Source organism: Thauera sp., assembly GCF_034003485.1.
Classification (GTDB): Bacteria; Pseudomonadota; Gammaproteobacteria; order Burkholderiales; family Rhodocyclaceae; genus Thauera.
In genome coordinates, this window is sequence record NZ_JAVEYL010000008.1 from 1 (window position 1) to 57,671 (window position 57,671).

A 57,671-nucleotide genomic window follows, 5' to 3' on the forward strand; every position below is an offset into this window, starting at 1 on the left:
CACTGGGTGGGCCACGAGATCGGACCGATCGCCAAGCCCAAGGACATCCGCTTCGGCGAGAACCTGCCGAAGACCCGATCGGGCAAGATCATGCGCCGCCTGCTGCGCCAGCTTGCCAAGGGCGAGGACGTCACCCAGGACACCTCGACGCTCGAGAACCCGCAGATCCTGGAACAGCTCAAGGGCTGATTTCCAGCCGGCCGGGCCGCAGCGGCCCGGCCGCGACCGAACGACAGGAGGAGGTCCGGCCAATGAGCCGGATACGGGGGAGACCGGACACGCGCAATGCGTGATCCTGTTCGTACGATGCGCCGAACCTGCCTCAAAGAGCAGGGCGGCGCCTCGTCATTTTTGTTTTGCCGTGGCGGACATCATGGGAGTGGCATGATGCGCAAGGGACTGGCCGGACAGCGTCTGGTGGCAGTGTTTCTCGCCGGCATGCTGTTGCTGAACTATCCGATTCTGTCCTTGTTCGACCGGCCTGAGAGCCTGTTCGGACTGCCGTTGCTGCACGTCTATCTGTTTTCCGTCTGGCTCGGGCTGATCGTGGCAGTGGCCTGGATCGTCGAGCGGGGAGCGCGTTGATGCGGGGGCGCCGATGCTGCCGGGCTGGCTGATCATCGGGGCGTCCTTCGCCTATCTGTTGCTGCTGTTCGCGGTGGCCTACTTTGGCGATCGTCGCGCCGACCAGGGGCGTTCGGTCATCGCCAACCCGTGGGTGTTCAGCCTGTCGCTCGCGGTGTATTGCACTGCCTGGACCTACTTCGGCAGTGTCGGCCGTGCGGCTTCGGGCGGGACGTGGTTCCTGCCCACCTACCTCGGGCCGACCCTCGGCCTGGCGCTGGCCTGGCTGGTCGTGCTGAAGATGATTCGCATCGCCCGCAGCTACCGCATCACCTCGATCGCCGACTTCGTCGCCTCGCGCTATGGCAAGAGCCATCTGCTCGGCGGGCTCGTCACCATCATCGCGGTCGTTGGCATCGTTCCCTACATCGCGCTGCAGCTCAAGGCGATCTCGAGCGGTTATGCGCTGCTGATCGGTGAGCACGACAGCCTGTTCCGCATCGAAAGCCAGGCCGGATGGTGGCAGGACGGCACCCTCTATATCGCGCTGACGCTGGCCGCGTTCACGGTGCTGTTCGGCACCCGGCATCTCGACACCACCGAACGCCACGAGGGCATGGTGGCGGCGATCGCCTTCGAGTCGGTGGTCAAGCTGCTCGCCTTTCTCGCAGTCGGCATCTATGTCACGTACTGGCTGTACGACGGATTCGGCGACCTCTACACGCGTGCGCGGGCGGTGCCGGAGCTGGCCAACGTGCTCGCCTTCGATGGCGCTGGTCGCCTGGGCTACGGCGGCTGGTTCGCCCACGTGCTGCTGGCTATGCTGTCGGTCATCTTCCTGCCGCGCCAGTTCCAGATCGCGGTGGTCGAGAACGTCAACGAGCAGCACCTGCGCCGCGCCACCTGGGTGTTTCCGGCCTACCTGCTGTTGATCAACATCTTCGTGATCCCGATCGCGATCGGCGGGCTGCTGCATTTCGGTCAGGGCACGGTCGATCCGGACACCTTCGTGCTCACGCTGCCGATGGCGCACGACAACGCCGCGCTCGCGCTGTTCGTGTTCATCGGTGGGTTGTCGGCGGCGACCGGCATGGTCATCGTCGAGGCGATCGCGCTCTCGACCATGGTGTGTAACGACCTCGTCATGCCGATGCTGCTGCGTAGCCGGCAGCTCAACCTTGCGCGCGAACGCGACCTCACCGGTCTGCTGCTCGCCATCCGGCGCAGTGCGATCGTTGGCCTGCTGCTGCTGGGGTATCTGTACTTCCGCCTCGCGGGCGAGGCCTACGCGCTCGTCAGCATCGGGCTGATCAGCTTTGCCGCGGTGGCCCAGTTTGCGCCGGTTGTGCTCGGCGGCATGTACTGGCGTGGTGGAACACGCGAGGGCGCGCTGGCCGGCCTGTTGTCGGGTTTCACGGTGTGGGGCTACACGCTGATGCTGCCCTCGTTCGCCAAGTCAGGCTGGCTCGATCCCGGCTTTCTCGAGCAGGGGCTGTTCGGGCTCGCCTGGCTCAAGCCCGAGCAGCTCTTTGGCCTTGCCGGCTGGGACAACATCAGCCACGCGCTGTTCTGGAGCCTGCTGGCCAACATCGGCGCTTACGTGCTGGTGTCGCTCGCGCGCATACCGACGGGGGCGGAGGCCACTCAGGGTGCGCTGTTCGTCGATGTGTTCCGGCGCGGCGAGTCGCCGCCGGCCAGCTTCTGGCGCACTGGGGCGGAGGTCCGCGATCTGGTCCCGCTGGTGGCGCGTTTTCTCGGTCAGCGCCGCACCGAAGAGGCATTCGGCGCCTACGCGCGCTCGCACGGATTGCAGGACGTGGCGCAACTCAAGGCCGACCCCGAGCTTGTGCATTTCGCCGAGTCGCTGCTTGCTGGTGCGATCGGCAGCGCGTCGGCGCGGGTCATGGTGTCGACCGTGGTGCAGGAGGAGCCGCTCGGTCTGGGCGAGGTGATGGACATCCTCGACGAGGCCTCGCAGGTGCGGGCGTATTCACACAAGCTCGAGGAGAAGTCGCGCGCGCTCGAGGCCGCGACCGCCGAGCTTCGGGCCGCCAACGAGCAGTTGAAGGAGCTCGACCGCCTCAAGGACGATTTCATGTCGTCGGTGACGCACGAACTGCGTACCCCGCTGACCTCGATCCGCGCCTTCTCCGAGATGATGGTCGAGGATGCGGACATCGACGTCGAAGACCGCCAGCGTTTCCTCGGCATCATCGTCTCGGAAACCGTGCGGCTGACGCGCCTGGTCAATCAGGTGCTGGATATGGCGAAGATCGAGTCGGGCCATGCCGAGTGGCACAACACCGACATCGACATGCGCGAACTCGTCCAGCACTCGGTGGATGCGACCACCCAACTGTTTCGGGATTGCGGGGCCGAGGTGTTCGTCCATCTGCCCGAGTCGGTGCCGATGCTGCGTGCGGACCACGACCGTCTGCTGCAGGTGATGCTCAACCTGCTGTCGAACGCGGCCAAGTTCGTGCCGTCGGGATCGGGTCGGGTGGATGTCACCTTGAGCTGCGACGGTGCGCGCCTGCGCGTCGACGTGAAGGACAACGGGCCGGGCATTCCGCTCGAGCAGCAGCGCGTCGTGTTCCAGAGGTTCCGCCAGGGGGGCGACGAGCGCTCGCGTCCTCAGGGCACAGGATTGGGGCTGCCGATCAGCGGGCAGATCGTCGAACACTTTGGCGGCCGGCTGTGGCTGGAGTCGGTGCCGGGCCAAGGCGCGACGTTCTCGTTCGAGTTGCCGCTGGCGTCGGCGGCCGCCACGCAATGACTTAGAATACGCGCCGGGGAGGAGTCACCGATGAACAAGAAAATACTGATTGCGGACGATGAACAGAACATCGTCATTTCGCTGGAATTCCTCATGAAGCGGGAGGGCTTCGAGGTATTGGTCGCCAATGACGGCGAGGAAGCGATCAAGCGTATCCGCGCCGACCAGCCCGATCTGGTGCTGCTCGATGTGATGATGCCCAAGAAGAGCGGCTTCGAGGTCTGCCAGGAGGTCAAGGCCGACCCGACGCTCGGTGCGGTGCGAATCCTGATGCTGACCGCCAAAGGGCGCGACACCGAGCTGGCCAAGGGCCTGGCGCTGGGCGCCGATGCCTACATGACCAAACCTTTCTCCACCCGCGAGCTGGTGGACAAGGTTCGCAGCTTGCTGGAGCAATGACCCATGTCGGCACGTGCGCGCTTCATTCTCGCGGTTATCGTGCTGTTCCTGCTGATGACCGGTCCTTTCCTGCTCACGGCGCTGATCGTCTGGGCGGAAACCGAGGGCGAGAACAGGGAAATCCTCGTCAGCGTGCTGGCACCGCATCTGGGCTTGGGCACGATGCTCACCGCGCTCGGATTTGCCGCCGGCATCGGCGTGGTGCGAGCGCTGTTCAGGCAGTACGTGCAGGGTCTGCTGCGCATGTCCGAGAACCTGCGCCTGATGCTCGGCGCCAACCGCGGGTTCCGCGTTCAAGCTGAGGGTCCGCCCGAGGTCCAGTCCCTGGCGCTGGCCATGAACCAGCTTGCCAGCCAGCGCGACGAGCTGATGTGCGACGTCGCGGCCCAGATCGGGCGCGCGAAGGAATCGGTCGAGCTCGAGAAAAATCGCCTTGCGGCGCTGATGTCCGAGCTGACCCAGAGCGTGGTGGTGTGCAATCTCGATGGTCGCGTGCTGCTCTACAACAACCGCGCGCGCATGCAGTTCCGCGCGCTGTCGGATGCGCCCGGCGTAGCGGGCGGCGGCGAACTCATCGGCCTCGGGCGTTCGATCTATGGTGTGTTCGAGCGCAACCTCATCGCCCATGCGCTGGACACGGTCCAGTTGCGGCTGCGCCGCGGGGTGCCGCAACCGCAGGCCAATTTCGTGACCACGACGCGCGCGGGGCAACTGCTGCGCGTGCAGATGGCACCGGTTCTGTCGGTGGCCCCGGCGCACGAGAAAGCCGCCGTTGGCGAGGGTGACGGCGCCGCTCCCGAAGCCGCATCAGCGCCGGCACCGGAGCGCACGGTGACCGGCTTCATCCTGATGCTCGACAACATCACGCGTAACTTTGAAACCGAGTCGCGCCGCGACCAGTTGCTGCACAACCTCACCGAAGGCAATCGCGCCTCGCTCGCCAACGTGCGCGCGGCTGCCGACATGCTCGAGTTCGAGGACCTGACCGACGACATGCGCAAGCGCTTTCGCAAGGTGGTGCGCGACGAGGTGCAGTCGATGAGCCAGCGCCTGGACCATACCGCGAACGAGTTTGCCGATTCGCTCAAGGCGCGCTGGCAGCTCGACGAAATGCTCGGTGCCGACCTCATCGCCGCGGTGCAGCGCCGGATCGAGTCGCGCATCGGCCTGCCGACCAAGCTCGAGGAGGTGGACGAGTCGCTGTGGGTGAAGGTCGACAGCTTCTCGCTGATGCAGGCGATCACTTACCTGGCCAGCCGTCTGTCCGACGAATTCGAGGTGCGCGAGGTGCGCTTCCGGCTCACCGCGGCGGGGCGGCTGGTGCACCTCGACCTGATCTGGTCCGGCCAGGCGATGAGCACCGAGACGGTGATGAGCTGGGAACTCGAGGCGATGAAGATCGAGGACGAGAGCAGCCCGCTCACCGTGCGCGACGTCATCGACCGTCACGACGGCGAGATGTGGCTGGAGCGCGAGAAGGTCCGCCACCGTGCCTTCTTCCGCATCCTGTTGCCCGCTGCCACGCCACAGGAGCAGACCGAGCCCGACACCTATCTGCGTGGGGAAAGTCGCCCGGAATACTACGACTTCGACCTCTTCGCGTGGTCGGACAAGTCGCACGGACTCGAGGAGCGCCTGCTGTCCGAGCTCACGTTCACCGTGTTCGATACCGAGACCACCGGGCTGAACCCCTCGCAGGGCGACGAGATCATCCAGATCGGCGCGACCCGCATCGTCAACGGCAAGCTGCTGCGCAGCGAGTCCTTCGAGCAACTCGTCGACCCGCAGCGCCCGCTGGCGCCCGAGTCGGCGAAGATCCACGGGATCTCTTCCGACATGCTGCGCGGCCAGCCCACTATCGACAAGGTGCTGCCGGCCTTCCACGCCTTCGCCGCCGACACCGTGCTGATTGCGCACAACGCCGCCTTCGACATGCGCTTCCTGCAGCTCAAGGAGGAAGAGACCGGGCTGCGCTTCGACCAGCCGGTGATCGACACCCTGCTGCTGTCGGCGGTCATCCATCCCAACCAGGAATCGCACCGACTCGAAGCGATTGCAGACCGGCTCGGACTCACGATCGTCGGCCGCCATACTGCGCTGGGCGACGCCATCGTGACCGCCGAGGTGTTCCTGAAGCTGGTGCCGCTGCTCGCCGAGAAGGGCATCCGTACCCTGCGCGACGCGCGCGAGGCAGCCGAGAAGTCTTACTACGCGCGGATCAAGTACTGATGCTGCGGTGGCGCGGCGACGACGGGCGGGGCCGATCTTGAAGCGAAACGTCGGCTTCGCGCGTCAACTGCGGCGCTATTACGGCGTCTATACGCTGTCGTTTGCGCTGTTCGTGGTGCTGCTTGCCATCGGTGAGTCGATGGGCTTGTCGCAGCAGGTCATCGGCCATGTCTTCCTGTTCGTGACGATTGCGGTCTACGCCACGATCGGGGTGATGAGCCGAACCTCCGACGTGTCGGAGTACTACGTCGCGGGCCGGCGCGTGCCGGCGATGTTCAACGGCATGGCGACGGCGGCCGACTGGATGAGCGCCGCGTCCTTCATCGGCCTGGCCGGCACGCTGTACTTCAGCGGCTTCGAGGGGCTGGCCTTCGTCACCGGCTGGACCGGCGGTTTCGTGCTGGTGGCGCTGCTGCTGGCGCCCTATCTGCGCAAGTTCGGGCAATACACGATCCCGGATTTTCTCGGTGCGCGTTACCAGGGCAACGTCGCGCGCCTGGTCGGGCTCGCTGCGACGGTGCTTGCGAGCTTCGTCTATCTGGTGGCGCAGATCTACGGCGTCGGGCTGGTGACCAGCCGCTTCGTCAGCGTGGAATTCGAAATCGGCCTGTTCATCGGTCTCGCCGGCATCCTGGTGTGTTCCTTCCTCGGCGGCATGCGCGCCGTGACCTGGACCCAGGTGGCGCAGTATGTGATCCTGATCATCGCGTACCTCGTGCCGGTCGTGATCCTGTCGTACAAACTCACCGGGATCCCGATCCCACAGGCGGTGTACGGCAAGGTGCTGCAGGAGATCACCGCGCGCGAGGACGTGTTGCTCGAGGCGCCGACCGAGGTCGGGGTGCGCCTCCTCTATGCCGCGCGGGCGCAGGATTTTGCCGACAAGATGGCAGCGCTGCCCGATTCGCTGGAGATCGAGCGCCGGCGCATGATCGACGCACTCAACGAGATGCGGCTCGGCAATGCGCCCGCGCGCGACATCGCGCTCACCGAGCGTGCGCTGCGCGACATGCCGCGTACGCCTGCAGAGGCGCAACAGATCTGGGAACGCGCCCGGCTCGATGCGCTCGAGCGCTCCAAGCCGCCGCCCCGCCACGCCGAGGCTCACCCCGGTGCGACCGAGCGCGAGTCGGCGGTTGCGCGGAACAATTTTCTCGCCCTGATGTTCGTGCTGATGGTGGGCACCGCGGCGCTGCCGCACATCCTGATGCGTTACTACACCACGCCGGGCGTGATGGAGGCTCGGCGCTCGGTGATGTGGTCGCTGTTCTTCATCTTCCTGCTCTACGTCACCGCGCCGGCCTACGCCGTGTTCGCCAAGTGGGAGGTCTATCACAACGTGGTCGGGTCGAGCCTGGACATCCTGCCCGACTGGGTGGCGTCGTGGGGACGGGTGGGGATGGTCCGCATCGAGGATCTCAACGGTGACGGTATTCTCCAGCTTGCCGAACTGAGCCTGAACACCGACGTGATCGTGCTGGCGACCCCGGAGATTGCCGGCTTGCCCTACGTGGTGTCGGGTCTGGTCGCCGCGGGGGGGCTGGCCGCGGCGCTGTCGACTGCGGATGGCTTGCTGCTGACGATCGCGAATGCGTTGTCGCACGACCTCTATTACAAGGTCATCAATCCGAAGGCGACCACGCATCGGCGGCTGGTGATCTCCAAGTCGCAACTGCTGGTGGTGGCGGTGGTCGCCGCCTGGGTGGCCTCGATGCGGCCGGACAACATCCTGTTCATGGTCGGACTGGCGTTTTCGATCGGTGCCTCGGCCTTCTTTCCGGCGCTGGTGCTGGGCATCTTCTGGAAGCGTGCGAACCGCCCGGGCGCCGTCACCGGCATGCTCGTCGGGCTGGCGGTCACGATTTTCTATGCGGTGCGCACCCACCCGTTCTTCGGTGGTTCGATGGCCAACGCCTGGTTCGACATCAACCCGATTTCGGCGGGTGTGTTCGGTGTGCCGCTCGGTTTCGTGACCATCGTCGTGGTCAGCCTGCTGACCAGGCCGCCACCGCGGGAGATCCAGGACCTGGTCGACTACGTGCGTTATCCGGATGTGCCGGGGCAGGAGCGTCCGCATCTCTGAGTGCCGCACTTGAAGCGCGGCCGATCTGCCCCACATAGGTTGCAGTTCAACGAATCCCGAGGATTCTCACCATGCGCTTCGACAAGCTCACCACCAAATTCCAGCAAGCCCTCGCCGATGCGCAAAGCATCGCGGTGGGCAACGACCAGCAATTCATCGAGCCCCTGCACGTCGTGCAGGCGCTGCTCGAGCAGGACGACGGCGGCAGCGTGTCGCTGCTGCAGCGCGCCGGCGTCAATGTGCCGCCGCTCAAGACGGCGGTGGCGCGGGCCATCGGCCGCCTGCCCAAGGTCGAGGGGCACGGCGGCGAGGTCAGCATCGGCCGCGATCTCAACAACCTGCTCAACGTCACCGACCGCGAGGCCCAGAAGCGCGGCGATCAGTTCATCGCGAGCGAGATGTTCCTGCTCGCGCTCGCCGACGACAAGGGCGAGGCCGGCCGCCTGCTCAAGGAGAACGGCTTGAACCGCAAGGCGCTCGAAGCCGCGGTCGAGGCGGTGCGCGGCGGCGCCAACGTGGGCAGCCAGGACGCCGAAGGCCAGCGCGAGTCGCTGAACAAATACTGCATGGACCTCACCGAGCGTGCCCGCAGTGGCAAGCTCGACCCGGTGATCGGCCGCGACGACGAGATCCGCCGCGCCATCCAGATCCTGCAGCGCCGCACCAAGAACAACCCGGTGCTGATCGGCGAGCCCGGCGTGGGCAAGACCGCGATCGTCGAAGGCCTGGCGCAGCGCATCATCAATGACGAGGTGCCCGAGACCTTGAAGGGCAAGCGCGTGCTGTCGCTCGACATGGCGGCGCTGCTCGCCGGTGCCAAGTACCGCGGCGAGTTCGAGGAGCGCTTGAAGGCGGTGTTGAAGGAGATCGCCCAGGACGAGGGCCGCATCATCCTCTTCATCGACGAGCTCCACACCATGGTCGGCGCCGGCAAGGCCGAGGGCGCGATGGATGCGGGCAACATGTTGAAACCCGCGCTCGCCCGTGGCGAACTGCACTGCATCGGCGCCACCACGCTCGACGAGTATCGCAAGTACATCGAGAAGGACGCCGCGCTCGAGCGCCGCTTCCAGAAGGTGCTGGTCGAAGAGCCCAGCGTCGAGGCGACCATCGCCATCCTGCGCGGCCTGCAGGAAAAGTACGAGATCCACCACGGCGTCGACATCACCGACCCGGCGATCGTCGCCGCGGCCGAGCTGTCGAACCGCTACATCACCGACCGCTTCCTGCCCGACAAGGCGATCGACCTGATCGATGAGGCCGCGGCGCGCATCAAGATGGAGATCGACTCCAAGCCCGAGGTCATGGACAAGCTCGACCGCCGCATGATCCAGCTCAAGATCGAGCGCGAGGCGGTGAAGAAGGAGAAGGACGAGGCTTCGCAGAAGCGCCTGCAACTGATCGAGGAAGAGCTCGCGAAGCTCGAGCGCGAGTACAACGACCTGGAAGAGATCTGGAAGGCGGAAAAGGCCAAGGCTGCCGGCTCGGCGCACATCAAGGAAGAGATCGATGCGCTGCGCGCGCAGATGGCCGAGTTTCAGAGGAAGGGCCAGCTCGACAAGGTCGCCGAGCTGCAATACGGCAAGCTGCCGCAGCTCGAAGGCCAGTTGAAGATGGCCGAGCAGGCGGGCGAGAACGCCACGCCCAACAAGCTGCTCCGCACCCAGGTCGGCGCCGAGGAAATCGCCGAGGTGGTGTCGCGCGCCACCGGCATCCCGGTGAGCAAGATGATGCAAGGCGAGCGCGAAAAGCTCTTGAAGATGGAAGACAAGCTGCACGAGCGCGTGATCGGTCAGGACGAGGCTGTGCGCCTGGTGGCCGATGCCATCCGCCGCTCGCGTGCCGGTCTGTCGGACGAGAACCGCCCCTATGGTTCCTTCCTCTTCCTCGGCCCCACCGGCGTGGGCAAGACCGAACTCTGCAAGACGCTGGCGAACTTCCTGTTCGACTCCGAGGATCACATGATCCGCATCGACATGAGCGAGTTCATGGAGAAGCACTCGGTCGCGCGCCTGATCGGCGCACCCCCGGGCTACGTCGGCTACGAGGAGGGGGGTTACCTGACCGAGCAGGTGCGGCGCAAGCCCTACAGCGTGATCCTGTTCGACGAGGTCGAGAAGGCGCACCCGGACGTGTTCAACGTGCTGCTGCAGGTGCTCGATGACGGCCGCATGACCGACGGCCAGGGGCGCACGGTGGACTTCAAGAACACCGTGATCGTGATGACCTCCAACCTGGGCAGCCAGATGATTCAGGCGATGGCCGGGGACGACTACGGGGTGATCAAGCTGGCGGTGATGGCGGAGGTGAAGTCATATTTCCGCCCGGAGTTCGTCAACCGGATCGACGAGGTGGTGGTGTTCCACGCCCTCGACGAGAAGCACATCGCCGGCATCGCGAAGATCCAGTTGCAGTACCTGGAGAAGCGCCTGGCACGGCTCGAGATGGGGATGGAAGTCAGCGACGCGGCCCTGGCCGAGCTGGCGGCCGCAGGGTTCGACCCGATATTCGGCGCGCGGCCGTTGAAGCGCGCGATCCAGGAGCGCATCGAGAACCCGCTCGCGAGGGCGATCCTCGAAGGCAAGTTCGCGCCGAAGGACCGCATCCGGGTGGATACCGAAGGCGGGCAGCTGGTGTTCCGACGCGTGGACTGACGGTCGCCGCCGCAGCGGCGCGCTTGCCCGCGAATGTGCTGCAGTTGCACATTTTCGCGGGCAAGCGCGCTTTTGGCTTTTACGGCGAGAGCGGGCGCTTATCCACTGCGCTCTAAACGCGCTGGTTGGCCCGAATCCAGTGGGCGAACGCGTCGACCGTGAGCGGGCGCGAGAACAGGTAGCCCTGCATCGTGTGGCAACCGCGCTCGGCAAGATACTGGCGCTGGGCCGGGGTCTCGACACCTTCGGCCACCACCTGCATGCCGAGGTCGCGCGCGAGCGAGAGCGCTGCCGAAGTGACGGCGGCGTCTTCGGCGTTGCCGGGAAGGTCGTCGACAAACGAGCGGTCGATCTTCAACCGTGCAATCGGCAGGCGCTTGAGACACGACAGGCTGGAGTAGCCGGTGCCGAAATCGTCCAGCGCGAGGGTGAGGCCGAGGTCGACCAGATCCTGCAGGCGACCCGAGAGCTCGGCGGAGGGTTCCATCAGCGCGCTTTCGGTGATCTCGAGCTCGATGCAGGCGGGGTCGGCGCCGGTTTCGGTGAGCATGCGCGCCACCATCGTGACGAAATCGTGTTTGCGGAACTGCAGCGCCGAGATGTTCACTGCGACGACCAGATCGGGCAGGCCCGCCGCGCGCCATTCCACCTGCTGTCGACAGGCCTCGCGCAGCACCCATTCGCCCAAGGGCGCGATCAGGCCGGTTTCTTCGGCGAGCGCGATGAACTGGTCGGGCAGAACCAGGCCGCGCTGCGGGTGTATCCAGCGCACGAGTGCCTCGCAGCCATAGGGTCTGCCGGTGGCCGCCTCGATCTGGGGCTGGTAGTGCAGGATCAGCTCGTTGCGGTCGACCGCACGCCGCAGGTCGGTCTCCATCAGCAGCCGTTCGGTGGCGCGGGTATTCATCTCGGGGATGAAGAAGCGGTAAGTGTTGCGCCCGGACTCCTTGGCGCCGTACATCGCGGTGTCGGCGTGCTTGAGCAGGGTGTCGACCTCGGCGCCGTCGCTCGGATAGAGCGCGATGCCGATGCTGGCTGACAGCTGCAGTTCGTGACCGTCGATGTGCATCGGTTCAATGAGCGCGGCGAGCATGCGGTCGGCCACGAGCGCAGCTTCTTCCATGTTCGCCAGGCGCGACAGCAGCGCAACGAACTCGTCGCCGCCGAGGCGGGCGAGCAGATCCTCGTCGCGCACGCACTTCGACAGCCGGCTGGCCGCCAAGGCGAGCATGCGGTCGCCGGCCGGGTGGCCGAGCGAGTCGTTCACGGTCTTGAAGTTGTCGAGATCGAGAAACAGGATGGCGAACTTGTCCTCATGCCTGGCCGCCGAACAAAGCGCGATGCGGGCCTGGTCCTGCCAGGCGCTGCGGTTATGCAGGCCGGTCAGGGTGTCGTAGCGGGCGAGATACTGGATCTTCGCCTCGGCTTCGCGCGCGCTGCTGACGTCCTGCGCGGTGCCGCGGATGCGGGTAACCGTTCCGGATTTCCATTCGCTCTCGATGCGGAACTGGAGCGTCCGCGAGGGCAGGGTCCCGGTCTTGCAGTCGAGCATGATCCGCCCCGGGTTCTGTGCCGCGGCGTCGAAGGCCTTGGAAAGCGCGGGGCGGCTTGTGACCGAGACCGCTTCGACGAGGTCTGCCAGGCTGTGGAGCTGGCTCCCATCGACGCCGAGCAGGAGATGCAGTTCGGCGGAGGTATGCAGGCCCGTCACGCCAGACACCGTTTCCCAGCTGCCCATGCGCGCGATGCGTTGCGCATCGATCAGTGCTGCCTGCTTCTCGCTGAGGCTGGCGCTTGCGGCTTCGAGCTCGGCCGTGCGCTGCTCCACCAGCGCGTTGATGCGACGGTTGCTACCGGTGGTGATCAGCAGCAGGGCGCCGAGCATCGCGGTCGCAAGCAGACCCGCCGCGACGGTTGCCCATGCCGCCCAGCTCTGCAGTTGGCGCATGTACTCCGGGCTTGCGCGCAAGCGCAGCTCCCACTGACGGCCGGCGAAGGAGATCGGTGCGGCGTGCTCGAGCGCGCCTCTTTCCCAGCCCGGATGAGCGCTGTGCTGTTCGCCAGCGAGGCAGGTGGCGGGGGCCTCGAGGTCGACCAGGCAGCGCTCGATGGCCGCGGACGGAGCGCTCTGGAGCGCCGCTGTGAGCACGTCCTCGAGACGGAAGGTGGCGGTCACGACGCCCTGCAGGCGGTCTGACGGCGCAGCGCTACCGGGTGCGAAGACCGCGAGATAGACGGCCAGACCGTCCTGATCGCCGGTCTCCTGGACCAGGCGCAGACGGGCAGTGGCCGCCGGCTGCCCCGTGGAGCGCGTGCGCGTGATTGCCTCGGCGGCAACGGCGAATGACAGCGGGTCCATGCCGCGCGCACTCTCGTTGATCCCCGCCGGCGCAATGTGAAGCACCGGCAGATACTCGGCGCGTCGGCCGGCCGGGGAGGTGTGGCCGTTCGCGTCCCGGTTCAGGATGGTGAAGCCCTCCCGGCCGCTCGCGCGCATCGCCGCCTCGAAGGCGTCCCGCTCGCCATCGCGGACCAGAGGGTTCCAGCTGAAGCTCTGGGCGCCCGAGTGGCGCTCCATCCAGGGGGTGACGAAGGCGGCGAAATCGGCCGCGGTGACCTCATCGCTCACCGAAAACAGCCGCTCGGTCGAGCGCATCATCTCGATATGCCGGTCGAGCCGCTTCTGCAGCAGGCCTGCGAGATGAGAGGCGTCGCGATCGAACTGTGCCTGAATTCGCATCTCCTCCCAGTGCACGACCTGGCGGTAGGTCAGGGTGAGCAACACGAGGGCGATCGCCAGCGGCACCGCGATGGCGAGGCGACGAGGCCGCCATTGGCTCGCCGGCCGTCCGAAGAAGGCAAACATCAGCGGCGTGGCAACCAGTGCACCGAGGGTATCGCCGGCCCACCATGACCACCCGTTGAACAGCGCCCCAGCCCGGGGAATCACGCCCGCCCAGACCAGCGCCGACACCGCGATCGTACAACTCACCAGGGAGCTCACCGGAACGGCGATTGCCAGCAGACGTATTACCGAGCCGGGCGTATCCAGGGCATTTGGGAAGCCGATCAACCTGCGGGTCAGAAGGGCGCCGGCCACGGCCTGCAGCGTGGCCCCGATCGGTACGATCATCGGCCCGAGTAGAGTCCATCCCGGGGTGCCGATCAGCGGCCAGGCGGCGGCCAGTTGCACGAGCGCAGAGCCTGCGAGGACGGCCGGCCAGTAGCGCAGGCCGAAGATGATCAGAGCGGCGAGCGCGATGCCGGCGGAGGGAAAGAACGGCGCGGTGTAGCCTGGCGGAATGGCCAGACCGAGTGCAATGTGACCAGCGAGCCAGTAGGCCAGGGTAATGCTTATCCATGGAGAGGTGAACACGCGCATGGACCGAGTATAAGTTGCGCTTCCAGCCACATCTTGTGACGTATCGCATGGAGGAGGGCAGAAGTGCAGCGCAATGCGCTAAACTTGCGGGCCTCGGCGCGCCTGTATCGCATGCTTGCCGACGCTCCCTTGTGGCTTAAACGGAATTCACGATGTTCGAGGCTGTCCGCAACAACAAGCGCATTGCGCAGGTCATTCTGGCAATTCTGATCATTCCTTTTGCCTTCTTCGGCATGGATGCGTATTTCAGCGAATCGGCCACCGGGAATGAGGTCGCACAGGTCGGCGGGACCAGGATCAGTGCATATGACTTTGACCAGGCGCTGCGCGAGCAGCAGGACCGACTGCGCGCCACTGCCGGTGGGCAGGTCGACCGCGCTCTGCTCGAATCCGCCGAATTGCGCCGTGTGGTGCTCGACAATCTGATCAACCAGCGCGTGCTCGCGCTCTATGCCGCCGAGAACCGCCTGGTGGTCACGCCCGAGCAGCTCCAGGCGACGATTGCGGGCGTTCCGGCCTTTCAGGAAGACGGGCGGTTCTCGCTGCAGCGCTACGAGAATCTGGTGCGCGCTCAAGGCATGAGCCCGGCGACCTTCGAGGCCCGCCTGGCGCAGGATGTGCGCGTGCAGCAGATCGTCGCCGCCGTGGGCGATGCTGGCTTCGTGCCGGAGGCGTCGGCCAGGCGTTTTCTCGATGCGCAGCTCGAGGAGCGCCAGGTCCGCGAAGCGCGTTTTGCGGCCGACCGGCTGGGTGCGGACGCGACCGTGAGCGAAGAACAGGTCGCCGCCTACTACGAAGCCAATCCGGTGCGCTTCGAACGGCCGGCCCGGCTGCAGGCCGAATATCTCGTGTTCGACCGCGCCTCGATCGAACAGAAGGTGGCGGTCTCCGACGATGCGGTCCGCGCCTTCTATGAGGGCAATCAGCCGCGCTTTGGCGTGGCGGAAGAACGCCAGGCGCGTCACATCCTGCTCACGCTCCCCGACAATGCCGAGCAGGGCGAGGTGGACAAGGTCATGGCCGAGGCCAAGGCCATCGTCGATACCCTGCGCCAGGAGCCGGGCAAGTTTGCCGATATCGCGCGCGAAAAGTCGCAGGATCCGGGCTCTGCGAGCCGGGGCGGCGATCTGGGCTTCTTCGGCCGCGGCATGATGGTGGGCGCGTTCGAGGATGCGGTGTTCGCTCTCGATAAGGGCCGGATCAGCGATCCGGTGCGCAGCGAGTTCGGTGTGCACATCATCGAGCTCACCGACATCAAGCCGTCGTCGATCAAGGCGCTGGATGAGGTGCGCGACGAGATCGTCGCCGAGCTGCGCGCCCAGGAGGCGGGGCGCCGGTTTGCCGAACTGGCCGAGCAGTTTGCGAACACGGTTTATGAACAGCCCGACAGTCTTGCGCCCGCCGCCGAGGCGATCGGCCTCGAGATGCGCACCAGCGACTGGATCAGCCGCGAATCGGCGCCCGAACCGTTCAACAATGAGCGCCTGCTCAACGCACTGTTCGGCGACGAGGCCGTGCAGAAGGCACGCAACACCGAGGCGATCGAGATCGGCAACGGCACGCTGGTGTCGGCACGGGTGAAGACCTTCGAAGCCGCCAAGCGCCTGCCGCTGGACGAGGTGCGCAGTCGCATCGTCGACGAGCTGCGGCGCGAGCAGGGTCGCAAGGAGGCGCTGGCGCAGGGCGAGGCGACGCTGGCCGCGCTCGGCAAGGGCGAGTCGGCTGCGGTGACCTGGGGTGAAGAACGCACGCTGCAGCGCGGTGCGCCCGGCCTGCCCGCGGCGGCCATGCAGGCGGTGTTCTCGGCCCCGGCCGAGCCCTTGCCCGCACACGTGGGTGTGCACACGCCTGAAGGCGATTACGTCATCTACCGCATCGAGGCGGTGCAACGTCCGCAGATCGGCGCCGAGGACCCGCGCATTGCCGCGGTGGCCTCGCAGTATGCGCAGTTGCTTGCCGGGCGCGACTTTGGTGCGTTCATCACCGACCTGCGCCAGCGCTACGACGTGAACATCAACGCCTCGGCGCTGCAGGCACAGCAGTAAGTTCGGCCAGGCCGCAACAGCCAGGCGACAACAAAAAAACGGAACGCCCGACGATCAATCGGGCGTTCCGTTTTTTTGTCGGGGGACGAGCCCCCGGTGCGGCGATCTGCTTACTGCGGCAGCGGCAGCGCGTTGCCAAGGGCAGTGGTGTTGAAGCCGCCATCCACGTACATGATCTCGCCGGTGATGCCGCTGGCGAGGTCCGAGCACATGAAGGCCGCGGCGTTGCCGACTTCCTCGATCGTCACGTTGCGGCGCAGCGGCGCGTTGTGCTCGTTGAAAGCGAGCAGCTTGCCGAAGCTGCCGATGCCCGATGCGGCGAGGGTCTTGATCGGGCCGGCGGAGATCGCGTTGGCGCGGATGCCCTCGGGGCCGAGGGTGACGGCGAGGTAGCGCACCGACGCCTCGAGGCTGGCCTTGGCCAGCCCCATGATGTTGTAGTTCGGCATGGTGCGCACCGCGCCCAGATACGACAGCGTGAGCACTGAGCCGTTGCGACCCTGCATCATCGGGCGTGCGGCCTTGACCAGCGCCGGGAAACTGTAGGTGCTGACTTCCTGCGAGATGCGGAAGGCTTCGCGGGTGAGGCCGTCGAGGAAGTCGCCTTCGAGCGCCTCGCCGGGGGCGAAGGCGATGGAATGCACCAGGCTGTCGAGGCCGTCCCAGTGCTGGCCGAGTTGTTCGAACAGCGCGGTGATCTCGGCGTCGTCCTGGACGTCGAGCGGGAACAGCAGCGTGCTGTCGAAATCGGACGCCAGCTTGGCGACGCGATCCTTGAAGCGCTCGTTCTGATAGGTAAAGGCGAGCTCCGCGCCTTCACGGTGCATGGCCTTGGCAATGCCGTATGCAATCGAACGGTTGCTCAGCAGACCCGTGATCAGGATTCGTTTGCCGGCGAGAAAGCCCATGGGTTGAAACTCCGAATGACAAGACGCGGATTATAGCCAAAACCCTGGCGCCAACATGCTCTTCCGATCGCATCAATGGGCAAAACCTGCCAGAATCCGGGCTCCTGACGTTTCTCTCGCTCGCACGTGCGCTGGTCCCAACGCCTCTTTCGCGCCCTCCGCTGTGCTTTCCACTGTCCGCCCGCGCGTGTTTCCGCCCGCTTTGGCCGCGGACAAAGCTGCGTGGCGAGCGTACTGGTGCCGGTGCTGGCAGCGGGCCTTCTGGCGGGGTGCGGAGCAGCCCTGAACGACCCGTATCCGGCGCAGGACCGCGGCGCCAACATCCTGTACACCGCCTTCACCGAGCGCCCTAAGCATCTCGATCCGGTGCAGTCGTACAGCGAGGACGAGGCCACCTTCCTGTACCAGATCGTCGAGCCGCCGCTGCAGTACCACTACCTCAAGCGCCCCTACGTGCTCGAGCCCGCGACCGCCGACGGCATGCCCAGGCTGCGCCGGCTCGATGCGGGCGGGCGCGAGCTGCCCGCCACGGCCGATCCGGCGAAGGTGGTGAGCACCGTGGTCGAGGTGCGCATCCGTCCCGGCATCCTGTATCAGCCGCACCCGGCGTTTGCGACCACCGACACGGGTGAGCCGCGCTACCTGGGGCTGTCGGCGCAGGATTTGCGCGACGTGCGCGGGCTGGGCGATTTCGCCGAGACCGGGACGCGCGAGCTGACGGCGGCGGACTACGTGTACCAGATCAAGCGCCTCGCGCACCCGCGCCTGCACTCGCCGATCTTCGAGCTGATGGCCGAGTATCTGCCGGGCCTGAAGGAATTGCAGGCTGCGCTGTCGACTGCAGCGTCCGCGGAGGGAGAGGCCACGGCGGGCGATCCCCCGGGCTGGCTGGATCTGGACCGCTTCGTGCTGCCGGGCGTAGAGGTGGTCGATGATCAAACCTACCGCATCACCCTGCAGGGCGCCTATCCGCAGTTTTTGTACTGGCTGTCGATGCCTTTCTTCAGCCCGGTGCCGCGCGAGGCGGATCGCTTCTTCGCCCAGCCCGGCATGGCCGAGCGCAACCTGACCCTCGACTGGTGGCCGGTGGGCACCGGGCCCTACATGCTGGTCGAGAACAACCCGAACGCGCGCATGGTGCTGGCGCGCAACCCCAATTACCGCGGCGAGGCCTACCCCTGCGAGGGTGAAGGGGGTGCGGAAGGGGGTGCCGAGGGGGCCGACGCCGAGGCCGGCTTGCTCGCCGACTGTGGCAAGCCCATGCCCTTCATCGACAAGGTGGTGTTCTCGCGCGAGCGCGAAGGCATCCCGTACTGGAACAAATTCCTGCAGGGCTATTACGACGCCTCGGGGGTGTCGTCGGACAACTTCGACCAGGCGGTGACCCTGACCAGCCAGGGCGAGGTGTCGCTGTCGCAGGACATGGAGGCCAAGGGCATCCGCCTGCTGACCTCGGTGTCGCCATCGATCTTCTATCTCGGCTTCAACATGCTCGACCCGCTGGTGGGCGGCGGAGCGGACAAGGCCGACAAGGAGCGCGCGCGCAAGCTGCGCCAGGCGATCTCGATCGCGCTCGACATGGAAGAGTTCGTGTCGATCTTCCTCAATGGTCGCGGCCTGCCGGGCATGAGCCCGCTGCCGCCGGGCATCTTCGGCGTGCGCGCGGGCAGGGCGGGTATCAACCCGGTGGTCTACGAGTGGCAGGGCAGCGATGACGACGGCCGCCCCGTGCGCCGCAGCGTCGACGAGGCGCGTCGCCTGCTCGCCGAAGCCGGCTGGCCCAACGGGCGCAACGCGCAGACCGGCGATCCGCTGGTGATCAACCTGGATACGACGCCCGGCGGCTTGGGCGACAAGGCGCGCTCGGACTGGCTGGCGAAGAAGTTTCGTGACCTGGGCGTGCAGTTCGTGGTGCGCCCGACCGATTTCAATCGCTTTCAGGACAAGATCCGCCAGGGCAACGCGCAACTTTTCTTCTTCGGGTGGAACGCAGACTATCCGGACCCCGAGAACCTGCTCTTCCTGCTCCACGGCGCGCAGGGCAAGGTCAAGTTCAACGGCCAGAACGCGGCCAACTACCAGAACCCGGAATACGACGCGCTCTTCGAGCGCATGAAGGCGATGCCCGACGGCGCCGCGCGCCAGCAGATCATCGACCGCATGGTGGCGATCCTGCAGCACGACGCGCCATGGATCTTCGCCTTCCACCCGATGTCGTATTCGCTTCAGCACGGCTGGGTGCTCAACCGCAAGACCGGGGCGATGGTGCGCAACACGATGAAATACCAGCGCATCGATCTCGAGCGCCGCGACGCCGCGCGCGCGCAGTGGAACAAGCCCGTGCTGTGGCCGCTGGCGCTGGTGGCGCTGCTGCTGGCCGCGCTGGTGGCGCCAGCGGTGATTCACTGGCGCCGGCGCGAGACGGCGACGGCGAAGGTGAGCGCGGCGGGCGCGAGTGGAGGTAGGCGCTGATGCTGGCCTACCTGGTGCGCCGCGTGTTGTACGCGATCCCGATCCTGATCGGGGTGAATCTGCTCACCTTCATGCTGTTCTTCGTGGTGAACTCGCCCGACGACATGGCGCGCATGCAGATCGGCGTCAAGCGCGCCACGCCCGAGGCGATCGAGCGCTGGAAGGTCGAGCGCGGCTACGACAAGCCGATGTTCGTCAACGCCGACGCCGAAGGCAGCGCGCGCTTCACCGACACCATCTTCTTCGACAAGTCGCTGCGCATGTTTGCGCTCGAGTTCGGCCGCGCCGACGACGGTCGTGACATCGGCCAGGAGATCCGCGACCGCATGGGGCCGTCGCTGGCGATCGCGCTGCCGACCTTCATCCTCAGCCTGTTCGTGTCGATCAGCTTCGCGCTGCTGCTGGTGTTCTTCCGCGCCTCCTACCTGGATTTCTGGGGTGTGGTGCTGTGCGTGGCGATGATGTCGATCTCGAGCCTGTTCTACATCATCGGCGGGCAGTGGCTGGTGTCCAAGCTGTGGGCGCTGGTGCCGATCTCGGGCTACGCGCCGGGGCTGGATGCGGCGCGCTTTCTGGTGCTGCCGGTGCTGATCAGCGTGCTCGCCGGCATCGGCTCGAGTGCGCGCTGGTACCGCACCATCTTCCTCGAGGAGATCTCGAAGGATTACGTGCGCACCGCGCGCGCCAAGGGTCTGTCCGAGCTCGCGGTGCTGTTCCGCCACGTGCTGCGCAACGCGCTGATTCCGATCCTGACCGGGGTGGTGGTGGTCATTCCGCTGCTGTTCATGGGTAGCCTGCTGGTCGAGTCCTTCTTCGCGATTCCGGGACTGGGCAGCTACACGATCGACGCCATCAACGCACAGGACTTCGCGGTGGTGCGGGCGATGGTGTTCATTGGTTCGGTGCTCTACATCGTCGGCCTCATCCTCACCGACGTCTCGTACACGCTGGTCGATCCGCGGGTAAGACTGGAATGAGCACGCCACTGATGGCCTTCCAGCCCGTGCTGCTGTGGACCGATGCGCTGCTCTTCCTGCTCATCGGCCTCGGCCTGCTGGCGGTGATTCATGTGCGGGGCCAACCGCCGCTGCGTGAGGCCTGGCGTCAGGTCGGCAAGCGGCCCACCGGCATGGCCGCCGCGACCGTGCTGCTCGCCTTCCTGGCGGTCGGCGTGCTCGACAGCCTGCACTACCGTCCGCTGCTGCCGCCGGTGGCGACATCCTCGTCCGTGGGCGAGGGTGCGCCCCCGGCGGCGGACGCGCCGACATCTGCTGCGGGCGCGAACACTGCGCCAGCGGCCGTGTATTCCACCGAGGTGCTCTCGGCGCTCGATGCGCTGCTGGCGCCGCTGCGCGCGCGGACCGAGAAGACGTACTCCGCCCCCTTCGCCTGGACGCTTTACCAGCGCGAGGCCATGGAGTTGCCCGACGGCCGCCAGGTGCGCGACTACCCGCGCCTTGTGCACGGCGCAGCACACCTCGAGGCGCCGGGCGAGGCGCGTGCGGGCGACCTGGCGGGGCGCCTGTTGCGCGCCGCAGGGCAGGCCGCGCTGTGGTGTGCGGGCGTGTTCCTGGTGCTGGCCACGCTGGTCTGGCGTGGCAGCGGGCTGGGCTGGGGCGAGGTCGCGGGCGCGATGCTGTCCGGTCGCACCGTGCTGGCCTGGCGTGCGGCCTTGATCGCCGTCGGCGTGCTGCTGCTGATCGTGGCGGTTTGCCTGCAGTTGGCGCCGTTCTACCATGTCCTCGGCACCGACAAGGTGGGCCAGGACGTGCTTTACCTCGCGTTGAAGAGCGTGCGCACCGCGCTCGTGATCGGCACGCTGACGACACTGGTGATGATGCCCTTCGCGGTCGCGCTCGGCATCGCCGCGGGCTACCTCGGCGGCTGGGTGGATGATGCCGTGCAGTACGTTTACACGGTGCTCAACGCCATCCCTGGCGTCCTGCTGATCGCCGCGGCGGTGCTGATGATGCAGGTCGTCATCGACACCAACCCGCAGTGGTTCGACACCGCGGCCGAGCGCTCCGACGCACGCCTGCTGGCGCTGTGCTTCATCCTCGGCATCACAAGCTGGACGGGGCTCGCGCGCCTGCTGCGCGGCGAGACCCTCAAGCTGCGCGAGCTCGAATACGTGCAGGCGGCGCGCGCCTTCGGGGTGAAGACGCCGGCCATCCTGCGCCGCCACATCCTGCCCAACGTGATGCACATCGTGATGATCGCGCTGGTGATGGATTTCTCCGGCCTGGTGCTGGCCGAGGCGGTCCTGTCCTACGTCGGCATCGGCGTCGATCCGACCACGATCAGCTTCGGCACCATGATCAACATGGCACGCGCCGAACTTGCGCGCGAGCCCATGGTCTGGTGGTCACTGGCTGCGGCCTTCGTGTTCATGTTCGTGCTCGTGCTTGCGGCCAACTTGTTCGCCGACGTCGTCCGCGACGCTTTCGATCCGCGCCTGTCAAAGTAGGCGCCGGCGGATCCTACGGCGGTCCGCGTTGCTGTCCTGATAGAAGCGCGGGCGGCCCTCAACGCTTCAGAAGAGCCTCCCGATGAAAGACCTTCGATTCGACAACCGCTTCGTGCGCGAGCTGCCCGGTGATCCAGAGCAAGGGCGGCATGTGCGCCAGGTGCATGGCGCGTGTTACTCGCGGGTCGACCCGACCCCCGTGCGCGCGCCGGCGCTGCTGGCGTGGTCGCCGGAGGTGGCCGGGTTGCTCGGTCTCGCCGAGGCGGATGTGCGCAGCCAGCAATTCGCCGAGGTGTTCGGCGGCAATGCGCTGCTGGCGGGCATGGAACCCTACGCGGCCTGCTACGGCGGTCATCAGTTCGGCAATTGGGCGGGGCAGTTGGGCGACGGGCGGGCGATCACCCTGGGCGAGACCATCAACCCGCAAGGCCAGCGCTGGGAATTGCAGTTGAAGGGCGCCGGCCCCACGCCGTATTCGCGGCGCGCCGACGGACGTGCGGTGCTGCGCTCGTCGATCCGCGAGTTCCTGTGCAGCGAGGCCATGCACCACCTCGGCGTGCCGACCACGCGCGCACTCAGTCTGGTCGGTACCGGCGAGCAGGTCGTGCGCGACATGTTCTACGACGGCCGTGCGCGCCCCGAGCCCGGCGCGGTGGTGTGCCGGGTCGCGCCGTCCTTCATCCGCTTCGGCAACTTCGAGATCTTCGCCTCGCGCGGCGAGGAGCCGCTGCTCGAGCGCCTGATCGATTTCACCATCGAGCGCGACTTTCCCGAACTGGCGGGCGAGCGCGACGTGGTCGCGCGGAGGCTGCGCTGGTTCGAGGAGGTGTGCCGGCGCACCGCGGTGCTGATGGCGCACTGGATGCGGGTGGGTTTCGTGCATGGGGTGATGAACACCGACAACATGTCCATCCTCGGGCTCACCATCGACTACGGCCCCTATGGCTGGATCGACAACTTCGACCCCGAGTGGACGCCCAACACCACCGACGCCGGCGGGCGACGCTACCGCTTCGGTCACCAGCCGCGCATCGCGCACTGGAACCTTTGGCAACTGGCCAACGCGCTGTACCCGGTGATCCAGCAGGTCGAACCGCTGGAGCGCGCGCTCATGAGCTACGCCGACATCCACGAATCCGAGTACCGGCAGATGATGCAGGCCAAGCTCGGGTTCGCTGCCTGGCATGCCGGCAAGGAGGCGGACGATGGCCTGCTCGATACGCTCCACCAGCTGCTCGAGCGCGGCGAGGTGGACATGACGATCTTCTTTCGCAGCCTCGCCGATCTCGACCTCGACACGCCTTCGCTCGCACCCTTCGACGCGGCGTTCTATGACCAGGACCGCCGCGCCGGGATCGAGCCCGAGCTGCTGCGCTGGCTACAGGCCTATGCCGCGCGCCTGCGCGATGAGGGTGTGCCTGCGGCCTTGCGCCGGGCGGGCATGAATCGCGTAAATCCGATCTATGTGCCGCGCAACTATCTGGCGCAGCAGGCTATCGATGCGGCCGAGGCGGGCGACCTGAGCGAACTCGAGACCCTGTTCGACGTGCTCCGCCAGCCCTATGTGGCGCAGCCGGGGCGCGAGCGCTTTGCCGCCCGACGCCCGGACTGGGCGCGCCACAAGGCCGGGTGTTCGATGTTGTCGTGCAGTTCGTGAGCCGGCCGTTCTTGGCCCGCTTCAGCCTCAATACCGTGGCGTCGCCCGCGACCTCTTTCTTTGGGTGTATCTTCTCAGTCGTTCGGCGAGTGCGCATGACCCGTTGCCCGGCCTGAAATCAGATCAGAGGATCCGCGCTGCCGGCGAGATCCCGGTCCGGGGGTAAGTAGCCTGTCCTGCGCCGCCTTGCGCCAGTCTGGGGGGCTGAGTTCCGCGTGCGTACGATCGTCCAATCTGCGTCCATCCGAGCGGCGCTTGCTGGCATGCCCATCCTGCGCGGTTGCGAGGATGCGGTGCTCGAGCTACTCGAAGAGGGTGCGCATTTCGTCCGCTTCGGCTCGGGTGCATCGGTGTTCGAGCGCGGTTCGATGCCCACGGGCCTCTTCTTCGTGCATAGCGGGGCCGTCAGGCTCATGTCGCTGTGCCCGGAAGGGCGCCCCAAGGTCGTGGAGATTTTCGAGCCGGGCGGCATGTTCGGCGAGATCGGGGTGTTCACCGGGCAGCGCTATCGCACCTGGACCCAGGCCATCGGCGCGGTGGTGCTGATCCATGTTGCGCGCGAGCGCATGCTCGAGGCGGTGGCAGTCGATAACGCGCTCTGCAATCGCATGCTCGGTGCGGTGTGCGCGCGCACCCAGCGTCTGGTTGATGCGATCAGCAGCACGGCCTCGGGGACGGCCTCGGTGCGAGTGGCCAGTTATCTGCTCGAGCAGCTCGGGCGCTCGCCACGGCCAGACGCCTGCGTCGTGCTCCCCGCGCCCAAGAAGGCGATTGCCTCCCTGCTCAATCTCACCCCGGAAACCCTTTCCCGCGTGCTGCGCAACATGGTGGAGGAGGGGGTGATCACCGTGGGTGGCCGGCGCATTCATGTGCGCAACAGGCCGCTGCTAGCCGCCATGTTGAGCTCGGGGACGGACGGCACGATCACTTGAGTCCCGATTGCGGGTCCGGGGCTATTTCAACCGCCCGGCCACCTGCGGGAAGACCGCCTCCAGTTCCTTCAGCTCCTGGCGGTGACGCTCGGCGATGCGCGCGACCAGGCGCTCGCCCGCCGCGGTGAGGTGCACTTCGACCGCGCGGCGGTCCTCGCGCCCGGGCTGGCGCTCGACGAGACCCAGCTTTTCACAGCGTGATACCAGGGACACGACGCCGTGCTGGTGCGCCTGCAGACGCTCGGCGAGTTCGCCGATGTTCGCCCATTCGCGCCCGGGAAAGCCCTTGACCTGGAGCAGCAGCAAATACTGCAGGTTGGTGATGCCGTGCCGGCGCGTGAGCAATTCGGAAAAGCGCAGGAAGCGCCGCAACTGGTAGCGGAAGTCGGCAAGGGCCTCGAACTCGCTTTTCTCGAGGGGGGGCTTTTCGGCGATTGTATTCATTGCGTGAAATTCATGATTTCAGGGCTGGCCGTCGGGACCTGCCCGCGCGAAACCGTCGCCGCAGCGCGGATCGCAGGTGGGTGCTGAAAAGGCGACGCGGGGGCACTCAGGCCTTCACCCGCATCAGGCGCTGCTTCTCGCGATCCCAGTCCTTCTTCTTCTCGTCCTCGCGCTTGTCGTGCATCTTCTTGCCCTTGGCCAGCCCGATCTCGAGCTTGATCCGACCCTTGAGGTAGTGCAGGTCGATCGGCACCAGGGTGTAGCCGGCGCGCTCGACCTTGCCGATCAGGCGCGCGATTTCCTTCTTGTGCAGCAGCAGCTTGCGGGTGCGCGTGGGGTCGTGGTGGACGTGGCTCGAGGCGGTGGTGAGCGGCGCGATGTGCATGCCGAACAGGAAAATCTCCTCGCCGCGGATCACCACGTACGATTCCTTGATGTTGGCCCGCCCGGCGCGGATGGCCTTCACTTCCCAGCCCTCGAGGACCATGCCGGCCTCGTGCTTTTCTTCGACGAAGTAGTCGTGGAAGGCCTTGCGGTTCTCGATGATGCTCATGGTCTGGCTGGTCCTGAGGGGGCGCGTCGGGCCGCGAAGGCTTGGTCCGCATGCGGTAGAATTGCGCATTTTAACAGCTCGGCTGCGTGCCCGTTCCGGCCGCTGCGCAGTTTCGACACCCCCCAGCCCATGGCCGAAGTCAAGAAGCTCGTTCTCATCGAATTCACGCCCGCGCAAATGTTCGAGCTCGTCGACCGTTGCGAGGACTATCAGCAGTTCCTGCCCTGGTGTGGTGGCGCGGAAGTGCACAAGCGCACAGACACCATCACCGCGGCGACGCTGCACATCAACTATCACGGCATCAAGGCGCACTTCAGTACGGAAAACGACAAACGCTATCCCTACGAGATGACGCTGCGCCTGACCGACGGCCCGTTCACGCATCTGGACGGTCACTGGCTGTTCACGCCGCTCGGCGATACGGCGTGCAAGGTCGAGTTCCAGTTGCGCTACCAGTTCGCGAGCAAGTTGCTCGAGAAGGTGCTGGGACCGGTGTTCAACCACATTGCCAACACCTTCGTCGACTCGTTCGTGAAGCGTGCCGGACAGATCTACAAAGCGTCGTAGGGACGGGGAGCCTGAAATTGAGCGCAATGATTCGTGTCGAGATCGTGTACGCCTTGCCGCAACGCCAGGAACTGGTCGAGGTCCGGCTTCCCGAGGGGGCGACGGTCCGGCAGGCGATCGAGGCTTCCGGCCTGCTCGAAAAATATCCGGACATCGAGCTCGACCGTCGCAACAAGCTGGGCATCTACGCCAAGCTGGTGAAGGCCGATACCGCGGTGCGTGACCGCGACCGGGTCGAGATCTACCGCCCGCTCATCGCCGACCCGAAGGCCGTGCGCAAGAAGCGCGCCGACGAGGGCAAGGTCATGAAGAAGGGCGGTGGATCGGCAGAGGAAGAAGCCTGAGGCCCTTTTTGACGGCTTGCCGGCGGTGAGCTCACTGGCAGTGCTCGGCAAGCTGTTGTTGCAGGCGGGCGAGCTCGGCGCTGCGTGCCGCATCGTCGAGGAATTCGCGTTCGCCGGCGGCGTTGAAACGGCTCACCCGCTGGCCTGATTCGAGTGCGCCGATCTGGTTGCGCGCCTGCTCGCAAAAGCGCTGGCGCTCCGCTTCGCGAGTCGCTTCTTCTTCGGTCTTGGCCTGCGCTTCGGCTTCGGCGGCGCGGCGCTCGCGGAAGGCCCGTTCGCGTTCGGCCAGGGTGGGCGGACGGGACGGTTGCGGCGCGGTCGAGGTGTCGGTTGCCCCGGGTGTGCCCGCCGACTCGGGGGGAGGCGCCGGCGCCACGGCCGGCGTGGCCATGGGCGTGCCCCGGATCACGCTGACCTCGCCCGTGGGCGGCGGCGTGTCGCCGTAATGAACCCGACCGTCCTTGTCCTTCCAGTTATAGATCTGGGCGAGCGCGGGCAAGGCGGCGAGCAGGGCGACAGCGAACACGGCGCGGCGAATCATGCGGAAATCTCCCTGGTGCGGCGCTTACATGGGGCTTTGGCGCTCTGTATAATACGGATTTGGTCGAAAGGAAAACAGCCATGCGAGTGATTCAGAAGGCGCTGACCTTCGATGACGTCATTCTCGTTCCCGCCCACTCCACGGTTCTCCCGCGCGATGTGAGCCTGCAGAGTCAGGTCACGCGCCGCATCCGCCTCAATATTCCGCTGCTGTCTGCAGCCATGGATACCGTCACTGAAAGTCGCCTGGCGATTGCGCTGGCGCAGGAAGGCGGTATCGGTGTCGTGCACAAGAACCTGTCCCCGGCCGAACAGGCCGCCGAGGTGCACAAGGTCAAGCGTCACGAGTCCGGCATCCTCAAGGATCCGATCACGATCCCGCCGACGATGACCGTCGCCGAAGTGATCGCGCTGCAACGCCAGCACCGTTTTTCGGGCGTGCCGGTGGTGCAGGACGGCAAGGTGGTGGGTATCGTCACCAACCGCGACACCCGTTTCGAGACCAATCTGGACCAGCTCGTCACCAAGATCATGACCCCGCAGGACCGCCTGGTCACCGTGCGCGAAGGCGCGAGCCTGGACGAGGCGCGCGAACTGCTCCGCGAGCATCGCCTCGAGCGCGTTCTGGTCATGAATGACGCTGGCGAGCTGTGCGGCCTCATCACCGTCAAGGACATGATGAAGTCCACCGAGCACCCCTTCGCCGCCAAGGACGAACAGGGGCGCCTGCGCGTGGCCGCGGCGATCGGCGTCGGCGCCGGCACCGAGGAACGCGCCGAGTTGCTGGCCGAAGCCGGCGTGGACATGATTGTCGTCGATACCGCGCATGGCCATTCGCAGGGCGTCCTCGACCGCGTGCGCTGGGTCAAGAAGCGCTTCCCGCAGATCGAGGTGGTGGGCGGTAACATCGCCACCGCCGATGCCGCGCGTGCGCTGGTCGACGCGGGTGCGGATGGTGTGAAGGTCGGCATCGGTCCGGGCTCGATCTGCACCACGCGTATCGTCGCTGGCGTGGGCGTGCCGCAGATCACCGCAATCGACAATGTCGCCTCTGCGCTCGCGGGTTCCGGTGTGCCGATGATTGCCGACGGTGGCATCCGCTTCTCGGGCGATATCGCCAAGGCGATCGCCGCTGGCGCGGACTGCGTGATGCTGGGTGGCTTGTTCGCGGGCACCGAGGAAGCGCCCGGCGAGACGGTGCTGTTCCAGGGGCGCTCGTACAAGTCCTACCGTGGCATGGGTTCGCTCGGTGCGATGGAAAAGGGAGCGGCCGATCGCTACTTCCAGGAAGAGAACACCGGCAACATCGACAAGCTCGTGCCCGAGGGCATCGAGGGTCGAGTCCCCTACAAGGGCTCGGTCGGTGTCGTCATCCACCAGTTGATCGGCGGGTTGCGGGCCTCGATGGGCTACCTCGGCAGCCCGGACATTCCGACCCTGCACGCACGCGCCGAGTTCGTCCAGATCAGCTCCGCCGGTATGCGGGAATCGCACGTTCATGACGTGCAGATCACCAAGGAGGCGCCGAACTACCAGATCAGCTGATCGCGTGGTTCAGCGCTTTCCAGGCGGCTGAGAAGCCGCCTTTCCTTTTTTTGACGTACGAGACGTTCGCGCCATGGCTCACCAGAAAATCCTCATCCTCGACTTCGGTTCTCAGGTCTCCCAGCTCATCGCGCGCCGCGTGCGTGAGCAGCAGGTGTATTGCGAGCTGCATCCCTTCGACGTGTCCGACGAGTTCGTGCGCAGTTTCGGTGCTCAGGGCGTGATTCTGTCCGGCGGCCCCAACTCGGTGTACGAGTCCGAAGACTGGCGTGCGCCGCAGGCGGTGTTCGAGCTCGGCGTACCGGTGCTGGGCATCTGCTACGGCATGCAGACCATGGCCAGCCAGCTCGGCGGCACGGTCGAGAGCTCGACCAAGCGCGAGTTCGGCTACGCCGAGATGCGCGCGCGCGGGCACTCGAAGCTGTTCACCGGCATCGAGGATCGGACCAACGCCGAAGGTCACGGTTTGCTGGACGTCTGGATGAGTCACGGCGACAAGGTCACCGCGCTGCCGCCCGGTTTCAAGGTCATCGGCAGCAACGAATCGACGCCGATTGCGGCGATGGCTGATGAAGCGCGCGGCTTCTACGGGGTGCAGTTCCATCCCGAGGTCACGCATACGATCAAGGGCAAGGAGATGATCGGACGCTTCGTGCATGACATCTGCGGCTGCGGTCGCGACTGGAACATGCCCGACTACATCGAAGAGGCGGTGCAGAAGATCCGCGACCAGGTGGGTGACGAGGATGTCATTCTCGGCCTGTCGGGCGGCGTGGATTCGTCGGTGGCGGCGGCGCTGATTCATCGCGCGATCGGCGACCAGCTCACCTGTGTGTTCGTCGACCACGGCCTGCTGCGTCTGAACGAAGGCAAGCTGGTCATGGAGATGTTTGCCGGTCGGCTCCATGCGAGAGTGATTCATGTCGATGCCACCGCGCAGTTCATGGGTCACCTCAAGGGCGTCACCGACCCCGAGCAGAAGCGCAAGATCATCGGTCGCGAGTTTGTCGAGGTGTTCCAGGCCGAGGCCAGGAAGCTGCGGGTGGGCGGAACCGAGGCGAAGTGGCTCGCGCAAGGCACGATCTACCCCGACGTGATCGAATCCGGCGGCGCCAAGAGCAAGAAGGCGCACACCATCAAGAGCCACCACAACGTCGGCGGCCTGCCCGAGACGCTCGGCCTCAAGCTCCTCGAGCCGCTGCGCGACCTGTTCAAGGACGAGGTGCGCGAGCTCGGCGTGGCGCTCGGCCTGCCGCACGACATGGTCTATCGCCACCCCTTCCCGGGTCCGGGCCTGGGCGTGCGCATTCTCGGCGAGGTCAGGCAGGACTTCGCCGACCTGTTGCGCCGCGCCGACGCGATCTTCATCGACGAGCTGCGTGCCGCCGACTGGTACGACAAGACCAGCCAGGCCTTCGCGGTGTTCCTGCCGGTGAAGAGCGTGGGCGTGATGGGCGACGGCCGCACCTACGAATACGTGGTGGCGCTGCGCGCGGTGCAGACGCAGGACTTCATGACCGCACACTGGGCCGAGCTGCCGCACAGCCTGCTCGGCAAAGTCAGCAACCGCATCATCAACGAGGTGCGTGGCATCAATCGGGTGGTGTACGACATCTCGGGCAAGCCGCCCGCGACGATCGAGTGGGAGTGATTCGGCGTCTGGCACTGGCTGGCACCTAGTGGCACGAAAACAGACCTAAGCCCGCGTCAATGCGGGCTTTTTTGTGATTTCGTTCGGCGCCGCCTGGCAACATTTGGCATCGCCAAGCACCGTTTTTTCATGGCATGATGGATGGCATCAAATGCTTCTATGCCATGAAAAGTCACCGATACCATGCAACCACCTTGCGGATGTTCATGGTATTGAATTGGCGTAACACAATGATTGTGTTGTTGTTTTACGCCATTATTGGCCGCTTTTCGGATCATGGTATTTGAGCTGAATCAGGGCGAGAACCATGCTGACCGATACCAAGCTGCGCAACCTCAAGCCGAAGGACAAGCTCTACAAGGTGAATGACCGTGACGGCCTCTATGTAGCCGTCACGGCCGCCGGAGCGATCTCGTTCCGCTACAACTACTCGATCCACGGTAGGCAGGAGACCATCACCTTCGGCCGCTACGGTGTCGGCGGCATCACCCTGGCGGAAGCCCGCGAGCGGTTGGGCGAGGCCAAGAAGATGGTCGCGGCCGGGAAGTCACCGGCCAAGGAAAAGGCGCGGGATAAGGCCCGCGTCAAGGACGCGGAGACGTTCGGGGCCTGGGCGGAAAAGTGGCTGCGCGGCTACCAGATGGCCGACTCCACCCGCGACATGCGCCGCTCAGTCTACGAGCGCGACTTGAAGCCGAAATTCGGCAATCAGAAGCTGGTGGAGATTACCCACGAGGACTTGCGGGCACTGACCGATGCCATCGTGGAGCGCGGCGCGCCGGCAACGGCAGTGCATGTCCGCGAGGTGGTGATGCAGGTCTATCGCTGGGCCATCGAGCGTGGCCAGAAGGTCGAGAACCCGGCGGAGCTGGTGCGCCCAACGTCCATCGCCAAATTCGAGCCGCGCGACCGTGCGCTGACGCCCGACGAGATCGGCCTGATGTACCAGTACATGGAGCGCATCGGCACAGCGCCATCCATTCGGGCGGCGGCCAAGCTGCTGCTGTTGACGATGGTGCGCAAGAGCGAGCTGACCAACGCGACCTGGAGCGAGATCAATTTCAGCGACGCGCTTTGGACGATCCCGAAGGAGCGGATGAAGCGGCGCAATCCGCACTTGGTGTTTCTGTCCCGCCAGGCGCTGGACATCTTCATTGCCCTGAAAACCTTCGCCGGTGGATCGGACTACGTGCTGCCGTCGCGGTACGACTCGGACCTACCCATGAGCAGCGCCACGCTCAACCAGGTGCTGACGCTGACGTATCGGCTGGCGCAGAAGGAAGGAAAGCCGCTCGCCAAGTTCGGGCCGCATGACTTGCGGCGCACAGCCAGCACGTTGTTGCACGAGGCCGGCTACAACACGGACTGGATCGAGAAGTGCCTGGCGCACGAACAGAGAGGCGTCCGGGCCGTCTACAACAAGGCCGAGTACCGCGAGCAGCGCACGGCGATGTTGCAGGACTGGGCGGACATGATCGACGAATGGACGCTGAGACGGCCGAAGGCGTAAGCCAGAGGAAGGCAGGTTAGGCAGCCCGCCTGAGCGTCGAGGCATGGCCTCTGGTTTCATTGACACTTGAGGGGCGCAGCGTTTTAGCCGCTAAAAGGGGCAGCAGAGCCGCCGGCCACGGTAGACGGAGTGAAGCCAGGGCGCATGGCCTGAGTGCCCGACGACTTCCGCGCCTCGATCCATTCCTCGACCTCGGCCAAGTCCCAGGCGACGTTTCGGCTGGTGAGTGCGATCCGGCGCGGAAACTCCCCGCGCTGCTCCATGTTGAAGATCGTGCGCTCAGACAGCGGGATCATCGCCAGTAGCTTCTTCCGATTGATGAGCGTCTTGCTTGTCGTTGCCTGCATCCCCTGGCCTCTTTCAGTTACTTGCGAACATGTGCCTGATGGTGCCTGGAAATGCGGATTGCTTCGTCCTATTAGTTGGTCAATTTGGTTGACGCCGCGAGCGTGGCTTTGTACTCAAGCGGAAAATTGCGGGGATCGCCGCCAGCGCCTTCGATACCGCTTGGCGCTCGATGCCGAGCTTTCGCGCAATCTCCGACTGGTTGAGTCCAGACCACTGGAGCATCAGCATCTGCTTCTTGCGGTCCGACAGCTTTGAGTCCACCATCAGCCGCGCTTGATTGCGCAACTCCGCCTTGTCCGCCGGTTGTAAGGTCTGGCCCGCGACGTAGTGGAAGAAGTAGCTGTCAACCAGTTGATCGCCCGATTTCACTTGGGCAGTGGCCGGCTTCGCGCATTGCTGGCTGAGTCTCGCCAGTTCGAGGTCGAATTGCGCGAGGGATCGCCTTGCTTGTCTGTAGACAGGGTTCCATGCGCCGCTCGGCAATTTAGGCCGGTGATCCAGGCAATACAGGCTGCTTAGTCGAAGCTTTTCCTCTGCATCGTCCGCCTTCGGATCATCGCTCCCGCCGGCGAATGAGGTCAGCTCGGCGAGTGATCCGCAGAACCGGCAGAACCCCTGGAGGCGTTCACCATTCAGTCGGGTGTCCCGCACCTTCGACTTCACCGGCCGTTTGCAGGCGCAGTCCCATACAAGCCCAATCAACGATTCGAGTGTCGCAACAAACCGCCGATCCTTTGGGGTCTGCGTGTCCTCCGTTTTGATGAACTGGCGCAGCAACTGCCGCTGCATGCGAACCATCGCATCAAGTCCCACCAGTCGAATGATTCCGCTGAAGCTCACCCCTGTTCCTGCTCCGGGGATATGGCCCAAGTAGCGTTGCGGCAGCGTCGCCGTGTAAGCAGCCACGGCGGGGTCAATGAGTTCCTGTATCAGCCCAACGATGGGGTAGCGCCGCGAGGAGGCGGAATACGGCCGCCAGCGATCCTCAAACTGCTCGATGGCTTCCGAGACGGTGGGATCGCAACCTTCCCAGATGACAATGGTTGGATCGTTCTTCATGTCAACCATTTTGGACAACTAATAAGATGTAGGCAACCCCCAATAGCGCCTAACCTTCGTAGCAATTCAGTTGATAACGGAGGTTTACGCAATGACGATAGAAGACACGCTGCTGCAACGCTTCGGCCCGCTGCTGAGCATGGCGCAGCTCGCCTCTGTCCTGGATCGATCACCGGATGGCCTGCGGGTCAGCTTGCGCACGACGAGCGAATGGGCGGGGCGAATCAACAAGGCTCGCTTGAAGATCGGTCGACGGGTCTACTTCCGAACCTCGCAAATCGCCGAGGTGTTGAGCGACGAGTCCCTGTACGGAACGGGGAACTGAGTCGTGGCGATTGACGTCCTGGCGGCGTTCGAGTGCGAACCGCCGGTGCTGGACTTCATATGGCCGGGCTTCCTCGCGGGAACCGTCGGCGCGCTCGTCGCCCCAGGGGCCACGGGCAAGAGCTTCTGGGCGCTGGAGGCGGCCATGAGCATCGCATGCAGCGTTGCCGGTGGCGACCTCGTGGGCCTGGCCCCCGCACACACCGGGCGCGTTGTCTATCTGGCCGGGGAAGACCCGCCGCCCGCGCTTGTGCGGCGCATTCACGCCATCGGCCAGCACCTCGGACACGCGGCACGCCAAGCCATCGCAGAGAACCTTGCGCTTGAACCGATCATGGGCAAGCGCCTGAACGTCATGGACGAGGCTCACTTGCGCCGCGTCATCGAGTACAGCGCCGGGGCGAGGCTGATCGTGCTGGACACCCTGAGCCGCATCCACGCCCTCGATGAGAACAGCAACGGCAACATGGCCCACCTCGTGGCCGTGCTGGAGCAAGTCGCGGCTACCACGGGCGCATCCGTGCTCTACCTGCACCACGTCAGCAAGGGCAGCGCCCGCGAAGGGCAGACCGACCAGCAGCAGGCCGCGCGTGGCGCGTCCGCGCTGATCGACAACGCCAGATGGTGCGGTTACGTCGCCCGCATGACCGAGGATGAGGCCAAGCACCTCAGCGACCGTGCCCATGATCGGCAGCCCATAGGCAGTGATCGGCGCGGCTACTTCGTGCGCTTCGGCGTCAGCAAGCAGAACTACGACGCCACGCCGCTTGATCGCTGGTACATGCGGCACGCCGGCGGCGTGCTGGTGCCGGTGGAGCTGTATGAGGCCAGCAGGAATGAGGAAAGACGTGATGGTCGGAGGCGAGGCGATGGCTTTTGACCTCACCCATGCCAGGCACGATCCAATGCACTGCTTGGTCCCCGGTTTGTTCCGCAGTCTCAAGCGCGGCGAACGGAAGAAGCTCAAGCTCGATGTGACGTATCACTACGCCGAAAATGAACAAGCGCGGTTCGTCGGCTTCGAGCCTCTTGGTGCTGATGACATGCGGCTGCTGCAAGGTCTTGTGGCTCTTGGAGGGCCGAAGGGCATCATCCTGACGCCAGAGCCAACAGCGGACTTGCCGAAGCAACTCCGTCTATTCCTTGAGCCGAAGTTCGACGCGGTAGGGCAGGATGCGCTGGTCGTGAGAGAGAGTATGACCAGCCTGCTATGCGAAATCGGCTTGACCGATGGCGGCGACAATATCAGGGCGATCAAGGCGAGCTTGCTGCGCATGGCAAACGTGACGGTGGTAGTCACCAAGGGGAGCAGGCAAAGGTCTTTTCACCTGATGAGCTACGCCTTCGACGAGGAGGACGGACGGCTATTCGTCGCGCTGAATCCTCAGATTGCAGAGGCGATTCTTGGGCGTCGCCCGTATACCCGCATCGAGATGGCCGAGGTGCGGGCGCTACAGACTGACCCGGCCCGTCTGATTCACCAGCGGCTATGCGGCTGGATCGATCCGGGCAAAGCCGGGCGCGTGGAGCTGGATACCCTTTCCGGTTATGTCTGGCCGGACGAGGCGAACGCCGAGGCCATGAAGAAGCGCCGCCAGAAGGCCCGCAAGGCTCTGGCCGAGCTTGCCACCGTAGGATGGAAGGTCAGCGAGTATGCGGCAGGGAAGTGGGAAATTGGCAGGCCGAAGCCCGTAGTAACGTTCCCCAAGCTCCGTAGCAATGTTCCCCTTCATCCGTAGCAACGTTCCCCGCCTCAAACCGGAAAACACAGCAACGGCGCGAGCTTGCGGCTAGTTCGCAAATTCCATCCATGATCTTCCAAGATCATCCACTAGGCGCGGCGCTTGCCGCCGCCCTTTAGGGCGACGCCAAGCCCTTGCCCATGGTCGGCCTTCGGCCGTTGAGTTGTACGCCAGAAGGGTAGTTGTCTTAGGCTGCGTCAACCAAATCCTATGCTACATGCTCCATCTTCTCTATGAAGCCTTTTTCGAGCGATGAGGCTTTTCTTTGGGCTCGATGGAAACGTCTTTGTCCTTGCTGTTTGCATCCGCGTCCACGAGTGCCGCTATTCCGGCATCGTCAATGCTTTGGATTACGAGGCCGGCCACAGGAATCCGTTCCCCAACTCCAGTTTCGAAGTGATACATAAGCATGTAGCTGGGGGAACTCAGTACCACTCGGCCGTGGCTTAGATAGGAGTTGTCCTTGTCAATCGATTTGACTAGCGCGCATGTTACCCCGGTTTCAGAATTGGCCTTTTTTTTGGCTTCAAGACGAGCACTTCCGGGCACGATGCTTACGCAATGCTTCGGCTTCAGGATGTATTCATTGAAATAGGCCTGGCCGGCGCTGAAGCCGATAATTGGGACGGTCAGGAGAAACAGCATGATTCCAAAGATGCCGACAAAGCCCAATAGCGTAGCGAACGTGAATGCAGTGAAGCTAGAAATGGCGACGAACGCGGCCTTCTGGAAGGTCGTACGAACCGTCTCGTGCTCACCGGGAACCACCTTTGCCTTGAACCATGTCCGGTCAATCTTGGGTAGCCTACCTCTGTAATGCATGAAAATCGATGAGAGGACAATCACCACGAACGCCGCTAGCGCCACTGGAAACGCCTGCGAGAACGACTTTCCGAGGATGGACAAAAAATCGATCTTGTCTATCGCCGTTACCAATAGCACGGCCCCCGGCCAGACGAGACTTAGGAGTTCGAACGGACCGCTAAGTATGCTTCCGTGGTCGAGATTGATTGCGCTGGCTAGTCCGGTGACAACTCCATATCCGAGCAGCGAAATGGTCACTCCGATCAGGGCAAAGAGTTTCAACCACCACTCGACCGTAATCATCTTGGAATTGGCTGCGTCTGGCGTTGTCGTCGGTTGTGTTTTTCTATCCATAATTTTCTCTAAGATTTTCTGCGCGTATTACCTTCGTGCAGACCTATTGCTGCATTGCTGTTTTGGGTGACAGTCGATCTCAATCGTAGGTCCGCCCCTCAACAGTCAAAAGGGCGCAAAATTTTTAGCGGCTAAATTTTTCTCTTGTCTGGCGTTCAATCGAACAAACGGGCGCGTGGTTTCGCCTTGATGCGCTGTTTCTCCATATTTTCCAGTTCGTCTGTAATCCATTCCTGCACGCCAAGGGATTCCAATTCGCGCGTAACGGCATCGTCTTTTAGACAGGTTTCGACACAGCGCCAGGCGCAGCCTGTCAAGTTCAAACCATAGCCATCGATTCGTGCGTCTGGCTCCATTTCCCGCCGTAGTCGATAGAGGGCGACTGCATATGTCAGCGTGGCCAGGTTGGCCGGACCTGCGCACAACAACTCAGCTTCTATCGATTTCTCGGCAAGGTGAAGAGGCGTTTGAGGTGAACACTTGGGATGACTACGGATGCAAGTGATCAAGGCGGAAATATCTCCCCACATCGCCCGCCACAGATTGGCTGGTCCATCCTGGTGGAGGAGAGGCGCGTCCGGGAACAGCTCCGACAGTGACGCCAAGGTGCGCGCGGTCAACGGCTGCTTGCCACTGAAAACAGGCCGCCATTTCTTTGACTCCTGAGTGTTCGAGGTTCCCTGCATCATTCCATCGTAGCGACCGGCAAACCCATAAACCGAGGTTACGCCCATACGGTCGCGCAGCATGTGCACCAGCGCCATGCTGCGCGTGATCTCTCGTTGACGTTCTGCTGTTGTTTTCATGGCTCGCTAGGACATGTTGTCCGGGTAGAAAATTCCTCTCTGATTTACCTGTCATTCTGCATTAGGACAGCGAAAAATTCACCTCAGCAAGCACTCTTTATACCCAGTTGAGGTGAAACTGAAGTGAGTTCGACTCTCCGCTTCTTGTTGCAAAAGTATGGCCCGACGCTGACTCTTGATGAGTTGGCCGAGGCCCTGAAGCGCAAACCTGGTGGCGTTCGTGCTGCCTTGTCGATGCACTCCGAGGCATGGGCTATCGAGCTGAACAACCGCAAGGTCTACGTCGGCCGCCGTGTTCATTTCCCCGCCGAAGCTGTGGCCGATCTGCTGACCGGTGATCCAATCCAAAAAGGGCCGGGCGAATGAGCACTTTCCTCGAAGAGCTGGCCAAGTGGGCAACGGGGACGCGCCAGACCACCAAACCCCGACGCAAGGAAACCATGGCAGTTTTCCTGGCCGTGCGCCAGGACGTGAAGGAGGCCATCGCTGCCGGCTACGCCCTCAAGACCATTTGGGAGCACATGCACGAAACCGGCCGGGTGTCGTTCCGCTACGAAACCTTCCTCCGGCATGTTCGCCGGCACATCACGAATGCGCCGCCTGAGCGTCCCAAACTGCCGGTCCCGGTGAAGTCGGAGGTACAGGCAAAGGGGAGCGACGAGTCCAAACCGAAGGCGCTTACCGAGCCGAAGAAAAGCGGAGTCCCATCGGTGGGGCGCTTCAACTTCGACCCGACGCCCAAAAAAGAGGAACTGCTGTGATCGCCGCGCTCCATCGCTGCAACCTCGTGTCTGTTGCGCTGCTGGTGCGCTACCGGAACGCTGCAACGGTGCTGTTTTCTGCCGTTCTCGGCCATTACTGCCGTTTTGGTGCGCTGTTGCACTTCGATAGCGCGTGCATAGCGAAAGATTTGCTGCTTCATCCACGTGAAAGTGGCCTCCGAAGTGCGGGCAGGATGTGTGAAGTAGGCCCACCCGCAAGCGGGCGTTCCTTCTTCACTGTCCCTTATTCGCGCCGTAGGCGCTCAACGGGAATCCTGCCCTGCGGGGCCGGCGGCTGCTGCCGCGAGTGGGGTACGCCATGAGCGAAACGCTACCCACGCGCAAGGACTGCTCGCCACTCAAAGTGTATTGCCGCCCTGACGAACGCGAGCGCATCGAGGCGAATGCCAGGGATGCCGGTATGAGCGTCGCCCGTTTCCTGCGCGAGGTGGGCCAGGGCTACCGCGTGCGGGGCATCGTGGACTTCGAGCAGGTCCGCGAGCTGGCTCGGATCAATGGCGATCTTGGTCGCCTGGGCGGCCTCCTGAAGCTGTGGCTCACCGATGACGTGCGCACCGCCAAGTTTGGCGAGGCCACCGTTCGGGCGCTGCTGGGGCGGATCGAAACAACCCAAGACCAGATGGCCGGAGTCATGCGGGCAATCGTTCGCCCCAAGGCCGAGGACTGAAATTTTAGCCGCTAAAACCGAAAGGAGATCGACATGAGAAGGACCAACGTAGCCGCGACCGTCGCCCTGATGCTTACCCTTGCCGGCGGCGCTTCTATGCCGGCGCACGCGGGCATCCCCGTTATCGACGCAGGGAACCTGACGCAAAACATCATGACGGCAATCGAAGAGGTTGCCCAAACCGCTAAGCAGATCGAGCAGTACCAGACCCAATTGCAGCAGTACGAAAACATGCTGCAAAACACGGCCGCGCCGGCGGCCTACATCTGGGATCAGGCGCAGTCGACCATCAACGGCCTGATGAATGCGACGAACACGCTGAACTACTACAAGAACCAGCTCGGCAGCATTGACGCCTACCTTGGCAAGTTCCAGGACGTGGCCTACTACAAGTCGTCGCCGTGCTTCTCGGCCGCCGGCTGCACGGCCGCCGAGTGGGCGGCCATGAAGCAAAACCAGGCGCTGGCCTCGGAGTCGCAGAAGAAGGCCAATGACGCGCTATTCAAGGGGCTGAATCAGCAGCAAGACAACCTGCAAGCGGACGCGGCGACGCTGCAACGCTTGCAGTCGTCGGCACAAGGCGCGAGCGGCCAGATGCAGGCTCTCGGCTATGCCAACCAGCTCGCCAGCAACCAGGCGAACCAGCTCCTGCAGATTCGCGCCCTATTGATCGCGCAGCAAAACGCGGTCGCCTCCAAGATGCAGGCCGACGCTGACCGTGAGGCTCGGCAGCAGGCGGCTGGACAAGCGATGTTCGACATGGGCGCTCCCACCAACCGTAGCAAAGCCAAGGGGTACTGACATGAAAAATATGATTCGTGTCGTTGCCCTGGTCGCTCTGATGTCCGCCGTGCTCGCCGGGTGCGGTAAGTCCGAGGACGAGGCGCTGAACAAGAGGACGCCGGAACAGCAGCAGAAGGCGGACAAGCTCTATGACATGGGCGGGCCGACTGATCGCCAGAAGAGCAAGGGGTACTGACCATGAGATCCCCTTTGCTGCGTTTGATGGTCATGCTGTCGGTGTTGCTGATGTCTCAAACAGCGTCGGCAGCAATAGACAAGAGCGGCGTGCTCGATACGGTTGCGGATCGCTTCCTGACAGAGAGCGCGACGTGGGGCGCGACGATCACCGGCTATGCATCCTGGCTGTTCTGGACCTTGGTTCTCATTTCGATGGTCTGGACATTCGGCATGATGGCCTTGCGCAAGGCCGACATCGGCGAGTTCTTTGCCGAGCTGGTGCGCTTCACGATCTTCACTGGCTTCTTCTGGTGGCTGCTTGAGAATGGTCCGCACTTCGCAATGGATATCATCAACTCGTTGCGTGACATCGGGGCCGCTGCCGGTGCCACGAGGACGCTGACACCGTCTGCGCCGATAGACATAGCCTTTGACATCATTGGCAAGGCGGCCGACAACTACAGCGTTCTAAGCCCGATCGACAATCTGGCGATCTTCTTCACGACCCTCGCCATTCTGGCGTGCATGGGCGTCGTCGCCGCGAATGTGCTGCTGGCACTCGTTACCGCGTGGGTGATGGCCTATGCCGGCATCTTCGTATTGGGCTTTGGCGGCTCGCGTTGGACTTCCGATATCGCCATCAACTATTTCCGAGCAGTCGCCGGCGTCGCGCTCAAACTGATGACGATGACGTTGCTGATCGGCGTCGCCGTGTCGGTGATGGACGGATTCTATGCCGGTCTGCAACAGGGGACACCGATGCGCGAGCTGTTGGTGATCTTTGTTGTCTCGCTTGTCCTGGTCGTTCTCATCCATTCGATCCCCAACGTTATCGCAGGGTTGATTCCTGGTGGCGGTAATGCGGCCAGTTCCGGCAGTTCGTTCAGTGCGGGTGCTATCGCCGGAGCTGCGGTTGGCGCTAGCGCTGCTATTGCTTCCGGTGGCGGGGCACTGGCCGCCGCCGGCGCGTCGGCGGCTGGTGGCGCTCAGGCCCTGATGGCAGCGGTACGGGCCGGCCAGGCGAATGTTTCTGCCGGCACTGATGGCGTATCAAGCCTAATGAGCGCAATGCGCGGCGCGGGTAGCGAGGCCGCTGGGTCATTCTCAGACGCAGCCGGCTTTTCGGGTGGCGGCGGCGACAGCGGCACCGGCAACACCCCCTTCGCTCAGGCAGCCGGTTTTGGTAGCAGCGCAACCGAGTCCGGCCCCAGCGCCGGGGGCGGCTCCAAGGGGAACAGTGCCAAAGTGGCGAAATCTGGCAGTGGGCAACCGTCGAGCGGTGAAGGCAAATCGGGCGGCCTCCTGGCCGCTGGCGCGAATGCCGGAAAGGTGGCCATCGAAGCGGGGTCGATCTTGGCCCAGCAAGCGGCAAGCAGCATGGTGGACGCCGCCAAGGACCGGATTGGGCAGACAGCCGGTGGCCGGCTTGCTGTAGCGATCAAGGCAAGCCAAGCGGCCGGTGAATCCGCAATGCCGGCCTTTGATGGCAACAGTCTGGCAGCCGGTTCCACCGATGCCGATGCCCAATCCGAAGTAGCCGCGTTCACCAACCGCGATAGTGGCAAGGAGGTATGACGATGACGACCATGCGCGCGCGGGATTTCTTTGCCTGCCTGGATGAACAGGACACCGGGGCCGACCAGACGCAAGCGGTGCGGTTTGAGCCGGTCGGGGATCAAGCGACCGAGTTAGATGCAGCGGCGGAGGTCGCAGCATTCATTGAGCGGCCGGACCCAATTATCGAGGCGTCCCAAACCATCGCCGGTGGCACGCGCAATCCCGAATGCTGCGGCAGCCGCACAAGGGCTACGCCGTTTTCAGACGCGGCGGGCTTCTACGAAGGCGGCCGATTTTAAGGCGCATCGGCCGGCGTTGCAGGCCGGCCGACACTTCCACATCCCACCTGCTAGAGAGGTGAATTATGGCAACCATAGATGCTACCCAAACGATGCTGCGTGCGGAAATGATCCGCGAACGTATGACCGATTACGCCGCCGTGCTGAACGATGTTGTGACCGTTCTATACGCTCCAAGGCAGCGCTTGTCATCCGCTGATCGCCGCGCGATCACCAAGTTGCTCGATGCCATGACGGACGTGAACACCATGGTGCTTTATCACTTCAACTGCCGGCGTCTCCCAACCGAGAATCTGGTAGAGCTTCATTCGAAGGTTGCCCGCCTCGCGCCCCAAAGTCGAAGGGCTTAAACCCCGGGCGGCCAGCGAGCCGCCCAATCAATTTTAGCGGCTAAGAAGAACCATGATCGCCAAGCACGTTCCCATGCGCTCGCTCGGCAAGAGTGACTTCGCCGGCCTGACGAACTACATCACCGACGCCCAGAGCAAAGACCATCGGCTGGGACAGGTGTTGCTCACGAACTGCTTGGCCGCGACGCTGCCGGCGGCAACCGAGGAAGTGCTTGCAACACAGCACATCAACACGCGAGCGAAGAGTGACAAGACTTATCACCTGATCGTCAGCTTTCGCGTCGGCGAGCAGCCCAGCGCCGATACGCTCAAGGCCATCGAGGAACGCATCAGCGCCGGGCTGGGTTACAGCGAGCACCAGCGGATCAGTGCGGTTCATCACGACACCGACAACCTGCACGTTCACATCGCCATCAACAAGATTCACCCGCGTCGGCATACCATCCACGAACCGTATTACCCGCATCGGACGTTGGCCGAGCTGTGCGATGTCCTGGAACGCGACTACAACCTGGAGCGGGACAACCACATTCCGAATCAGCGAGGCGCTGCGGCCAGGGCGGCCGACATGGAGCGGCATGCCGGCGTCGAAAGCCTGGTCGGCTGGATCAAGCGCGAGTGCCTGGAAGAAATCCGGGGGGCGACGAGCTGGGCCGAGTTGCACCAGGTCATGCGCGACAACGGCCTGGAGCTGCGCGCCCGTGGCAATGGGCTGGTCATCGAAGCTGGCGACGGCACTTCGGCCAAGGCCAGCACTTTGGCCCGCGACCTGTCCAAGTCGGCGCTCGAAGCGCGGCTAGGCGGCTTCGAGGCCGCGCCCGAGCGCCGGGAGGCGCAGGTGAAGCGCAGCTACCGGAAAGATCCCGTACGGCTGCGAATCGACACGACGGAGCTTTACGCCAGGTATAAGAACGAACACAAGACCTTGACGGCGGCCAGGGCCGAGGCGCTGACCAACGCCAAACGGCAGAAGGATCGGGCAATCGAAAACGCCAAGAAGAAGGCGGCCGCGAAACGGGCGGCAATCAAGCTGACCGATGGCCGGCTGACCAAGAAGCTGCTGTATGCTCAGGTTCGTGCCTCGCTGGTGGCCGACCTGGCAGCTATCCGCAAGCACTACGACCAGGAGCGGGCCCAGCACTACCAGAGTTTCCAGCGGCGGCGGTGGGCCGACTGGCTCAAGCAACAGGCCACCCAAGGCAACGCCGAGGCGCTGGTCGCCTTGCGCGCCAGGGACGCAGCCGAGGGCCTCAATGGCAACACAATCGAGGGGCAGGGCCAGCCGCGACCGGGAGATGCGCCAGTTATTGACAACATCACCAAGAAGGGCACGATTATTTATCGCGCAGGCCGGTCGGCCGTCCGGGACGATGGCGACCGCCTGCAAGTCTCCCGCGAGGCTGACCGCGAAGGGGTGCGGGTCGCGCTGCGCATGGCGATAGAGAAGTACGGCTCGCGCATCACTGTCACCGGCTCGCCTGAGTTCAAGGCTCAAATCATCCGGGTGGCTGCCGATGCCCAACTTCCGATTACTTTCACCGATCCAGGCCTAGAGCGCCGCCGCCGGGCACTGATACAGCAAGCCGGCCAGGCCAGCACCAGGCCCGCCGCTATTCGCCCTGGCGTCCCTCCTGTCGGCCGGAAACCTCCGCCGCATCGCCGTCATGGCCTGCGGACTCTCGGCCAGCTCGACGTGCTGGGCATCGAGGGTGTCGAGACGAAGTGGCCGCCGCAAACTACTACGCCAAAGCAGACCGTGGCTGTCAGCGAACAGGAGCGCCGGCGGGCGAAGTTGCAAGTGGAGATGGACGCCAAGAAGGCGAAGCATCGAGACAGGGGGAAGTCACGATGACGAAATCATCGGCCAAGCGTGTTGTATGTTGTACGCTACAACATACAACACGCTACACGGGCCACGCCCTTTTTAGCCGCTAAAAAATGCTGAAGACTGAGGGACCTGACTGTCGGGCTCTAAGCCTCTCCGAATTGGATGCCTTGCGTCTGGATATGCGCGAGGCGTCTCAGTGGATGCGTGCTGAACTGCGCCGCCGACGCGCTAAGGAAGAGCAGGGTGGTGTCGATGCGAAGCGCCCGAAATCACTTGTCGGTGTCGTACATCTGGACAAGTGTAGGTGACTTGATTCTTGAGGGTCTGACCTGCCGCCTCCTCAGATGGGATTGCTGGTGCCCGCAGCTTGGAAAGGCGCTGTGCGCCCCTCATCAGTCAAAACTGCCCCTCAAGAGTCAAACGGCACCGGCGGCCATCTCCGCATGCTGAAGATCGGCACGCTCCACCAATCCGCATGATTGCTGAAGGCCGGCGTTTCTGACGATATAGCGCCTAATTTCGGATCGGTCATGGTGCCGAAGACGGTGAACGATTCTTCCAACGGAGTCGTGGCATGCCCAGACTTGACTCTTGAGGGGCAATTAGGCAAGCCCCAGGGAGCGGCGTGCGGAAAACGTCCCTTGCTAAATGAGGAATGGCTGGCGTGGGCCTGGCCACTCGTCGGTTTCCATTTGGAACGCAAGATCCGCGCTGGCCATGCGCCGCAAACTTGATGCGGCGATAAACTGCACGCCCAAAGCGAGCTTTACCACCTGCAGTCGTTTCAACCCCGCTGGTTTGTATCGGCTTTCGACGTAGGGCGGAAGTGCGCCAACGATGGCTTGAATGCGCTGGTCATCGCGGTGTGGGCGCCCGTCCGCCATGCGGCGGGCAAGTGACGAAAGATTATGACCATCCTTGCCCTTTCTGAAGGAGTCCGGGTCGGCTCCGCCGCGGACGAGGGCCGCTTTCATCGAAAGTTCAGCTACCATGCAAATCGGCTGAATCACCGAGTCATGGCTGAATGTCGTTGGGAGGGTATTCGCTACATCCTCCAGATTGGACCGCGCCATGTGCCAAAGTGTGGTCGCCGCTGGGTTCTCTTGCTCGACTTCGTTCATGCCATTCGTAAAATCGTGGAGGTCGGCAACCGCGAAAGCTACTGCCCCCGCGATCGCCTGATCCTGCCGGCACCAGGCCCACCATTCCTCGATGCTGGAGAAACCCGCTACCTGCCAAGGTTGGATCGACACGTGGCCGAATACCACCGGGAAGGTTAGCTTGCGAACTTGATCGACGGATGCGGCGAAACCGATGCCAGCGCCTGGCCAACTCGCATTGACCTCGGGCACCATGGCGGCGTAGGCGTCCATGATCCGTTTGGCTTCGGGGTTGCCGCCGGCACCGATGACGAAGTTGGAGCCAAGGAGCTCCATCGCAGCACGGAATGGCCGCTGATGGACGTGGGTGCCTTGCTCTGCATATTTCAGGTCGAGCCGACGGAGATCATCTAACGTCCATGGAGTCATAATTTATTCGTATTCCCTTCCAGTTTGTTCAGGTCCCGATGTGCAGTGAAAACTCAGGTATGAATCGCTCCGAGTTTCTTGAACGTCAAGAACCGTCCTGTCGAGCATCGCTAGAAATGCAATCTGACTGTTAGTATTGCCGTCAATTTTCCATCATTTGGCAACCGTCAATGGATCAACTTGCTCCGCTGCTCTCCAGACGGGACGCACTACCGCCCACGAACTCAAGGCGGTGCTGCTTCTGGCGACGCATGTACCGGAGGGCGCTGAATGCAGTTCATTAACCAAGGTCCCGACATACCGGATGCGCTTTTGCAGGCGCACGAGGAAGGTCGCGTCGTGTTCTTCTGCGGTGCAGGCATTTCCTACCCTGCCGGTCTGCCGGGTTTCAAGGGACTAGTGGAACAGATCTACCAGTTGAATGGCACAGCACCCAATGACATTGAGCGAGACGCTTTCGAGCACGGACAGTTCGATGCCACGCTCGATTTGCTGGAGAGACGCCTGCCGGGCCAACGACTGGCTGTCCGAAGCAAGCTGGCGCAGGCGCTGAAACCGAAGCTCCGCCGCAAGGGTGCTACTGATACGCAGGCGGCACTGTTGCGTCTGGCTCGCAGCCGCGAGGGCGCGCTACGGCTGGTCACCACCAACTTCGACCGCATCTTCCACGTGGCGGCCAAACGCACTGGCCAAATGTTTCAAGACTACGCAGCCCCGATGCTGCCGATTCCAAAGAACAGCCGCTGGAACGGACTGGTCTACCTGCACGGACTGTTGCCGGAAAAAACGGACGATACAGCACTGAACCGGCTGGTGGTCACCAGCGGCGACTTTGGCTTGGCATACCTCACGGAACGCTGGGCGGCACGCTTTGTGAGCGAGCTGTTCCGCAATTACGTGGTCTGCTTTGTGGGCTACAGCATCAACGACCCGGTGCTGCGTTACATGATGGATGCGCTGGCGGCGGACCGGATGCTGGGCGAAGTCACACCTCAGGCCTGGGCGCTGGGTGATTGCGAACCGGGGCAAGAGCACCGAAAAACCATCGAATGGGAAGCCAAGGGTGTCACCCCCATTCTCTACACTGTGCCCCCTGGCACCTATGACCATTCCGCGCTGCACCAGACCCTGCACGCTTGGGCAGAAACTTACCGTGACGGCGTGCAGGGCAAAGAAGCCATCGTTGTTAAACACGCCCTGACACGCCCACAGGAGAGCACGCAGCAGGACGATTTCGTCGGGCGGATGCTTTGGGCCTTGTCGGACAAATCAGGCTTACCGGCGAAACGCTTCGCCGATTTCAATCCCGCTCCTTCACTGGATTGGCTGCTGGAGCCCTTCGCGCATGAACATTTTGGACACGCCGATCTGTCTCGCTTTGGCGTGCAGCCCCGTGACGAAGTGGACAACAAGCTGCGCTTCAGCCTGGTTCGACGGCCCGCGCCCTACGACCGCGCACCGCCGATGCTGCTTGCCTCCGGCGGCATCACTGGCAGCCAGTGGGATGACGTGATGTTCCATCTGGCTCGATGGCTGGTGCGCCACCTGGATGACCCAAGGCTGGTCATCTGGATTGCGGAGCGTGGTGGGCAATTGCACGACCGTTGGCCGTGGCTGATCGAACACGAGCTGGATCGCTTCGCGTCACTGGAACGTGAGGGAAAAACCTCCGAGCTTGATGAAATCCGCTTGCACGCCCCGATGGCCATTCCGGGCCCCTTGATGTGCACCTTGTGGCGCCTGCTGCTCAGTGGCAGAGTGAAATCGCCGTGGCACGATCCCGATTTGTATCGCTGGAAAGGACGTCTTAAGCGGGAAGGGCTGACCGCCACATGGCGATTGGAATTGCGCGAGTTGCTCGCACCCAAGGTTGTCTTGAAGAAGCCGTTTCGCTGGGGTGAAGACGATTCGAGCAGCGCTGACGAGCCCACACGGATCAAGCAATTGGTGGACTGGGAACTCGCGCTGGCCGCTGATCACGTGCATTCCGCCCTGCACGATTTGGCTGACGAGCACTGGACGTCGGCCCTACCGCTACTGCTGGATGATTTTCAACAGCTGTTGCGTGATGCACTGGACCTGCTGCGTGAGTTGGGAGAGGCTGATGACCACAGCGACCGATCACACTGGGATCTGCCATCCATCACGCCCCACTGGCAGAACCGTGGGTTCCGGGACTGGGTGAGCCTGATCGAATTGCTGCGCGATGCATGGCTTGCGGTTCGTGCCAACGACAGCGCGCGTGCGACACGCATCGCGCAGAACTGGTTTGAACTGCCATACCCCACTTTCAAACGTCTTGCCCTGTTTGCTGCCAGTCAGGATGGTTGCATCCCGCCCGTGCAGTGGGTGAATTGGCTCTTGGCCGATGACGCGTGGTGGTTGTGGTCCACAGACACGGGGCGGGAGGTGTTCAGGTTGCTCGTCCTGCAGGGGCGGCATTTGACAGGAACCGAGCAGCAACGCCTGGAGACAGCCATTTTGGCGGGCCCGCCGCGTGAGATGTACCGGGACGATTTGGAGGAGGATCGGTGGCAAGACTTGGTGGCCCGCTCGGTCTGGCTGCATCTGGCCAAACTGAACACATCGGGCGTCGTACTGGGAGCGTCTGCGGCGGCACGATTGGCGGAAATTTCCAATACCTACCCACAATGGCAACTGGCGACGAACGAGCGTGACGAGTTCTCGCACTGGATGAGTGGCACCGGTGATCCGGACTACGAGGACAGTCGGGATGTCGACATTGCCCCCCGCAAGCGGCGGGAACTGGTGCAATGGCTCACAAAGCCACCACCGGAACGGCGGCCTTTCTATGAAGATACGTGGCGCGACGTTTGCCGCACGCGCTTCTTCCACACTCTGTCAGCGCTATGCGATCTCGCGCAGGATGGCAAGTGGCCCGCAAATCGATGGCGTGAAGCGCTGCAGGCCTGGGCCGAAGAAGGTGCGGTGGTGCGCTCTTGGCGATACGCCGCACCGCTGGTGCAGACCATGCCCGATTCCGTACTTCAGGAAATCGCCCACGGCGTAACGTGGTGGATGGAAGCTGCATCCAAGTCGATCAACTGCCACGAAGACATCATGGTGGAGCTGTGCTGCCGCTTTATGGCGCTGCCGATTGACGTGGGTACGGGGATGACACGTAACGGTGAACCAATTAACCAACCTGTCACGGAGGCGATTAACCACCCCATAGGGCATGTCGCACAGGCCCTAATCAACCTGTGGTTCAAACAGAACCCGAACGACAGCGATCTGCTTCCCGATGACCTCGGGCCCATGTTCACTACATTGTGCGATGTTCAGGTGGACCGATTCCGCCACGGCCGGGTACTGCTGGGTTCTCGGTTGATCGCATTTTTCCGAGTGGACCGCCCTTGGACCGAACAGCACCTCTTGCCATTGTTCAGTTGGAACAATCCCATCGAAGCGAAAGCCGTGTGGGAGGGCTTTCTCTGGTCGCCGCGCTTGTACCAACCGTTGTTGACAGCCTTTAAGTCGCAGTTCTTGGATTGTGCAAACCACTATGCCGATCTTGGCGAACACCGCCAGCAGTTCGCTGCCTTCCTGACTTACGCGGCCTTGGGCCCTACCGAAGGATATACCGTAGATGAGTTCCGAGCCGCGATAAGTGTGCTTCCACAAGAAGGTCTAGAGGAGTCAGCACAGGCGCTTTCCCAGGCGCTTGAAGGTGCTGCCGATCAACGTGAGGACTATTGGAAAAATCGTGCTCAGCCTTTCTGGCAACAGATTTGGCCAAAGTCCCGCGATTTGGCCACCCCGCGGATCGCTGAGTCTTTGACACGGTTGGTCATTGCTGCCCGAGGCGAGTTTCCGGCGGCCTTGGCGGCGGTGCAGGACTGGCTACAATCCATTGAACATCCGCACTACGTCGTTCATCTACTTGCCGAATCTGGCCTGTGCGAACGATTCTCTACAGAGGCACTGCTATTGCTCAATGTAGTGATCAGTGACCAACAGTGGGTACCCCGGGAGCTAGGGCAGTGTTTGGAACAAATCGTGCGAGCCGCGCCAAATCTTGCGGAAGATGCTCGCTACCTTAGGCTTCAAGAGTATTTTCGCCGGCGGGGGGGCTGAATCTTCTGTGGCGAAGCGCAGACTCATTGTTGAATCAGGCTGGAATGGCATTTTCCATGGCATTAATTCGCTTTGTGCACACAAGCAATTGAATTATAAAGTGATATTTTTTTTATTTATAATCGAGTGGGAGTAGCGTTCTACGCTTTTCCAGGCTGGTTGCCGCAACGCCATCAAAGGAATGAAATGACATCGGATCGGGTTTTGAAGAAGGGCCGGACGGAGGCCCCCGATGCATTGGATCTGGCGCTGGAGAAGAGCCACGACGTGAAGGAAAAGGTGGAGGCGTGCGCAGACGATCTGGCGAGCGCGAATGAGGTCATCAAGGGACAGATCGCCGCCGGCACGACTGTGCTGGCGGCGGACGCCACCTTGATCGCCAGTGCGACCGTCGAGAGCAGGGTCCAGGAATGCGCCGACGACCTCCATGAAGTGACCGAAACCCTGGCCCAGGGGATCGACGATCTTGCGCATACCGCGATCGCATTGACCGAATCCAGGGAAATCCTCGCCGATACTCAGGCAGCCCTGGTGATTTCACTGGAGGCAGAACGAGAAGCCCGGCGCCGGGCCTTGCACGACGCCAAGACCGGCCTGCCGAATCGTGAGCTCTTCGACGATCGACTGTCGAACGCCATAGCGCTCGCCGAGCGTCATGACTGGACGCTGGCCGTCATGTTCCTCGATCTCAATGAATTCAAGAAGATCAACGATACGCACGGCCATGCGGCTGGGGATTCGGTCTTGAAGGAGGTCGCGAGGCGTCTTTCACTGCATGCACGCGATGAGGATACGGTGTGCCGCAACGGCGGCGATGAGTTCCTCTACTTGTTGGTGAATCCGCAGGGCAAGAAGAACATCGAACGAATCGCCGGCCTGGTGTCCGCCAACATCGCCGAGCCCATTGCGCTCGACAGTCAGCAGTTCGTCGTGCACGCGAGCATCGGCGTCGCCGTCTACCCGGGCGATGGCGCGACCGGCGATGAGCTGGTCAAGGGCGCCGACGCAGCCATGTACTTCGCCAAGGCACGGGCGGGTGCTTGCGTGTTCTTCGACAGCGTCGAGAGGACATCCGCCTCGGCCTGAGCTCGCCCTTTCGGCAGGGCGAGAAGTGACATGGCACCGCTGTGCCTGTGCCGTGCAAGACTGGGATGTCGAGATGGCGGTAACATCGGCCCATGGCTGGCCCATTCGTTTCCGTCCTGAAGTACTGGTCTGCGGTCATCAAGACCACCGTGACGCTGTGGCTCGAGGCGCAGGTGTTCATGCATGCCGCGGCGCTCGCCTTCTTCACCGTATTCTCGGTGGCGCCGGTGGTGATCGTCGCGGTCACGCTGGTCGGGCTCGTACTCGGCGAAAGCGCGGCCCAGGGCCGGATTGCAGAGCACCTGCAGGTGGTCATCGGGCCCGAGGCCGCCGCTGCGGTCCAGACCGCAGTGGAAAACAGCCGCATCCAGCACAGTGGCCTGCTGCCCACCATCGCGGGCTTTGCCGCGATCCTGTTCGGTGCGACGACCGTGTTCACCCAGATGCAGGACGCGCTCAATGCGATCTGGGGCGTGGCGCCGCGACCCACCCGCAGCAGTGTGTTCATCTACCTGAAAACGCGCCTGCTTTCCCTGGCCGTCGTGCTGGGGATCGGCTTCGTGCTGCTGGTGTCGCTTACCTTGAGCGTGCTCGTGCGCGGCGTGGTCACGTTCGCGGAAGATTGGCTCCCGGTGCCGGTGCCGGTTGTCCTCGGGCTGGACTGGGTCGTCTCGCTGACGGTGATCACGTTGCTGTTCGCCACGATCTTTCGTGTTCTGCCGGACGTCGTGCTGCGCTGGCGGGATGTGTTGCTGGGCGCCTTCGTCACCGCGCTGCTGTTCGCGCTCGGACGGGCGCTGATCGCCATCTACCTGTCGACGACGGCCACCGCATCCACCTACGGCGCAGCCGGATCGCTCGTGCTGCTGCTGCTGTGGGTGAACTATTCGTCACTGATCCTGCTGTTCGGCGCCGCGTTCACCCGCGCGCACCTGGAGGCGTGCGGCCGTACGGTGCGGCCGCGATCCACTGCGATCTGTGTGCATCGCCTGCTGGTCGAGGACTGAAGGGCTTGCTCAGGCTCAGTTACGCAGCAACTGCAATTTGAAGTGGTGCTGGATGAAGGACTGGAACTTGGCGACACCTTCAAGCGCGAGGCGCAGCTCTCCCTGTTCCATCGCGTTGAGGTGTTCGAGCGCAATGTAGTTGCTGGGCGTGGCGTTGCTGCGCAGGGCCTCGACCTGTCCCTGCAGGCGCATCAGCACGAGGAAGTCGAAAGCGGCCCGTAGATCGGCGACCTGCTCGGGCTTCAACACACCGGCTTCGACCAGCGCCTCCATGCGATCGTGCGTGCTGCCCTGCAGCCGTCCGGCCTCGATCGCGAGGGTCTTGATGCCGTCGGTGATGGCGAAGATGCCGGCTTTCTTGACGTCGATCCGACCCCGGTTGGGACCGGACTTCTCCACCTTGATCCGACCGAACCAGCCCAGTGGGGGCGCAAAATTCGTCATGTTCTGGGCCATGCGCACCAGGAAACCCTGCTCGTTGGCCATGTAATGGAAGGCGTGCGTGCGCAGCGCATCGACCAGATCGGCGCGACCGTAGAGCGGACGCAGGTCCATGAACATGCTGCCGGTCATGACGTTGTCGGGCGTCGGCGTGGACAGCCAGCGGGTGAGCGCCTGACGCCAGCCGGACAGGCTGCGACGCCATTCCGGATTCTTGGCCATGATGCCGCCGGGGCAGGGCGGTACGCCGATCGAGATCAGCGCATCGATGAGATCCTGCGAGAAGGCCTCGAGCCGGGCGAGTTCGGCGTCGCTCAGGGCGTCGTCGTAGATGATGGCGTTGTCCTGGTCGGTGGACAGGGTCTGCTCGCCGCGGCCCTCGCTGCCCATCACGACGAAGGCGAAGTCGTCGGTGAGGTCGGGGTACTTCTCCGAGCGCAGCAGATGGATCAGCCGGATCACCACCTGATCGTTGAGATTGGCGATCAGCTTCACCATCTCGCGGATCGCGATCCCCGTTCCAGCGAGGTGAATGATGAGCTTCTGGATGCGCTGGTGTAGTTCGCGCAGCGTATCGATCGAGGCTGCCTTCTCGATGTCCAGCACGAGCTGGTGGGGGGAATGCGCCTGCAGGCGAAGGATGTCGGTTACGGTGATGATGCCGGCGAGCACGCCGGCCTGATCCACCACGACCAGGCGATGGATGTTGTGCCGCGACATGCGGTAGAGCGCCTCGTAGAGGACGTCATCCTCGGCAATCGTGACCAGTGGCGTGCTCATCACGTCGGCCACGCACAGGCTTGCCGGATCCTTGCCGGTGGCTACGACCTTGTTGCGCAAGTCGCGGTCGGTGACGATCGCATACGGTTTGCCTTCGGCGACGACGACCACGCATGAAATGCTGCGCGCGCGCATTTGCGCGACGATGTCGACCAGGGCGTCATCTGCCGAGCAGCTGACGACGGTACGCTGGTAAAAATCCCGGATCGGGCGAAAGAACTGGTTGTCGTCGGCCATGCCTGGATGCGCCCCACTGCGCTGCGAAGAGGCGTCATTCTACCCGGAGCCGGTGGCCGTGGCTGTGGCTGCGTTGGCCAGGCCGCACGGGTGCCCTTCGGCGTTTTGATCAGGCAGTGGCGGTCAGCGCGCGCCTGAGCAGGAGCCCGGGGTCCAGGGCCACGACCTCACCGATCATGATCAGAGCCGGGGTGCGGAGGTCTGCCTCGCGAACGGCGGCGGGTAGGCGCGCAAGGGTGCTGTGAACGCCGCACTGCCCGGGGGTGGTTGCAGCATGGATGACGGCGGCCGGTGTGCGCGCGGGCAGGCCGTGGGCGATCAGGCGTTCGCAGATGATGTCGAGCGCACCGAGACCCATGTAGATCACGACGGTCTGCCTGGGGCGGGCGAGCGCGGCCCAGTCGAGGTCGACCGTGTCGTCCTTGAGGTGCCCGGTGGCAAATATCAGCGTCTGCGCATGTTCGCGGTGTGTCAGGGGAATGCCGGTACAGGACGCGGCGCCTGCGGCGGCGGTGATGCCGGGAACGATCTCGCATTCCAGCCCGGCTGCAAGAACAGCATTCATTTCTTCGCCGCCGCGCCCGAAGATGAACGGGTCTCCGCCCTTCAGGCGCACGACGTTCAGACCCTCGCCAGCCAGATCGACCAGCAATTGATTGATCTGGTGCTGGGGAAGGGCGTGATTGCCTGCCTCCTTCCCGGCATAGACTCGACGCGCGGACGCCGGAATGAGCGCCACGATCGCGTCTCCCACCAGGTGGTCGAACACCACCACCTCGGCGTGTGTGATCAGACGCATCGCCTTTACCGTCAGCAGCTCCGGATCACCGGGGCCGGCGCCGACGAGAAACACCTTACCCGCTCGGCGCTTGCCGCCCTGGCCTTTGTTTGCGCTTGTCGTCCCCGACGCGCCGTCGCGGCCGCGAGCACCGGATGTCGATCGGAAACCGCGTTCCTTGCCGCTGCTGGATGGCAAAGCGTCTGATAGGTGACTTCCTGCGTACATGTCGGGGCTCCGGTATTCGGGCGAAAAAAACGGATGTGAAGGAAACGGCCACTGCCGTCTCGAGGGTTGCGTGAAACCGCTTGTTCGGCCTCGTGCGGGGCCATTTCCGAACCACTTGGCGGCGGTGTTCGTCCTGTCCGGCAAGGATTCCAGCGTTACGGAACTTTATCCCCAGCGATCGTGGGGAAAATTAATTCACATCAAGGATGAGGCCTCCCGAGAAAAACCATACTGCAATCACACCGTTGGTTCACATCCCGTGTCGTGTAAGGAGAGGGTAATGCAGAAGAAACATCTGATTGGTTCGGCGCTCGCAATGGCGATCCTGCCGCTGGCCATGAGCAGTGCTTGGGCTGCGGATGCACCGAAGCTCACCGCCGAAGAAATGGAACAGGGCAAGCTCATCTACTTCGAGCGCTGTGCTGGCTGCCACGGCGTGCTGCGCAAGGGCGCCACCGGCAAGAACCTCGAGCCGCACTGGACCAAGGCTGCCCCGGACGGCACCAAGCTCGAGGGCGGCACGCTCAAGCTCGGCACGGATCGTCTCGAGAAGATCATCGCCTACGGTACCGAAGGCGGCATGGTCAACTACGACGACATCCTGACCAAGGAAGAGATCAACCTGATGGCGCGCTACATCCAGGCCGAGCCGCCCATCCCGCCCGAGTTCTCGCTGCAGGACATGAAGGACAGCTGGAAGCTTCTCGTTCCGGTTGACAAGCGTCCGACCAAGCAGATGAACACGGTCAACCTGAAGAACGTGTTCGCGATCACGCTGCGCGACGCGGGCAAGCTGGCCCTGGTCGATGGCGACACCCACAAGATCTGGAAGATCCTCGACACCGGCTACGCGGTGCACATCTCGCGCCTGTCGGCTTCCGGTCGCTACGTGTACACCGTTGGTCGTGACGGCCTGACCACCATCATCGACATGTTCTACGAAGAGCCCACCACGGTCGCTACCGTGCGCCTGGGTTCGGACGCGCGTTCGGTCGATAGCTCGAAGTTCAAGGGCTTCGAAGACAAGTACCTGATCGGTGGCACCTACTGGCCGCCCCAGTACTCGATCATGGACGGCGAGACCCTCGAGCCGATGAAGGTCGTGTCGACCCGTGGCAACACCGTCGATGGCGACTATCACCCCGAGCCGCGCGTGGCCTCGATCGTGAGCTCGCTGACCAAGCCGGAGTGGGTGGTCAACGTCAAGGAAACCGGCATGATCCTGCTGGTGGACTACAGCGACATCAAGAACCTGAAGACCACCACCATCGAGTCCGCCAAGTTCCTGCATGACGGTGGCTGGGACGCTTCGGGCCGCTACTTCATGGTCGCTGCCAACGCCTCGAACAAGATCGCTGCGGTCGACACCCAGACGGGCAAGCTCGCCGCGCTGGTCGATACCGCGAAGATCCCGCACCCGGGTCGTGGCGCCAACTTCGTCCATCCGGAATTCGGCCCGGTCTGGTCGACCGGTCACCTCGGTGATGCGGTCGTGTCGCTGATCTCCACGGCTTCCGACGATCCCCAGTACGCCAAGTACAAGGATCACAACTGGAAGGTGGTGCAGGAGCTCAAGATGCCGGGCGCCGGTAACCTGTTCGTGAAGACCCACCCGAAGTCGAAGAACTTCTGGGCCGACGCGCCGATGAACCCCGAGCGTGAGCTCGCCGAAGCCGTGTTCGTGTTCGACAAGGCCGATCTGAAGAAAGAGCCGGTCCGCCTCGACGTTGCCAAGGATTCGGGTCTGCCCGAGAGCAAGGCGATCCGTCGCGCGGTGCAGCCCGAGTACAACGAAGCGGGTGACGAAGTCTGGATCTCGCTGTGGGGCGGCAAGACCGACCAGTCGGCCATCGTGATCTACGACGACAAGACCCTGAAGGTGAAGAAGGTCATCACCGACCCGGCCATCGTCACGCCGACCGGCAAGTTCAACGTGTACAACACCATGCACGACGTCTATTGATCGATCTGCTCGACCTTAGTGTGAACACCCCCGCGCTTCGGCGCGGGGGTTATGAGGGATGAACTCCATGTCTGACCAGAACAGCGACAACCTCAAACAAGAAAATTCGGGCGGCTTCTTTGCGCGCCTGCGCCGCCCGTCGAAGAAATCGCTGGGCGGACTGTTGGCTGTTGGTTTTGTGTTGGGTGTGCTTTTCTGGGGCGGTTTCAACACCGCAATGGAAGCCACCAATACCGAAAAGTTCTGTATTTCCTGTCATGAGATGTACGACAACGTCTATCAGGAATACAAGGAAACGATTCACTACAACAACCGCACGGGCGTGCGTGCGGTGTGCTCCGATTGTCATGTGCCCAAGAACTGGACGCACAAGATGATCCGCAAGGTCCAGGCCTCGCGTGAGGTTTGGGGCAAGATCACCGGCACGATCGATACACCCGAGAAGTTCGAGGCCAAGCGACTGACGCTCGCGCGGCGCGAATGGGCACGCATGAAGGCGGTCGATTCGCGTGAGTGCCGCAACTGCCACAGCTTCGAAAGCATGAACAAGGACGCCCAGAAGCAGCGCGCACGCAAGCAGCACGAGATGGCCATCGAGGACAAGATGACCTGCATCGACTGCCATAAGGGCATCGCGCACCACAAGCCGGAAGGCATGACCGAGGAAGACGAGGAGTAACACCCCTCGTGCATCAGACGCCAACCCAAGCACAGTGAGGAAACGAATATGAAGAAAACCATGATTGCTGGCGCCGTGGGCGCATTCCTGGCACTCGGTGCAGGTACGGCCCTGGCTGCCGCGCCCGACTGGGGCAAGGTCGAGGCGCAGGATCTCACGCTCTTCTATCCCGGCGTATCGCCACTGGAATGGATCCAGAAGGGTACGGAGCATGGTGGCGCGCGCGGGATCAAGAAGGGTGAGACCTGCGGCGACTGCCACAGCGAGGAAATCGCCGACATGGGCAAGAAGATGGCCAGTGGTCAGAAGATCGAGCCTACTCCGATCGCTGGCAAGGCTGCCTTCATTCCCGTGAAGGTGCAGGCCGCACACGACGGTGCGAACCTCTATCTGCGCTTCTCGTGGAAGCAGCCGGCGGCTTCCGGCGCGGCCAAGATGGACGACAAGAACCCGGTCAAGATCGCGTTCATGCTCGAGTCCGGCGGCAAGGTCGACCTGGCCGATCAGAGCGGTTGCTGGGCCACCTGTCACACCGACTCGCGCACCATGCCCGGTGCCGACGAGGCCAAGACCAAGTACGTGAAGGGCGGTTCGCTCGCGGAAGGCAAGTTCTATGACCTCTACCAGTGGCGTAGCGGCGAGAACAAGGGCTACGACGGTTATGTTGCCGAAAAGCGCGTCATGGAGGGCGGTAGCGCCCTGGTCAGCGCTGAAGGCAAGCAGGACGGCGACAACTGGTCGGTCGTCTTCACCCGCAAGCTCGCCGGTGGCGAGGGCGATGTGACGCTCGAGTCGGGCAAGGCCTACAACTTCGGCTTCGCCATTCACGACGACAGTGCGGCAGGACGCTTCCACCATGTGTCGCTCGGCTACAAGCTGGGTATCGATGCCGACGCTCATGTGAAGGCGGCCAAGCAGTAATTGCGCAAGGCTTTCCGTTCGCTGCGGCGGGCGGAACGTCTCCGAGCGGAAGTCCGGGCGGACAAGGCCCGGACTTCCGCTTTTTGTTTGCTATGCTGATCCGGTGACGAGGAGGAGAAGAGGAATGAACGCCAGATCGCTTTACGGAAGGCTTGCGGGCTCGCTCCTCGCATTCGGTTTCTCGGCGCTCGCGGTGGCGGCCGAGCACGTCGTTGTGGTCGAAAAGTACGCTTTCAGCCCTGCCGAACTGCGCATCAGCAAGGGCGACACGGTGACCTGGACCAACAATGAGAAGCGCGTGAGTCATTCGGTGCTTTTCATC

The 57,671-nt window shown here is 63.6% G+C and carries 49 protein-coding genes (1 of these 49 running past the window's edge); 37 read left to right on the plus strand and 12 right to left on the minus strand.

Annotation, left to right across the window (positions count from 1 at the left end):
* The 7 genes from RBT54_RS05820 to clpB all read left to right on the plus strand — a co-directional run.
* Nucleotides 1–189, plus strand: a 189-nt coding sequence (locus RBT54_RS05820; protein WP_320365081.1) for an AMP-binding enzyme, incomplete at its 5' end; no start/stop codon positions are given.
* A 198-nt stretch (nucleotides 190–387) separates the two neighbouring features.
* Nucleotides 388–585, plus strand: coding sequence for a hypothetical protein (locus RBT54_RS05825; protein WP_320365328.1), 198 nt, complete (start codon nucleotides 388–390; stop codon nucleotides 583–585).
* 13 nt (nucleotides 586–598) lie between these two features.
* Entirely contained in the window at nucleotides 599–3,340 is a 2,742-nt protein-coding gene (locus tag RBT54_RS05830; protein WP_320365083.1) for a sensor histidine kinase, read from the plus strand.
* A gap of 30 nt (nucleotides 3,341–3,370) precedes the next feature.
* On the plus strand, nucleotides 3,371–3,739 hold the full coding sequence (locus tag RBT54_RS05835) for a response regulator (RefSeq protein ID WP_320365085.1): 369 nt from the start codon (nucleotides 3,371–3,373) through the stop codon (nucleotides 3,737–3,739).
* 3 nt (nucleotides 3,740–3,742) lie between these two features.
* Entirely contained in the window at nucleotides 3,743–5,968 is a 2,226-nt protein-coding gene (locus RBT54_RS05840) for an exonuclease domain-containing protein (protein ID WP_320365087.1), read from the plus strand.
* 37 nt (nucleotides 5,969–6,005) lie between these two features.
* The gene (locus RBT54_RS05845) at nucleotides 6,006–8,051 is read left to right on the plus strand and encodes a sodium:solute symporter family protein (protein WP_320365089.1); all 2,046 of its coding nucleotides are present in this window, start codon (nucleotides 6,006–6,008) and stop codon (nucleotides 8,049–8,051) included.
* 71 nt (nucleotides 8,052–8,122) lie between these two features.
* Nucleotides 8,123–10,705, plus strand: a complete 2,583-nt coding sequence (clpB, locus tag RBT54_RS05850; RefSeq protein ID WP_320365091.1) for an ATP-dependent chaperone ClpB — start codon at nucleotides 8,123–8,125, stop codon at nucleotides 10,703–10,705.
* A gap of 112 nt (nucleotides 10,706–10,817) precedes the next feature.
* Here the strand turns inward: clpB and RBT54_RS05855 are convergent, their stop codons facing one another.
* Entirely contained in the window at nucleotides 10,818–14,087 is a 3,270-nt protein-coding gene (locus RBT54_RS05855) for an EAL domain-containing protein (RefSeq protein ID WP_413788423.1), read from the minus strand.
* Nucleotides 14,088–14,239: 152 nt separating this feature from the next.
* Here RBT54_RS05855 and RBT54_RS05860 point away from each other — a divergent pair, with 152 nt between their 5' ends.
* On the plus strand, nucleotides 14,240–16,132 hold the full coding sequence (locus tag RBT54_RS05860; protein ID WP_320365095.1) for a SurA N-terminal domain-containing protein: 1,893 nt from the start codon (nucleotides 14,240–14,242) through the stop codon (nucleotides 16,130–16,132).
* 110 nt (nucleotides 16,133–16,242) lie between these two features.
* On the opposite strand, the gene fabI is transcribed toward RBT54_RS05860, so the two are convergent.
* Complete coding sequence (gene fabI, locus RBT54_RS05865) at nucleotides 16,243–17,040, minus strand: enoyl-ACP reductase FabI (protein WP_320365097.1); 798 nt, start codon at nucleotides 17,038–17,040, stop codon at nucleotides 16,243–16,245.
* Nucleotides 17,041–17,262: 222 nt separating this feature from the next.
* On the opposite strand from fabI, the gene RBT54_RS05870 reads away from it, so the two are divergent.
* The 5 genes from RBT54_RS05870 to RBT54_RS05890 all read left to right on the plus strand — a co-directional run bounded on the left by RBT54_RS05870 (nucleotide 17,263) and on the right by RBT54_RS05890 (nucleotide 24,568).
* Nucleotides 17,263–19,512, plus strand: a complete 2,250-nt coding sequence (locus tag RBT54_RS05870) for an ABC transporter substrate-binding protein (protein ID WP_320365099.1) — start codon at nucleotides 17,263–17,265, stop codon at nucleotides 19,510–19,512.
* Nucleotides 19,512–20,489, plus strand: a complete 978-nt coding sequence (locus RBT54_RS05875; protein ID WP_320365101.1) for an ABC transporter permease — start codon at nucleotides 19,512–19,514, stop codon at nucleotides 20,487–20,489. The genes RBT54_RS05870 and RBT54_RS05875 overlap by 1 nt, the downstream gene beginning before the upstream one ends.
* Before the next feature lie 11 nt (nucleotides 20,490–20,500).
* Nucleotides 20,501–21,979 carry an ABC transporter permease gene (locus RBT54_RS05880; RefSeq protein WP_320365330.1) on the plus strand — a complete coding sequence of 493 codons (1,479 nt, stop codon included), beginning with the start codon at nucleotides 20,501–20,503 and terminating at the stop codon, nucleotides 21,977–21,979.
* Nucleotides 21,980–22,061: 82 nt separating this feature from the next.
* Nucleotides 22,062–23,636: a protein adenylyltransferase SelO gene (locus tag RBT54_RS05885; protein ID WP_320365103.1), complete on the plus strand. Its 1,575-nt coding sequence runs from the start codon at nucleotides 22,062–22,064 to the stop codon at nucleotides 23,634–23,636.
* A 263-nt stretch (nucleotides 23,637–23,899) separates the two neighbouring features.
* The gene (locus RBT54_RS05890) at nucleotides 23,900–24,568 is read left to right on the plus strand and encodes a Crp/Fnr family transcriptional regulator (protein WP_320365105.1); all 669 of its coding nucleotides are present in this window, start codon (nucleotides 23,900–23,902) and stop codon (nucleotides 24,566–24,568) included.
* A 21-nt stretch (nucleotides 24,569–24,589) separates the two neighbouring features.
* On the opposite strand, the gene RBT54_RS05895 is transcribed toward RBT54_RS05890, so the two are convergent.
* Nucleotides 24,590–25,012, minus strand: coding sequence for a MarR family winged helix-turn-helix transcriptional regulator (locus tag RBT54_RS05895; protein ID WP_320365107.1), 423 nt, complete (start codon nucleotides 25,010–25,012; stop codon nucleotides 24,590–24,592).
* 106 nt (nucleotides 25,013–25,118) lie between these two features.
* Nucleotides 25,119–25,565, minus strand: a complete 447-nt coding sequence (gene smpB / locus RBT54_RS05900; RefSeq protein ID WP_320365109.1) for an SsrA-binding protein SmpB — start codon at nucleotides 25,563–25,565, stop codon at nucleotides 25,119–25,121.
* 129 nt (nucleotides 25,566–25,694) lie between these two features.
* Between smpB and RBT54_RS05905 the strand changes: the two genes are divergently transcribed.
* Together RBT54_RS05905 and RBT54_RS05910 are read left to right on the plus strand one after the other, a co-directional pair.
* Entirely contained in the window at nucleotides 25,695–26,132 is a 438-nt protein-coding gene (locus tag RBT54_RS05905; protein ID WP_320365111.1) for a type II toxin-antitoxin system RatA family toxin, read from the plus strand.
* Nucleotides 26,133–26,149: 17 nt separating this feature from the next.
* Complete coding sequence (locus tag RBT54_RS05910; protein ID WP_320365113.1) at nucleotides 26,150–26,476, plus strand: RnfH family protein; 327 nt, start codon at nucleotides 26,150–26,152, stop codon at nucleotides 26,474–26,476.
* Between the two features lie 31 nt (nucleotides 26,477–26,507).
* On the opposite strand, the gene RBT54_RS05915 is transcribed toward RBT54_RS05910, so the two are convergent.
* On the minus strand, nucleotides 26,508–27,017 hold the full coding sequence (locus RBT54_RS05915; RefSeq protein ID WP_320365115.1) for a DUF4124 domain-containing protein: 510 nt from the start codon (nucleotides 27,015–27,017) through the stop codon (nucleotides 26,508–26,510).
* A gap of 80 nt (nucleotides 27,018–27,097) precedes the next feature.
* Here RBT54_RS05915 and guaB point away from each other — a divergent pair, with 80 nt between their 5' ends.
* The 3 genes from guaB (at nucleotide 27,098) to RBT54_RS05930 (ending at nucleotide 31,722) form a co-directional block, all read left to right on the plus strand.
* Entirely contained in the window at nucleotides 27,098–28,561 is a 1,464-nt protein-coding gene (gene guaB / locus RBT54_RS05920; RefSeq protein ID WP_320365117.1) for an IMP dehydrogenase, read from the plus strand.
* A 73-nt stretch (nucleotides 28,562–28,634) separates the two neighbouring features.
* Nucleotides 28,635–30,212 carry a glutamine-hydrolyzing GMP synthase gene (gene guaA / locus RBT54_RS05925; protein ID WP_320365120.1) on the plus strand — a complete coding sequence of 526 codons (1,578 nt, stop codon included), beginning with the start codon at nucleotides 28,635–28,637 and terminating at the stop codon, nucleotides 30,210–30,212.
* 307 nt (nucleotides 30,213–30,519) lie between these two features.
* A complete protein-coding gene (locus RBT54_RS05930; protein WP_320365122.1) occupies nucleotides 30,520–31,722 on the plus strand; it encodes a tyrosine-type recombinase/integrase in 1,203 nt (400 codons plus the stop codon).
* Nucleotides 31,723–31,805: 83 nt separating this feature from the next.
* On the opposite strand, the gene RBT54_RS05935 is transcribed toward RBT54_RS05930, so the two are convergent.
* Nucleotides 31,806–32,069 (minus strand): helix-turn-helix transcriptional regulator, encoded by a 264-nt coding sequence (locus RBT54_RS05935; protein ID WP_320365124.1) that lies wholly within the window; start codon nucleotides 32,067–32,069, stop codon nucleotides 31,806–31,808.
* 79 nt (nucleotides 32,070–32,148) lie between these two features.
* Complete coding sequence (locus RBT54_RS05940) at nucleotides 32,149–33,129, minus strand: LuxR family transcriptional regulator (protein ID WP_320365126.1); 981 nt, start codon at nucleotides 33,127–33,129, stop codon at nucleotides 32,149–32,151.
* Between the two features lie 91 nt (nucleotides 33,130–33,220).
* Between RBT54_RS05940 and RBT54_RS05945 the strand changes: the two genes are divergently transcribed.
* From RBT54_RS05945 to repC, 3 genes are read left to right on the plus strand one after another with little or no spacing between them, the layout of a single operon-like run.
* Nucleotides 33,221–33,454, plus strand: coding sequence for a plasmid-related protein (locus RBT54_RS05945; protein ID WP_033996783.1), 234 nt, complete (start codon nucleotides 33,221–33,223; stop codon nucleotides 33,452–33,454).
* A gap of 3 nt (nucleotides 33,455–33,457) precedes the next feature.
* Nucleotides 33,458–34,333, plus strand: a complete 876-nt coding sequence (locus tag RBT54_RS05950) for a helicase RepA family protein (RefSeq protein ID WP_320365133.1) — start codon at nucleotides 33,458–33,460, stop codon at nucleotides 34,331–34,333.
* Nucleotides 34,323–35,192 carry a replication protein C, IncQ-type gene (gene repC / locus RBT54_RS05955; RefSeq protein WP_413788424.1) on the plus strand — a complete coding sequence of 290 codons (870 nt, stop codon included), beginning with the start codon at nucleotides 34,323–34,325 and terminating at the stop codon, nucleotides 35,190–35,192. The genes RBT54_RS05950 and repC overlap by 11 nt, the downstream gene beginning before the upstream one ends.
* Before the next feature lie 234 nt (nucleotides 35,193–35,426).
* Here the strand turns inward: repC and RBT54_RS05960 are convergent, their stop codons facing one another.
* Both RBT54_RS05960 and RBT54_RS05965 read right to left on the minus strand, forming a co-directional pair.
* On the minus strand, nucleotides 35,427–36,353 hold the full coding sequence (locus RBT54_RS05960) for a hypothetical protein (RefSeq protein WP_320365137.1): 927 nt from the start codon (nucleotides 36,351–36,353) through the stop codon (nucleotides 35,427–35,429).
* Between the two features lie 155 nt (nucleotides 36,354–36,508).
* Complete coding sequence (locus tag RBT54_RS05965; RefSeq protein ID WP_320365139.1) at nucleotides 36,509–37,159, minus strand: hypothetical protein; 651 nt, start codon at nucleotides 37,157–37,159, stop codon at nucleotides 36,509–36,511.
* 123 nt (nucleotides 37,160–37,282) lie between these two features.
* Here RBT54_RS05965 and RBT54_RS05970 point away from each other — a divergent pair, with 123 nt between their 5' ends.
* The 9 genes from RBT54_RS05970 to traI all read left to right on the plus strand — a co-directional run bounded on the left by RBT54_RS05970 (nucleotide 37,283) and on the right by traI (nucleotide 43,626).
* Nucleotides 37,283–37,525: a hypothetical protein gene (locus tag RBT54_RS05970; RefSeq protein WP_083200290.1), complete on the plus strand. Its 243-nt coding sequence runs from the start codon at nucleotides 37,283–37,285 to the stop codon at nucleotides 37,523–37,525.
* Nucleotides 37,522–37,920, plus strand: a complete 399-nt coding sequence (locus RBT54_RS05975; RefSeq protein WP_320365143.1) for a TraK family protein — start codon at nucleotides 37,522–37,524, stop codon at nucleotides 37,918–37,920. Before RBT54_RS05970 ends, RBT54_RS05975 begins: the two co-directional genes overlap by 4 nt.
* A gap of 319 nt (nucleotides 37,921–38,239) precedes the next feature.
* Nucleotides 38,240–38,608: a conjugal transfer transcriptional regulator TraJ gene (gene traJ, locus RBT54_RS05980; protein ID WP_320365145.1), complete on the plus strand. Its 369-nt coding sequence runs from the start codon at nucleotides 38,240–38,242 to the stop codon at nucleotides 38,606–38,608.
* Nucleotides 38,609–38,641: 33 nt separating this feature from the next.
* On the plus strand, nucleotides 38,642–39,409 hold the full coding sequence (trbJ, locus tag RBT54_RS05985) for a P-type conjugative transfer protein TrbJ (RefSeq protein ID WP_320365147.1): 768 nt from the start codon (nucleotides 38,642–38,644) through the stop codon (nucleotides 39,407–39,409).
* Between the two features lies 1 nt (nucleotide 39,410).
* On the plus strand, nucleotides 39,411–39,587 hold the full coding sequence (locus RBT54_RS05990) for a hypothetical protein (protein WP_158014354.1): 177 nt from the start codon (nucleotides 39,411–39,413) through the stop codon (nucleotides 39,585–39,587).
* Between the two features lie 14 nt (nucleotides 39,588–39,601).
* Nucleotides 39,602–41,143: a P-type conjugative transfer protein TrbL gene (gene trbL, locus RBT54_RS05995; RefSeq protein WP_320365151.1), complete on the plus strand. Its 1,542-nt coding sequence runs from the start codon at nucleotides 39,602–39,604 to the stop codon at nucleotides 41,141–41,143.
* Between the two features lie 2 nt (nucleotides 41,144–41,145).
* On the plus strand, nucleotides 41,146–41,424 hold the full coding sequence (locus RBT54_RS06000; protein WP_320365153.1) for a hypothetical protein: 279 nt from the start codon (nucleotides 41,146–41,148) through the stop codon (nucleotides 41,422–41,424).
* Nucleotides 41,425–41,489: 65 nt separating this feature from the next.
* A complete protein-coding gene (locus tag RBT54_RS06005) occupies nucleotides 41,490–41,774 on the plus strand; it encodes a hypothetical protein (protein WP_320365155.1) in 285 nt (94 codons plus the stop codon).
* 52 nt (nucleotides 41,775–41,826) lie between these two features.
* Complete coding sequence (traI, locus tag RBT54_RS06010; RefSeq protein WP_320365156.1) at nucleotides 41,827–43,626, plus strand: TraI/MobA(P) family conjugative relaxase; 1,800 nt, start codon at nucleotides 41,827–41,829, stop codon at nucleotides 43,624–43,626.
* Nucleotides 43,627–44,246: 620 nt separating this feature from the next.
* Here the strand turns inward: traI and RBT54_RS06015 are convergent.
* On the minus strand, nucleotides 44,247–45,131 hold the full coding sequence (locus tag RBT54_RS06015) for a hypothetical protein (protein WP_320365158.1): 885 nt from the start codon (nucleotides 45,129–45,131) through the stop codon (nucleotides 44,247–44,249).
* Nucleotides 45,132–45,401: 270 nt separating this feature from the next.
* On the opposite strand from RBT54_RS06015, the gene dsr1 reads away from it, so the two are divergent.
* From dsr1 to RBT54_RS06030, 3 genes are all read left to right on the plus strand, one after another.
* Entirely contained in the window at nucleotides 45,402–49,229 is a 3,828-nt protein-coding gene (dsr1, locus tag RBT54_RS06020) for an anti-phage defense-associated sirtuin Dsr1 (protein WP_320365160.1), read from the plus strand.
* Nucleotides 49,230–49,433: 204 nt separating this feature from the next.
* A complete protein-coding gene (locus RBT54_RS06025; protein WP_320365162.1) occupies nucleotides 49,434–50,315 on the plus strand; it encodes a GGDEF domain-containing protein in 882 nt (293 codons plus the stop codon).
* A gap of 92 nt (nucleotides 50,316–50,407) precedes the next feature.
* A complete protein-coding gene (locus RBT54_RS06030; protein WP_320365164.1) occupies nucleotides 50,408–51,322 on the plus strand; it encodes a YihY/virulence factor BrkB family protein in 915 nt (304 codons plus the stop codon).
* 15 nt (nucleotides 51,323–51,337) lie between these two features.
* Here RBT54_RS06030 and RBT54_RS06035 read toward each other — a convergent pair whose 3' ends face one another.
* Together RBT54_RS06035 and cobA are read right to left on the minus strand one after the other, a co-directional pair.
* On the minus strand, nucleotides 51,338–52,780 hold the full coding sequence (locus tag RBT54_RS06035; RefSeq protein ID WP_320365166.1) for a DUF294 nucleotidyltransferase-like domain-containing protein: 1,443 nt from the start codon (nucleotides 52,778–52,780) through the stop codon (nucleotides 51,338–51,340).
* 109 nt (nucleotides 52,781–52,889) lie between these two features.
* The gene (cobA, locus tag RBT54_RS06040; RefSeq protein ID WP_320365168.1) at nucleotides 52,890–53,786 is read right to left on the minus strand and encodes a uroporphyrinogen-III C-methyltransferase; all 897 of its coding nucleotides are present in this window, start codon (nucleotides 53,784–53,786) and stop codon (nucleotides 52,890–52,892) included.
* A gap of 280 nt (nucleotides 53,787–54,066) precedes the next feature.
* Here cobA and RBT54_RS06045 point away from each other — a divergent pair, with 280 nt between their 5' ends.
* The 4 genes from RBT54_RS06045 to RBT54_RS06060 form a co-directional block, all read left to right on the plus strand.
* Nucleotides 54,067–55,749, plus strand: a complete 1,683-nt coding sequence (locus tag RBT54_RS06045) for a cytochrome D1 domain-containing protein (protein ID WP_320365171.1) — start codon at nucleotides 54,067–54,069, stop codon at nucleotides 55,747–55,749.
* 67 nt (nucleotides 55,750–55,816) lie between these two features.
* Nucleotides 55,817–56,428: a NapC/NirT family cytochrome c gene (locus tag RBT54_RS06050; protein WP_320365173.1), complete on the plus strand. Its 612-nt coding sequence runs from the start codon at nucleotides 55,817–55,819 to the stop codon at nucleotides 56,426–56,428.
* A gap of 48 nt (nucleotides 56,429–56,476) precedes the next feature.
* Nucleotides 56,477–57,349: an ethylbenzene dehydrogenase-related protein gene (locus RBT54_RS06055; RefSeq protein ID WP_320365175.1), complete on the plus strand. Its 873-nt coding sequence runs from the start codon at nucleotides 56,477–56,479 to the stop codon at nucleotides 57,347–57,349.
* 124 nt (nucleotides 57,350–57,473) lie between these two features.
* A protein-coding gene (locus RBT54_RS06060; protein WP_320365176.1) for a plastocyanin/azurin family copper-binding protein crosses the window boundary here: on the plus strand, nucleotides 57,474–57,671 show its 5' portion. It continues 132 nt past the right edge of the window; 198 of the gene's 330 nt are visible here — the first part of the coding sequence; it begins with the start codon at nucleotides 57,474–57,476; the stop codon falls past the right edge of the window.

Bases quoted from the DNA above. Each gene is read 5' to 3' on its own strand.
- RBT54_RS05825 (WP_320365328.1), top strand. From the start codon at position 388: ATGCGCAAGGGACTGGCCGGACAGCGTCTGGTGGCAGTGTTTCTCGCC.
- RBT54_RS05830 (WP_320365083.1), top strand. From the start codon at position 599: ATGCTGCCGGGCTGGCTGATCATCGGGGCGTCCTTCGCCTATCTGTTG.
- RBT54_RS05835 (WP_320365085.1), top strand. From the start codon at position 3,371: ATGAACAAGAAAATACTGATTGCGGACGATGAACAGAACATCGTCATT.
- RBT54_RS05840 (WP_320365087.1), top strand. From the start codon at position 3,743: ATGTCGGCACGTGCGCGCTTCATTCTCGCGGTTATCGTGCTGTTCCTG.
- clpB (WP_320365091.1), top strand. From the start codon at position 8,123: ATGCGCTTCGACAAGCTCACCACCAAATTCCAGCAAGCCCTCGCCGAT.
- RBT54_RS05855 (WP_413788423.1), bottom strand. From the start codon at position 14,087: ATGCGCGTGTTCACCTCTCCATGGATAAGCATTACCCTGGCCTACTGG.
- RBT54_RS05860 (WP_320365095.1), top strand. From the start codon at position 14,240: ATGTTCGAGGCTGTCCGCAACAACAAGCGCATTGCGCAGGTCATTCTG.
- fabI (WP_320365097.1), bottom strand. From the start codon at position 17,040: ATGGGCTTTCTCGCCGGCAAACGAATCCTGATCACGGGTCTGCTGAGC.
- RBT54_RS05875 (WP_320365101.1), top strand. From the start codon at position 19,512: ATGCTGGCCTACCTGGTGCGCCGCGTGTTGTACGCGATCCCGATCCTG.
- RBT54_RS05880 (WP_320365330.1), top strand. From the start codon at position 20,501: ATGGCCTTCCAGCCCGTGCTGCTGTGGACCGATGCGCTGCTCTTCCTG.
- RBT54_RS05885 (WP_320365103.1), top strand. From the start codon at position 22,062: ATGAAAGACCTTCGATTCGACAACCGCTTCGTGCGCGAGCTGCCCGGT.
- RBT54_RS05890 (WP_320365105.1), top strand. From the start codon at position 23,900: ATGCCCATCCTGCGCGGTTGCGAGGATGCGGTGCTCGAGCTACTCGAA.
- RBT54_RS05895 (WP_320365107.1), bottom strand. From the start codon at position 25,012: ATGAATACAATCGCCGAAAAGCCCCCCCTCGAGAAAAGCGAGTTCGAG.
- smpB (WP_320365109.1), bottom strand. From the start codon at position 25,565: ATGAGCATCATCGAGAACCGCAAGGCCTTCCACGACTACTTCGTCGAA.
- RBT54_RS05905 (WP_320365111.1), top strand. From the start codon at position 25,695: ATGGCCGAAGTCAAGAAGCTCGTTCTCATCGAATTCACGCCCGCGCAA.
- RBT54_RS05915 (WP_320365115.1), bottom strand. From the start codon at position 27,017: ATGATTCGCCGCGCCGTGTTCGCTGTCGCCCTGCTCGCCGCCTTGCCC.
- guaB (WP_320365117.1), top strand. From the start codon at position 27,098: ATGCGAGTGATTCAGAAGGCGCTGACCTTCGATGACGTCATTCTCGTT.
- guaA (WP_320365120.1), top strand. From the start codon at position 28,635: ATGGCTCACCAGAAAATCCTCATCCTCGACTTCGGTTCTCAGGTCTCC.
- RBT54_RS05930 (WP_320365122.1), top strand. From the start codon at position 30,520: ATGCTGACCGATACCAAGCTGCGCAACCTCAAGCCGAAGGACAAGCTC.
- RBT54_RS05935 (WP_320365124.1), bottom strand. From the start codon at position 32,069: ATGCAGGCAACGACAAGCAAGACGCTCATCAATCGGAAGAAGCTACTG.
- RBT54_RS05940 (WP_320365126.1), bottom strand. From the start codon at position 33,129: ATGAAGAACGATCCAACCATTGTCATCTGGGAAGGTTGCGATCCCACC.
- RBT54_RS05945 (WP_033996783.1), top strand. From the start codon at position 33,221: ATGACGATAGAAGACACGCTGCTGCAACGCTTCGGCCCGCTGCTGAGC.
- repC (WP_413788424.1), top strand. From the start codon at position 34,323: ATGGCTTTTGACCTCACCCATGCCAGGCACGATCCAATGCACTGCTTG.
- RBT54_RS05960 (WP_320365137.1), bottom strand. From the start codon at position 36,353: ATGGATAGAAAAACACAACCGACGACAACGCCAGACGCAGCCAATTCC.
- RBT54_RS05965 (WP_320365139.1), bottom strand. From the start codon at position 37,159: ATGAAAACAACAGCAGAACGTCAACGAGAGATCACGCGCAGCATGGCG.
- RBT54_RS05975 (WP_320365143.1), top strand. From the start codon at position 37,522: ATGAGCACTTTCCTCGAAGAGCTGGCCAAGTGGGCAACGGGGACGCGC.
- traJ (WP_320365145.1), top strand. From the start codon at position 38,240: ATGAGCGAAACGCTACCCACGCGCAAGGACTGCTCGCCACTCAAAGTG.
- trbJ (WP_320365147.1), top strand. From the start codon at position 38,642: ATGAGAAGGACCAACGTAGCCGCGACCGTCGCCCTGATGCTTACCCTT.
- RBT54_RS05990 (WP_158014354.1), top strand. From the start codon at position 39,411: ATGAAAAATATGATTCGTGTCGTTGCCCTGGTCGCTCTGATGTCCGCC.
- RBT54_RS06000 (WP_320365153.1), top strand. From the start codon at position 41,146: ATGACGACCATGCGCGCGCGGGATTTCTTTGCCTGCCTGGATGAACAG.
- RBT54_RS06005 (WP_320365155.1), top strand. From the start codon at position 41,490: ATGGCAACCATAGATGCTACCCAAACGATGCTGCGTGCGGAAATGATC.
- traI (WP_320365156.1), top strand. From the start codon at position 41,827: ATGATCGCCAAGCACGTTCCCATGCGCTCGCTCGGCAAGAGTGACTTC.
- RBT54_RS06015 (WP_320365158.1), bottom strand. From the start codon at position 45,131: ATGACTCCATGGACGTTAGATGATCTCCGTCGGCTCGACCTGAAATAT.
- dsr1 (WP_320365160.1), top strand. From the start codon at position 45,402: ATGCAGTTCATTAACCAAGGTCCCGACATACCGGATGCGCTTTTGCAG.
- RBT54_RS06030 (WP_320365164.1), top strand. From the start codon at position 50,408: ATGGCTGGCCCATTCGTTTCCGTCCTGAAGTACTGGTCTGCGGTCATC.
- RBT54_RS06035 (WP_320365166.1), bottom strand. From the start codon at position 52,780: ATGGCCGACGACAACCAGTTCTTTCGCCCGATCCGGGATTTTTACCAG.
- cobA (WP_320365168.1), bottom strand. From the start codon at position 53,786: ATGTACGCAGGAAGTCACCTATCAGACGCTTTGCCATCCAGCAGCGGC.
- RBT54_RS06045 (WP_320365171.1), top strand. From the start codon at position 54,067: ATGCAGAAGAAACATCTGATTGGTTCGGCGCTCGCAATGGCGATCCTG.
- RBT54_RS06050 (WP_320365173.1), top strand. From the start codon at position 55,817: ATGTCTGACCAGAACAGCGACAACCTCAAACAAGAAAATTCGGGCGGC.
- RBT54_RS06055 (WP_320365175.1), top strand. From the start codon at position 56,477: ATGAAGAAAACCATGATTGCTGGCGCCGTGGGCGCATTCCTGGCACTC.